General features: G+C 68.6%; 52 protein-coding genes, 1 other RNA gene and 1 riboswitch (2 of these 54 only partly in view). Of the genes, 38 read left to right on the top strand and 15 right to left on the bottom strand.

What is annotated here, in order from left to right:
- On the top strand, nucleotides 1-578 hold the 3' end of the coding sequence (locus H0E82_RS08860; protein ID WP_180545098.1) for a DUF1800 domain-containing protein. 1156 nt of this gene lie to the left of the window's left edge; 578 of the gene's 1734 nt are visible here — the last part of the coding sequence; its start codon lies off the left edge, out of view; it ends in the stop codon at nucleotides 576-578.
- Nucleotides 579-585: 7 nt separating this feature from the next.
- Entirely contained in the window at nucleotides 586-2040 is a 1455-nt protein-coding gene (locus H0E82_RS08855; RefSeq protein ID WP_180545097.1) for a DUF1501 domain-containing protein, read from the top strand.
- A 27-nt stretch (nucleotides 2041-2067) separates the two neighbouring features.
- On the opposite strand, the gene pyrF is transcribed toward H0E82_RS08855, so the two are convergent.
- The 4 genes from pyrF to ettA form a co-directional block, all read right to left on the bottom strand.
- A complete protein-coding gene (gene pyrF, locus H0E82_RS08850) occupies nucleotides 2068-2898 on the bottom strand; it encodes an orotidine-5'-phosphate decarboxylase (protein ID WP_180545096.1) in 831 nt (276 codons plus the stop codon).
- Nucleotides 2899-2908: 10 nt separating this feature from the next.
- A complete protein-coding gene (map, locus tag H0E82_RS08845; protein ID WP_180545095.1) occupies nucleotides 2909-3646 on the bottom strand; it encodes a type I methionyl aminopeptidase in 738 nt (245 codons plus the stop codon).
- The gene (locus H0E82_RS08840) at nucleotides 3643-3936 is read right to left on the bottom strand and encodes a hypothetical protein (RefSeq protein WP_180545094.1); all 294 of its coding nucleotides are present in this window, start codon (nucleotides 3934-3936) and stop codon (nucleotides 3643-3645) included. Before H0E82_RS08840 ends, map begins: the two co-directional genes overlap by 4 nt.
- A gap of 313 nt (nucleotides 3937-4249) precedes the next feature.
- On the bottom strand, nucleotides 4250-5911 hold the full coding sequence (gene ettA, locus H0E82_RS08835) for an energy-dependent translational throttle protein EttA (RefSeq protein WP_180545093.1): 1662 nt from the start codon (nucleotides 5909-5911) through the stop codon (nucleotides 4250-4252).
- 162 nt (nucleotides 5912-6073) lie between these two features.
- Here ettA and glyA point away from each other — a divergent pair, with 162 nt between their 5' ends.
- Genes glyA through ribD form a run of 5 tightly spaced genes read left to right on the top strand, consistent with a single transcriptional unit; the run spans nucleotide 6074 to nucleotide 9999 of the window.
- Nucleotides 6074-7342, top strand: coding sequence for a serine hydroxymethyltransferase (glyA, locus tag H0E82_RS08830; RefSeq protein WP_180545092.1), 1269 nt, complete (start codon nucleotides 6074-6076; stop codon nucleotides 7340-7342).
- A 22-nt stretch (nucleotides 7343-7364) separates the two neighbouring features.
- On the top strand, nucleotides 7365-7838 hold the full coding sequence (locus H0E82_RS08825; protein ID WP_328796999.1) for an energy transducer TonB: 474 nt from the start codon (nucleotides 7365-7367) through the stop codon (nucleotides 7836-7838).
- 21 nt (nucleotides 7839-7859) lie between these two features.
- Nucleotides 7860-8390 carry a transcriptional regulator NrdR gene (gene nrdR, locus H0E82_RS08820; protein ID WP_180545090.1) on the top strand — a complete coding sequence of 177 codons (531 nt, stop codon included), beginning with the start codon at nucleotides 7860-7862 and terminating at the stop codon, nucleotides 8388-8390.
- Nucleotides 8391-8395: 5 nt separating this feature from the next.
- Entirely contained in the window at nucleotides 8396-8905 is a 510-nt protein-coding gene (locus H0E82_RS08815; protein ID WP_180545089.1) for a hypothetical protein, read from the top strand.
- Complete coding sequence (gene ribD, locus H0E82_RS08810; protein WP_180545088.1) at nucleotides 8905-9999, top strand: bifunctional diaminohydroxyphosphoribosylaminopyrimidine deaminase/5-amino-6-(5-phosphoribosylamino)uracil reductase RibD; 1095 nt, start codon at nucleotides 8905-8907, stop codon at nucleotides 9997-9999. The genes H0E82_RS08815 and ribD overlap by 1 nt, the downstream gene beginning before the upstream one ends.
- A gap of 12 nt (nucleotides 10000-10011) precedes the next feature.
- Here ribD and H0E82_RS08805 read toward each other — a convergent pair whose 3' ends face one another.
- Genes H0E82_RS08805 through H0E82_RS08795 form a run of 3 tightly spaced genes read right to left on the bottom strand, consistent with a single transcriptional unit; the run spans nucleotide 10012 to nucleotide 12976 of the window.
- Complete coding sequence (locus tag H0E82_RS08805) at nucleotides 10012-10572, bottom strand: hypothetical protein (RefSeq protein ID WP_180545087.1); 561 nt, start codon at nucleotides 10570-10572, stop codon at nucleotides 10012-10014.
- A complete protein-coding gene (locus H0E82_RS08800; RefSeq protein WP_180545086.1) occupies nucleotides 10572-12257 on the bottom strand; it encodes a hypothetical protein in 1686 nt (561 codons plus the stop codon). Before H0E82_RS08800 ends, H0E82_RS08805 begins: the two co-directional genes overlap by 1 nt.
- A complete protein-coding gene (locus H0E82_RS08795; protein WP_180545085.1) occupies nucleotides 12254-12976 on the bottom strand; it encodes a hypothetical protein in 723 nt (240 codons plus the stop codon). The genes H0E82_RS08800 and H0E82_RS08795 overlap by 4 nt, the downstream gene beginning before the upstream one ends.
- Nucleotides 12977-13289: 313 nt before the next feature.
- A riboswitch (FMN riboswitch) is annotated at nucleotides 13290-13439 on the top strand.
- A 96-nt stretch (nucleotides 13440-13535) separates the two neighbouring features.
- Here H0E82_RS08795 and H0E82_RS08790 point away from each other — a divergent pair.
- The 5 genes from H0E82_RS08790 (at nucleotide 13536) to thiL (ending at nucleotide 17383) form a co-directional block, all read left to right on the top strand.
- On the top strand, nucleotides 13536-14153 hold the full coding sequence (locus H0E82_RS08790; RefSeq protein ID WP_180545084.1) for a riboflavin synthase: 618 nt from the start codon (nucleotides 13536-13538) through the stop codon (nucleotides 14151-14153).
- Nucleotides 14150-15241, top strand: coding sequence for a 3,4-dihydroxy-2-butanone-4-phosphate synthase (ribB, locus tag H0E82_RS08785; protein ID WP_180545083.1), 1092 nt, complete (start codon nucleotides 14150-14152; stop codon nucleotides 15239-15241). Before H0E82_RS08790 ends, ribB begins: the two co-directional genes overlap by 4 nt.
- Before the next feature lie 76 nt (nucleotides 15242-15317).
- Nucleotides 15318-15785: a 6,7-dimethyl-8-ribityllumazine synthase gene (ribH, locus tag H0E82_RS08780; RefSeq protein WP_180545082.1), complete on the top strand. Its 468-nt coding sequence runs from the start codon at nucleotides 15318-15320 to the stop codon at nucleotides 15783-15785.
- Nucleotides 15782-16249, top strand: a complete 468-nt coding sequence (gene nusB, locus H0E82_RS08775; RefSeq protein WP_180545081.1) for a transcription antitermination factor NusB — start codon at nucleotides 15782-15784, stop codon at nucleotides 16247-16249. Before ribH ends, nusB begins: the two co-directional genes overlap by 4 nt.
- Before the next feature lie 153 nt (nucleotides 16250-16402).
- Nucleotides 16403-17383, top strand: a complete 981-nt coding sequence (gene thiL, locus H0E82_RS08770; protein ID WP_180545080.1) for a thiamine-phosphate kinase — start codon at nucleotides 16403-16405, stop codon at nucleotides 17381-17383.
- A 725-nt stretch (nucleotides 17384-18108) separates the two neighbouring features.
- Here the strand turns inward: thiL and H0E82_RS08765 are convergent.
- Nucleotides 18109-18537, bottom strand: a complete 429-nt coding sequence (locus H0E82_RS08765; protein WP_180545079.1) for a YraN family protein — start codon at nucleotides 18535-18537, stop codon at nucleotides 18109-18111.
- On the bottom strand, nucleotides 18486-19700 hold the full coding sequence (locus H0E82_RS08760; protein ID WP_180545078.1) for a penicillin-binding protein activator: 1215 nt from the start codon (nucleotides 19698-19700) through the stop codon (nucleotides 18486-18488). Before H0E82_RS08760 ends, H0E82_RS08765 begins: the two co-directional genes overlap by 52 nt.
- A gap of 55 nt (nucleotides 19701-19755) precedes the next feature.
- On the opposite strand from H0E82_RS08760, the gene rsmI reads away from it, so the two are divergent.
- The 16 genes from rsmI (at nucleotide 19756) to lpxC (ending at nucleotide 37673) form a co-directional block, all read left to right on the top strand.
- On the top strand, nucleotides 19756-20622 hold the full coding sequence (gene rsmI, locus H0E82_RS08755; RefSeq protein WP_180545077.1) for a 16S rRNA (cytidine(1402)-2'-O)-methyltransferase: 867 nt from the start codon (nucleotides 19756-19758) through the stop codon (nucleotides 20620-20622).
- A gap of 370 nt (nucleotides 20623-20992) precedes the next feature.
- Nucleotides 20993-21357, top strand: an RNA gene (gene rnpB, locus H0E82_RS08750) — RNase P RNA component class A.
- 435 nt (nucleotides 21358-21792) lie between these two features.
- Nucleotides 21793-22242: a division/cell wall cluster transcriptional repressor MraZ gene (mraZ, locus tag H0E82_RS08745; RefSeq protein WP_180545076.1), complete on the top strand. Its 450-nt coding sequence runs from the start codon at nucleotides 21793-21795 to the stop codon at nucleotides 22240-22242.
- Nucleotides 22239-23210, top strand: a complete 972-nt coding sequence (rsmH, locus tag H0E82_RS08740; RefSeq protein WP_328796992.1) for a 16S rRNA (cytosine(1402)-N(4))-methyltransferase RsmH — start codon at nucleotides 22239-22241, stop codon at nucleotides 23208-23210. The genes mraZ and rsmH overlap by 4 nt, the downstream gene beginning before the upstream one ends.
- Entirely contained in the window at nucleotides 23207-23476 is a 270-nt protein-coding gene (gene ftsL / locus H0E82_RS08735) for a cell division protein FtsL (protein WP_180545075.1), read from the top strand. The genes rsmH and ftsL overlap by 4 nt, the downstream gene beginning before the upstream one ends.
- 83 nt (nucleotides 23477-23559) lie before the next feature.
- On the top strand, nucleotides 23560-25344 hold the full coding sequence (locus H0E82_RS08730; RefSeq protein WP_180545176.1) for a peptidoglycan D,D-transpeptidase FtsI family protein: 1785 nt from the start codon (nucleotides 23560-23562) through the stop codon (nucleotides 25342-25344).
- Nucleotides 25345-25352: 8 nt separating this feature from the next.
- On the top strand, nucleotides 25353-26831 hold the full coding sequence (locus H0E82_RS08725) for a UDP-N-acetylmuramoyl-L-alanyl-D-glutamate--2,6-diaminopimelate ligase (protein WP_180545074.1): 1479 nt from the start codon (nucleotides 25353-25355) through the stop codon (nucleotides 26829-26831).
- Nucleotides 26828-28210, top strand: a complete 1383-nt coding sequence (locus H0E82_RS08720) for a UDP-N-acetylmuramoyl-tripeptide--D-alanyl-D-alanine ligase (RefSeq protein ID WP_180545073.1) — start codon at nucleotides 26828-26830, stop codon at nucleotides 28208-28210. Before H0E82_RS08725 ends, H0E82_RS08720 begins: the two co-directional genes overlap by 4 nt.
- Entirely contained in the window at nucleotides 28200-29285 is a 1086-nt protein-coding gene (mraY, locus tag H0E82_RS08715; protein WP_180545072.1) for a phospho-N-acetylmuramoyl-pentapeptide-transferase, read from the top strand. The genes H0E82_RS08720 and mraY overlap by 11 nt, the downstream gene beginning before the upstream one ends.
- An 8-nt stretch (nucleotides 29286-29293) precedes the next feature.
- Nucleotides 29294-30604: a putative lipid II flippase FtsW gene (gene ftsW, locus H0E82_RS08710; protein WP_180545175.1), complete on the top strand. Its 1311-nt coding sequence runs from the start codon at nucleotides 29294-29296 to the stop codon at nucleotides 30602-30604.
- On the top strand, nucleotides 30601-32049 hold the full coding sequence (gene murC / locus H0E82_RS08705) for a UDP-N-acetylmuramate--L-alanine ligase (RefSeq protein WP_180545071.1): 1449 nt from the start codon (nucleotides 30601-30603) through the stop codon (nucleotides 32047-32049). Before ftsW ends, murC begins: the two co-directional genes overlap by 4 nt.
- Complete coding sequence (locus tag H0E82_RS08700; protein WP_180545070.1) at nucleotides 32046-33002, top strand: D-alanine--D-alanine ligase; 957 nt, start codon at nucleotides 32046-32048, stop codon at nucleotides 33000-33002. The genes murC and H0E82_RS08700 overlap by 4 nt, the downstream gene beginning before the upstream one ends.
- Complete coding sequence (locus tag H0E82_RS08695) at nucleotides 32999-33814, top strand: cell division protein FtsQ/DivIB (RefSeq protein WP_180545069.1); 816 nt, start codon at nucleotides 32999-33001, stop codon at nucleotides 33812-33814. The genes H0E82_RS08700 and H0E82_RS08695 overlap by 4 nt, the downstream gene beginning before the upstream one ends.
- Entirely contained in the window at nucleotides 33811-35046 is a 1236-nt protein-coding gene (ftsA, locus tag H0E82_RS08690) for a cell division protein FtsA (RefSeq protein WP_180545068.1), read from the top strand. The genes H0E82_RS08695 and ftsA overlap by 4 nt, the downstream gene beginning before the upstream one ends.
- Before the next feature lie 130 nt (nucleotides 35047-35176).
- Nucleotides 35177-36448, top strand: a complete 1272-nt coding sequence (gene ftsZ, locus H0E82_RS08685) for a cell division protein FtsZ (RefSeq protein ID WP_180545067.1) — start codon at nucleotides 35177-35179, stop codon at nucleotides 36446-36448.
- A 316-nt stretch (nucleotides 36449-36764) separates the two neighbouring features.
- Complete coding sequence (gene lpxC / locus H0E82_RS08680) at nucleotides 36765-37673, top strand: UDP-3-O-acyl-N-acetylglucosamine deacetylase (RefSeq protein WP_180545066.1); 909 nt, start codon at nucleotides 36765-36767, stop codon at nucleotides 37671-37673.
- Between the two features lie 169 nt (nucleotides 37674-37842).
- Here lpxC and H0E82_RS08675 read toward each other — a convergent pair whose 3' ends face one another.
- On the bottom strand, nucleotides 37843-38295 hold the full coding sequence (locus H0E82_RS08675) for a DciA family protein (RefSeq protein ID WP_180545065.1): 453 nt from the start codon (nucleotides 38293-38295) through the stop codon (nucleotides 37843-37845).
- Nucleotides 38296-38302: 7 nt separating this feature from the next.
- Between H0E82_RS08675 and H0E82_RS08670 the strand changes: the two genes are divergently transcribed.
- The 3 genes from H0E82_RS08670 to H0E82_RS08660 all read left to right on the top strand — a co-directional run bounded on the left by H0E82_RS08670 (nucleotide 38303) and on the right by H0E82_RS08660 (nucleotide 44329).
- Nucleotides 38303-39214 carry a M23 family metallopeptidase gene (locus tag H0E82_RS08670; protein ID WP_180545064.1) on the top strand — a complete coding sequence of 304 codons (912 nt, stop codon included), beginning with the start codon at nucleotides 38303-38305 and terminating at the stop codon, nucleotides 39212-39214.
- A gap of 661 nt (nucleotides 39215-39875) precedes the next feature.
- Complete coding sequence (gene secA, locus H0E82_RS08665) at nucleotides 39876-42626, top strand: preprotein translocase subunit SecA (protein ID WP_180545063.1); 2751 nt, start codon at nucleotides 39876-39878, stop codon at nucleotides 42624-42626.
- A gap of 749 nt (nucleotides 42627-43375) precedes the next feature.
- Nucleotides 43376-44329, top strand: a complete 954-nt coding sequence (locus tag H0E82_RS08660; RefSeq protein WP_180545062.1) for a Nudix family hydrolase — start codon at nucleotides 43376-43378, stop codon at nucleotides 44327-44329.
- A 436-nt stretch (nucleotides 44330-44765) separates the two neighbouring features.
- On the opposite strand, the gene coaE is transcribed toward H0E82_RS08660, so the two are convergent.
- From coaE to pilB, 4 genes are all read right to left on the bottom strand, one after another.
- Nucleotides 44766-45389 (bottom strand): dephospho-CoA kinase, encoded by a 624-nt coding sequence (coaE, locus tag H0E82_RS08655; protein ID WP_180545061.1) that lies wholly within the window; start codon nucleotides 45387-45389, stop codon nucleotides 44766-44768.
- Between the two features lie 14 nt (nucleotides 45390-45403).
- The gene (locus H0E82_RS08650) at nucleotides 45404-46267 is read right to left on the bottom strand and encodes a prepilin peptidase (protein WP_180545060.1); all 864 of its coding nucleotides are present in this window, start codon (nucleotides 46265-46267) and stop codon (nucleotides 45404-45406) included.
- Nucleotides 46268-46295: 28 nt separating this feature from the next.
- Nucleotides 46296-47576: a type II secretion system F family protein gene (locus H0E82_RS08645; RefSeq protein WP_180545059.1), complete on the bottom strand. Its 1281-nt coding sequence runs from the start codon at nucleotides 47574-47576 to the stop codon at nucleotides 46296-46298.
- Nucleotides 47577-47829: 253 nt separating this feature from the next.
- Complete coding sequence (gene pilB, locus H0E82_RS08640; RefSeq protein ID WP_180545058.1) at nucleotides 47830-49554, bottom strand: type IV-A pilus assembly ATPase PilB; 1725 nt, start codon at nucleotides 49552-49554, stop codon at nucleotides 47830-47832.
- Nucleotides 49555-49671: 117 nt separating this feature from the next.
- On the opposite strand from pilB, the gene H0E82_RS08635 reads away from it, so the two are divergent.
- The 7 genes from H0E82_RS08635 to H0E82_RS08605 are packed head-to-tail and all read left to right on the top strand — an operon-like array spanning nucleotide 49672 to nucleotide 56592.
- On the top strand, nucleotides 49672-50523 hold the full coding sequence (locus tag H0E82_RS08635; RefSeq protein ID WP_180545057.1) for a glycosyltransferase family 2 protein: 852 nt from the start codon (nucleotides 49672-49674) through the stop codon (nucleotides 50521-50523).
- 4 nt (nucleotides 50524-50527) lie between these two features.
- The gene (locus H0E82_RS08630) at nucleotides 50528-51700 is read left to right on the top strand and encodes a DegT/DnrJ/EryC1/StrS family aminotransferase (RefSeq protein ID WP_180545056.1); all 1173 of its coding nucleotides are present in this window, start codon (nucleotides 50528-50530) and stop codon (nucleotides 51698-51700) included.
- Nucleotides 51697-52674 carry an ATP-grasp domain-containing protein gene (locus tag H0E82_RS08625; RefSeq protein WP_328796990.1) on the top strand — a complete coding sequence of 326 codons (978 nt, stop codon included), beginning with the start codon at nucleotides 51697-51699 and terminating at the stop codon, nucleotides 52672-52674. The genes H0E82_RS08630 and H0E82_RS08625 overlap by 4 nt, the downstream gene beginning before the upstream one ends.
- Nucleotides 52661-53380, top strand: coding sequence for a class I SAM-dependent methyltransferase (locus H0E82_RS08620; protein WP_180545054.1), 720 nt, complete (start codon nucleotides 52661-52663; stop codon nucleotides 53378-53380). Before H0E82_RS08625 ends, H0E82_RS08620 begins: the two co-directional genes overlap by 14 nt.
- Nucleotides 53381-53390: 10 nt before the next feature.
- The gene (locus tag H0E82_RS08615) at nucleotides 53391-54860 is read left to right on the top strand and encodes a lipopolysaccharide biosynthesis protein (protein WP_180545053.1); all 1470 of its coding nucleotides are present in this window, start codon (nucleotides 53391-53393) and stop codon (nucleotides 54858-54860) included.
- Complete coding sequence (locus H0E82_RS08610) at nucleotides 54857-55804, top strand: glycosyltransferase (protein ID WP_180545052.1); 948 nt, start codon at nucleotides 54857-54859, stop codon at nucleotides 55802-55804. Before H0E82_RS08615 ends, H0E82_RS08610 begins: the two co-directional genes overlap by 4 nt.
- 11 nt (nucleotides 55805-55815) lie before the next feature.
- On the top strand, nucleotides 55816-56592 hold the full coding sequence (locus H0E82_RS08605) for a class I SAM-dependent methyltransferase (RefSeq protein ID WP_180545051.1): 777 nt from the start codon (nucleotides 55816-55818) through the stop codon (nucleotides 56590-56592).
- Between the two features lie 3 nt (nucleotides 56593-56595).
- On the opposite strand, the gene H0E82_RS08600 is transcribed toward H0E82_RS08605, so the two are convergent.
- Nucleotides 56596-57091 carry the final stretch of a glycosyltransferase family 2 protein gene (locus H0E82_RS08600; RefSeq protein WP_235974244.1) on the bottom strand. 563 nt of this gene lie beyond the right edge of the window, so only the last 496 of its 1059 coding nucleotides appear in the window; the start codon falls outside the window, past its right edge; it ends in the stop codon at nucleotides 56596-56598.

The raw sequence follows: 57091 nt of genomic DNA, 5'->3' as shown, positions 1-57091 counted from the left end.
ACAACGCCGGCTACGGCAAGGCCCGCGAACCCCTGCTGCAGCTCACGGCGCTGTGGCGCGCGTTCGACGCCCGTTACATCCCGCGCGCGGACGGCCAGTACTACTTCGGGTTCTCCAACGCCTGGGACTTCGCGACGACCCTCGCCCAGGATTCGCTGCGCTCGCCGTCGGTGTTCAATTTCTTCGAACCCGACTACCGGCTCCAGGGTGCCAACGGCGTCGCCGGCCCCTACGCCCCGGAGCTGCAGCTCTACAACGAAGCCACCTTCGTGAGCGTGTTCAACCAGCTCGACAGCGCGGGCTGGTCCCAGCTGCAGACCGCGCCGCCCACCGCCAATACCTCGGCACCGGTGCTGGACATCCGGCCGCTGCTCGCACTCGCCGAGCAGGACAACCACGGCGCGATGGTCGACCAGGTCAATACCCTGCTGCTGGCCGGCGCGCTGACCGCGGACAACCGGGCGACGATGGTGCTGATGCTCGATCGCCTCAAGACCGAACGGCGGCCGGCCGACGAGCGCGTGCGCTCGCTCGTGCAGCTGGCCGTCGCCTCCCCCGAATTCGTCATCCAGCGCTGAGGCCACGATGGACACTCATTCCCGCACCTCGCGTCGCCAGTTCATCGCGCGGCTGGGCACGCTGCTCGCCGGCGGCGCGGCCGTCGCCACGCTGCCCCAGCTTGAACTCATGGGCCGGGCGCTGGCCGCATCCCCCGCAGCGACGCCCGGTTACCGCGCGGTGGTCTGCATCTTCCTGCTCGGCGGCAACGACTCCTTCAACATGCTCGTGCCGCATGTGCGCGAGGAGCACGATGTCTATCTCGCCAGTCGCGGCGGCGTCTACAACGCCAGCACCAACTCCCAGGGCTTGGGCCTGGCACGCGATGCACTGGTGCAGGTGACCGACACGGCGGGCAAGTCCTGGGGCCTGCATCCCTCGTGCGCGCCGCTCAAGCCGCTGTTCGATCGCGGCGAGCTGGGATTCATGGCCAACGTCGGCACATTGGTGCAGCCGGTGACCAAGGCCGAGTACATCGCGCGCAGCCGCCGCCTGCCGCAGGCGCTGTACTCGCACAACGACCAGCAGCGCCTGTGGATGCGCGGCGAATCGGAACTGGCCAGCTCCACGACGGGCTGGGGCGGACGCTGCGCGGACCGTCTGGAAATTGCCAACGCCGCCGGACTGAGGACCTTGCCGCCCACCATTTCCCTGGCGGGCAACAACCTGTTCCAGAGCGGCAGCGCGACTGCCGCCTACGGCATGGGCACCGGTGGGCCGGTTGCGCTGCGGCGGTTCACCAGTACCACCAACGCGGCCGAGCGGATCCGCCGCGAGGCGCTGGAGGCGATGCTCGATCGGCGCTACACACCGATCATGCAGGACCACTACGCCGTGCTGGGCGAGGGCACGATGCAGATCAGCGACACCCTGCGCGCAGCGCTCGACCCGGCGGCCGGCGGCGACGTCACCACCGCATTCCCGGCGAACGACAACCTGGCCTCGCAGCTGCGCATGATCGCGCGGATGATCAAGGTCAGCCGGGGCAGCGCGATCAACCATTCGCGCCAGATCTACTACGCCACCCTCGGCGGCTTCGACACCCACGACAATCAGATGGCCGAGGGCAGCCACGCGCGGCTGCTGTCGCGTCTGAGCGAAGGCCTGGCCGCGTTCCGGAATGCGCTGTCCGAAGTGGGCGCGCTGAACGACGTGGTGACGTTCACCATGAGCGACTTCGGACGCACGCTCAACAGCAACGGCAACGGCACCGATCACGCCTGGGGCGGTGTCCAGCTGATGATGGGCGGCGCATCGACAGCAGGCGGCCCGCTGCGCGGTCGCCGGGTGCACGGTGCCTATCCGCTGCTCGAGCTCGACGGCCCGCAGGCTGTCGAGCGCGGCCGGATGATCCCGACCACCTCCACCAACCAGTTCGGCGCGACCTTCGCGCGCTGGCTGGGTGTGCCGGATGCGGATCTGCCGACCGTGTTCCCGGGCCTGGGCAACTTCAGCCGGCCGGTCCTCGACTTCCTGGGCTGATCCGGGCGCGCGCCCGGGTCACGTTCTTCAGCGGCAGCGGTTGATCGCGTCGCGCAGCACGCGCGCCTCGCGGGCCGCGGCGTCGGCGTAGTCGTCATCGCTGGATGCGTAGAGGATCGCGCGCGACGAACTGACCATCAGCCCGGCCCCGTCCGCGGTTTTCGCGTTCGCCACCACCGCTTCGACATCGCCGCCCTGGGCGCCGATGCCGGGCACCAGGAACGGCATGTCGCCGACGATCGCGCGCACCTCGCGCAGCTGTTCCGGCCAGGTCGCGCCGACCACCAGCGACACGTTGCCGTGACCGTTCCAGTCGCGGGCGATGGTCTCGGCAACGTGCTGGTACAGCGGGCGCGTACCGCCGGCGTGTGCCACCGGCAGGTCCTGCAGATCGGCCGCGCCCGGGTTCGACGTGCGGCACAGGATCACCACGCCCTTGTCGGCGCGATCAAGGAAGGGCTGCACCGAATCACGGCCAAGGTAGGGATTCACCGTGACCGCATCGGCGCCGTGACGCTCGAAGGCCTCGGCGACATAACGCTGCGCGGTGCTGCCGATGTCGCCGCGCTTGGCGTCGAGGATCACCGGTACGCCGGGATGCGCGGCATGCAGGTGCACGATCAGCCGGGACAGCGCGTCTTCCGCACCGAGCGCGGCGAAGTGCGCGATCTGCGGCTTGAACGCGCAGGCGTACTCGGCCGTCGCATCGGCGATGTCGCGGCAGAACGCGAACACCGCATCGGGATCGTTCGCGAAACGGGCGGGAAACTTCGCCGGTTCGGGATCGAGGCCGACGCAGACCAGCGTGTCGGCGGATTGCCAGCGCGCACGCAGCGCCTGCATGAAGGTGGGCGTCATGGAACGGCTCTCAAGTGACGATGATCGGCGCGCCGTGGGTGACGACGACGGTGTGCTCGAACTGCGCCCCGAAGCCCTTGGGGCAGATCAGCGACCAGCCGTCGTCCAACTCTTCGGTGCGCGTGGCATGCGTGGCCAGGAACGGCTCGACGGTGATCACCATGCCGTCGTGCAGGCGGCGGGTGTCGCGACGATCGAAGTAGCCGGGGATCGAACCGGGCGATTCGTGCAGCGCACGACCGACGCCGTGGCTCTGCAGGTTGCGGATGACGCGAAAGCCTCGTCGCGCGGCGACGGTCTCGATGGTGCGGCCGATGCCGCTGAGCAGCTCGCCGGCGCGCAGTTGCGCGATCGCGGCGTCGCGCGCCTCGCGGGTCGCGTCGAGCAGGCGCTGCTGCGCCGCGCTGGCGGTGCCGACGACGAAGCTCGCGCCGGTGTCGGCGAAGAAACCGTCGAGTTCGGCCGAGACGTCGATGTTGACCAGGTCGCCATCGCGAAGCGGCGTCGCATCCGGAATGCCGTGCGCGACGACGCGGTTGACGCTGATGCAGGTCGCGGCCGGGAAGCCGTAGGTCAGCACCGGCGCGGACTGCGCGCCGGCGTCGCGCATCAGGTCGGCACCGATGGCATCCAGGTCACGCGGTGTGGTGCCGGCCAGGGCCTGCTCGCGCATCGTCGACAGGATGCGTGCCACCAGCGCGCCGGCGCGCCGGAGGCCTTCGAGTTCTTCCAGGGTCTGGATGGTCATGGCAATGGCCCCTCCGCGGGTGGCAGTGACAGGATTTCCGGTGCCGCCTCGCTGGCGCCCGGCGCATCACCGGACGGGCCGAGGACGAGAGCGCCGGCGGCGATCGAGTGGATCCGTCGTGTGGCGTGCTTGGCGCCCAGCACGGCATCCAGCGCTGGGCGCCAGGCGTCACCGCCGCCGCGCAGGACCAGCAGCATGCGCCTGTAATGATTGCCGCCCCCGCAGCCTTCCAGGGTGTAGGTGGCCAGCCCGTCCGGCGCGTCGTCGCCGTCGAGGTCGAGCGCGAACACGCGGTCGGCTCCGGATACCGCGCGCAGTCCTCCGCGTGGGCCGCTGCATCGGCATGCGCGCCGACCGCATCGCGCAGCGAGGCGGGAACCTCGACCGCCAGGGCGGCCAGGGCCGCTCCGGCTTCCCGGGTGAAATCGAGGGACGTGTCGTCGACGTCGACCGTCCGCGCGGCGGGCTCCAGCGACGTGGCCGGGGCCATCCGTCCGCCCGGAGCGCCGCCGCACGCGCCCAGCAGGGCGGCGGCGGTCAGCAGCGGGAGCGTGCGGGTGCGCATCGGAACCTTGGTCGGAAGAGCGCTGCGCGCGTACGCGCTTACTTCAGCGCCTTGAACCGCAGACGCTTCGGACCCGCGTCGTCGCCCATGCGGCGGCGCTTGTCCTCTTCGTACTCGCGGTAGTTGCCGGGGAAGAACTCGACGTGGCTGTCGCCCTCGAACGCGAGGATGTGCGTGGCGATGCGGTCGAGGAACCAGCGGTCATGCGAGATCACGAAGGTGTTGCCGGGAAACTCCAGCAGCGCGTCTTCGAGTGCGCGCAGGGTTTCGATGTCGAGATCGTTCGACGGTTCGTCGAGCAGCAGCACGTTGCCGCCCTGCAGCAGGGTCTTGGCCATGTGCAGGCGACCGCGCTCACCACCCGACAGCGTGCCCACCAGCTTCTGCTGGTCCTGGCCCTTGAAGTTGAAGCGGCCGATGTAGGCGCGCGACTGGATCTCGGTGCCGTTGATGTTGAGGATGTCGAGGCCGCCGGAGATTTCCTGGAAGACGTTGTGGTTGCCCTCCAACGCATCGCGGCTCTGATCGACGTAACTCAGCTGCACGGTCGGACCGACCACGATCTCGCCCGAGTCCGGCTTCTCCTGCCCGGTGATCATCTTGAACAGCGTGGACTTGCCCGCGCCGTTCGGACCGATGATGCCGACGATGGCGCCCGGCGGAACGATCATCGACAGGTTGTCGATCAGCAGGCGGTCACCGAACTTCTTGGAGACGTTCTTGAACTCCATCACCGCGTTGCCCAGGCGCTCGCCCGGCGGGATGAACAGCTCGTTGGTCTCGTTGCGCTTCTGGTAGTCCACCGACTGCAGCTCTTCCAGGCGCGCAAGACGGGCTTTGCCCTTGGAGCGGCCGCCCTTGGCGTTCTGCCGCGACCACTCCAGTTCCTTCTGGATCGCCTTCTGGCGCGACTTCTCCTGGTTCTCTTCCTGCTTCAGGCGCTCGTCCTTCTGCGTCAGCCACTCGGTGTAGTTGCCCTTCCACGGAATGCCGCGGCCGCGGTCGAGTTCGAGGATCCACTCGGCGGCGTTGTCGAGGAAGTAGCGGTCATGGGTGACCGCGACGACGGTGCCGGCGTAGCGGGCGAGGAACTGCTCCAGCCATTCCACCGATTCGGCATCGAGATGGTTGGTGGGTTCGTCGAGCAGCAGCATGTCCGGCTTCTGCAGCAGCAGGCGGCACAGCGCGACGCGGCGCTTCTCGCCGCCCGACAGCTTGCCCACGATCGCATCCCACGGCGGCAGGCGCAGCGCGTCGGCGGCGACTTCCAGCTGGTTCTCCAGGGTGTGCGCGTCTCCGGCGGCGAGGATCGCCTCCAGGCGCTCCTGCTCCTTGGCGAGTGCGTCGAAATCGGCGCCTTCCTCGGCATAGGCGTCGTAGACCTTGTCCAGTGCGGCCTGGGCCTGCAGCACTTCGCCCACGCCTTCCTCGACCGCCTCGCGCACCGTCATCCCGGGATCGAGCTGCGGCTCCTGCGCCAGATAGCCCACCTTGATGCCGGCCTGCGGACGGGCCTCGCCTTCGAAATCGGTGTCGACGCCGGCCATGATGCGCAGCACCGTCGACTTGCCCGAGCCGTTGAGGCCCAGCAGGCCGATCTTCGCGCCCGGGAAGAACGACAGCGAGATGTCCTTGATGATCTGCCGCTTCGGCGGGACCACCTTGGACACGCGGTTCATGGTGTAGATGTATTGCGACATGGGGGCTCCGGTTGCGCCGGCCCGCGCCGGGGCCCGGTGGGGCGGCGTCGGGGGATGAGGGAATGACGCGATTATAGCGGCTCGCGCCGCACCGGGCCGGCGCGGCGCAGGGGGCGGCGCTACAATGGCGGGCCCCGCCGTTCACGTCTCCCGGAGCCTTCGATGTTCCAGCGCGCCGCCCGCCTCGACCAGTACGATCCCGATCTCGCCCAGGCCATCGCCAGCGAGGTCCGTCGCCAGGAGGACCACGTCGAGCTGATCGCCTCGGAGAACTACTGCAGCCCGCTGGTCATGGAGGCGCAGGGCAGCCAGCTGACCAACAAGTACGCCGAAGGCTACCCGGGCAAGCGCTACTACGGCGGTTGCGAATACGTCGACGTCGCCGAGCAGCTGGCGATCGACCGGCTCAAGCAGCTGTTCGGCGCCGACTACGCCAACGTGCAGCCGCATTCGGGCTCGCAGGCCAACCAGGCGGTCTATTTCGCGCTGCTGCAGCCGGGCGACACCATCCTCGGCATGTCGCTGGCCCATGGCGGCCACCTGACCCACGGCGCGAAGGTCAACGCGTCGGGCAAGCTGTTCAACGCGGTGCAGTACGGCGTCGACGAGGCCGGCCTGATCGACTACGACGAGGTCGAGCGTCTCGCCGTCGAGCACACGCCGAAGATGCTCATCGCCGGTTTCTCAGCGTATTCGCAGGTCATCGACTGGGCGCGCTTCCGCAGCATCGCCGACAAGGTCGGCGCGGTCTTCTTCGTGGACATGGCCCACATCGCCGGCCTGGTGGCCGCCGGTGTGTATCCGAGCCCGGTGCCGCACGCGCACGTGGTCACCTCGACCACGCACAAGACGCTGCGCGGTCCGCGCGGCGGGATCATCGTCGCCAGTCGCGAGGGTGCCGGCGAGAAGTTCGAGGAGTTCGAGAAGAAGCTGCAGTCGATCGTCTTCCCCGGCATCCAGGGCGGCCCGCTGATGCACGTGATCGCGGCCAAGGCCGTCGCATTCAAGGAGGCGCTGGAGCCGGAGTTCAAGACCTACCAGCAGCAGGTGGTGAAGAACGCGCAGGCCATGGCCGAGGTCATCGTCGAGCGCGGCTACAAGATCGTCTCCGGCGGCACGCAGAACCACCTGATGCTGGTCGACATGATCGGCAAGGACGTCAGCGGCAAGGACGCGGAAGAAGCCTTGGGCCGCGCCCACATCACCGTCAACAAGAATTCCGTGCCGGGCGATCCGCGCAAGCCCTTCGTGACCTCGGGCCTGCGCCTGGGCACGCCGGCGGTGACCACGCGCGGCTACCTCGAGCAGGACTGCGCGGACCTCGCGCACTGGATCTGCGACGTGCTCGACGCGCCGGCGGACGACACCGTCATTGCCGCCGTGCGCGACAAGGTTGCCGCGCAGTGTGCGAAGTATCCGGTGTACGGCTGAGATGTGGGCGTCGTCCTTGGCTGTGCTGCTGGCCGTCGTGGCCGGGCAGGGATATCAGCCAGTAGACGTGACGCCCGAAATCGATCCCGTCTATACCGAATCGGACCCCGACACGCTGCTGGTCTGCCCGGACGGCACGACGCCGCGAATGACGGAAGACGAGTTGCGCAGGCAGCTCGAGGCATGGCTGGGCGATCTGGTGGATCAGGATGTTTCCGGAGCGACCGAAGTCACACTGCTCGAGCGTCCTGCAGAATTGCGTTATCCACGCAGGCCCTTGGCCGGCTACAAGGCGGGGCACGTCGTCGTCATGATGCTGATCGAGAACGACGGCACGGTGCCGGGGGTGCTGGTCAACTGCAGTTCGGATCCGCTCTACGAAGCGAGCGCGGTGGAGTTCGTGTCGGGCTACCGCTTCAGCCCCGCTACCTTGCACGGCAAGCCGATCCGCTCGAACGGACGGCAGCCGATCGACTTCGGCTTGCCGTCCCGCTGACCGCGCTCGGAATTTCTCCTCATGCATTGCCCCTTCTGTCAGCACACCGACACCCGCGTCATCGATTCGCGCGTGTCTGAGGACGGCGCGACGATCCGTCGTCGCCGCGAGTGCGAAGCGTGTGGCGAGCGGTTCAGCACGCTGGAGACGATCGAGCTCAAATTGCCGGCGATCATCAAGGACGACGGCCGGCGCGAGCCCTTCGATGCGAAGAAACTGCGTCTGAGCATGGACCGCGCGCTGCACAAGCGGCCCGTGTCCGAGGAAGAAGTGGAAACCGCGGTGCGCGCCGTCGTGCATCACCTGCGCATGACCGCCGAACGCGAGGTCTCGTCGCGGCGTGTGGGCGAGTTCGTCATCGGCGAATTGCGCAAGCTCGACCACGTCGGCTTCGTGCGCTTCGCCTCCGTCTACCGCTCGTTCGAGGACGTGGCTGATTTTCGCGAGGAACTCGACCGCCTGGAACGCGACCTGCCGGGCGACGGCCAGCTGCCGCTGCTCGAAGGCGGCCCCGCGGTGCCCGCGAAGCCGGACCGGCCCAAACGGCGCTAGCGCCGATGTCGAGCCACCGCCGGCACCGGTTTTCCCGGCAGGCCTTGCGCAGGGGTGAGGCGGGAGTCGCTGCCAGATTGGGCCTTGCGGGCGCGTGCGTCGGCGGCCTGTGGTGGGGGTTGGGCAGGCCCGATGGCGCCGTGTTTTGGTCATTCGCGGGTCTCTATCTGGTCTATGCCGCCTGGCAGGCTGTTCGCGAGCGCCGCTTCGAGCGCCAGCGCTGGGAGGTGAAGCGTCGGTACGAGGTCTGGTTCGAACCCGGCGTGATGCATGTCGCGGTCCCGTTGGTGCCGGGCGAATCGCTGCCGCTCGATTCCATCGTGAACATCGAGGCGATCATCGAGCGGTCACGCGTGACGCGCCTCCTCGTGGACGACAGGTCCGGCGAGCGTGCGATCTATTCCGGCTTCGAAGACATGGCGGCCTTCGCGCATGATTTCCGCGATGCCGCGCCGCACGCCCCCTTTCGCAACATGCGCATGGGCTTCTTCATGCGACTCCGGGAAATCCGATGATGCCGTTCTCGCAACACGATCACCGCCACATGGCCCGCGCATTGCAACTGGCCGAGCGTGGCGCCTGGACCACGCGACCCAACCCGATGGTCGGCTGCGTGCTGGCACGCGACGACCACGCTGTCGGTGAGGGCTTCCACGTGCGGAAAGGCGGCCCGCATGCCGAGGTGGTGGCGCTGGAGGCCGCAGGCACCGCTGCGCGTGGCGCGACGGCCTACGTCACGCTCGAGCCGTGTGCGCATACCGGCAGCACCGGGCCCTGCGCCGATGCGCTGATCGCAGCGGGCGTGTCCCGCGTGGTCGCCGCGATGCGCGATCCGTTTCCACAGGTCGACGGCGCCGGCTTCGAACGCCTGCGTGCGGCAGGCGTCGAGGTCGCGTCCGGCCTGATGGAGGCGCAGGCGCGCATGCTCAACCGCGGGTTCCTCTCGCGTGTCGAGCGCGGCCGCCCCTGGGTACGGCTCAAGCTGGCCTGCAGCCTCGACGGCCGCACCGCGCTGGCTAACGGCGAATCGAAGTGGATCAGCGGCCCGGCCTCGCGCGCGGACGTCATGCGCTGGCGTGCGCGGGCGGGCGCGCTGCTGACCGGCAGCGGCACGGTGCTCGCCGACGATCCGCATCTGACCGTGCGCCTCGGCACCGACGCGCCGTTCGCGACCCCGCTGCGCGTCGTGCTCGACGCGGGGCTGGCGACGATCGCGCGCGGCAACATCCGCGACGCCGCCGCCCCCACGGTGTACGTGCACGCCCACGACACCAAGGTGCCCAAGGGCTTCGACGCGCCCAGGACCAGCGTCGCGCGCGATGCCGCCGGCCAGCTCGACCTGGCTGCCGTGCTCGCGCGTCTCGGCGATGCAGGAATCAACGAGGTCCAGGTCGAGGCCGGGGCCACGCTGGCCGGTGCGTTTCTTCGTGCCGGCCTCGTCGACGAGTTGCTGCTGTACATCGCGCCGGTGCTGCTCGGCGAGGGCGGCCGGCCGCTGTTCGACGGCCTCGGCATCGAGACGATGGCCCAGCGGCTGAAGCTGCAGACGATCGAGACCGTCCGCGTCGGCGACGATCTGCGCCTGTTGTTGCGTCCGTCCTCGTCCTGATCGGACCGGGCGTCAGCGCAGCGCGGCCCGCACGTACCCGCCTTGCACATCGGCGTCCGCCTCGGGCCGCACACACAGTCGCTCCCCGCACAGCTGCACATCGGCCGCGTTGTACGCCCTGAGCAGCTCGGCCGAAATGCGCTGGCGCTGCACTTCGCCGGCGTAGTACCGGGCCGACGACGCACCCGCGATCAGTATGGCCAGGAGCGCCACGCCGGCGACTCCGGTGCTTTTCCACAGCGCGCCCCGGTGCACACGGTCCGACCGTTGCGCCTGTGCAGCCAGCGCGTCCGATGCCCGCTGCAATTGCGCGCTCGACGCGTCCAGCTGCTGCATACAGCGCGCGACCGGCCGCTCGATCGCGCTGCCGACCTGCGCCGAAAGCGCGGTGTGCAACCGTTCCATCTGCTGGTCGGCCGACGCGCGCACCTGCTGGGGTATCTCGCGCGCGGATGTCTGCAGCGCCTCGCGGCTCTGGGCACAGTGGCGATCGAACTGGGCCACGAGCACCGCCATCTTGGCGAGCAGATCGTGCAGCGCGTCCTCGGTGATGTCGGTGGGCGCAGGTGGCATCAGCGCATCTCCATGACGGGCGCGGACGGGGCGTGGACCGGTGGCGCACTGGAACGCCGCGATTCGTTCTCGTTGGCCTGCACCTGCTGCTCCAGCATACGGGCCGCTTCCGCCTGCATGGACTGGACGGCCGGGCGTTGGGCGAGGGCGTCGATCATCTGCTGGAAGGTGCGGGCATCGCCCGTCTCCAGCGCGACCAGCATGCGGTCGAGTTGCCCCGACAGGGTCTCGGGTTGCGACACGCCGGATGCAGCCCCTGCCTGCGCCGGGGCCGGTATAGGGCGGTGCTGGTGCCGGTGCGGCGTGCCCTCGGGCGTACGGGTGAAATCGAAATGGCCGACGATGGGTGGATCCTGCCCGATGTCCAGATAGGCCTGGCGCACGTCGGTCTCCGCGCCGGTGGGAAGCGGCGTGCTGCCTGGCGGGAACGCCAGGCCGTTGCGTTCCAGCAGCACTTCCTGGAGGCGCAGCTGGCCCATGTCCAGTCGAATCGGCGGCGTGCTGCCATCCGCTTGTCGAGCGAGCTGCCGATGGGTGTAGATCACCACGGTCACCGCGTCGGCGCCGTAGTAGTTGGGATAGTCGGAGTCGCCGTGGTGGCCGATCCGGGTCTGTTCGGGCGGCTTGTCGAAGTAGTGGCGCGCCACGGCGGCGATGTTGGCCTCGGTCATGCGCAGGCTGCCGTCGTGCTCGAAAGCGAGGCCGGGTCTGGGCACCACTTGGCCGCTGGCGTCGTCCCTCACGACGAAGTCGTTGATCCGTTGTGTTCCTCTGTTCGTCTCGCGGTTCGCCAGATCGAACATCTCAGCCAGGGTTGCACGTGGGCTGTCCTGCTGCAGTTCGCTCTGCGTCGCGTTCCACCCGGCAATCTGTGCTTTGGCTTCATCGCTACGCGCGGCCTGCTGATAGCGCAGAAGCGGTGCGGTGTAGTCGTAGGCGGGGCCGCCGCCACGCGCGATCTGCGTGATGTCTTCGATAAAACGCAAACGCTCGGCCTGCTTGGCCGCGGCGTTCAGGCCGTGCTGCACCTCGTGCCCCATCACGAATATAAGGTCGGTGCGGGCTTGCGCATCGTGCTGGAAGGCGACCGGTGGCCGATGCAGCGCCGCTGGGGGGAAGGCAAGCGCGCCGGTGTCGGGATTGTAGGTGCCGCCGGCATGGACGGTGCCAGGCAGCGATTCGAAGACTCGCACCGGTGCTGCTTGCGTGGGTGCACTCGCGACACTGGCCAGGCGGAGTTGCGCCACCAGTGCGGGTGATCCATTCAGCGTGGCCTGCAGGTTGTCCACCATGTCTTGGCTGACGGGCTGTTGCCGCTGCTCGGCATCTGTCCATTGGCTATGTGCATATCCGGCGAGCATCTGCTGGATGCGCAGGGTGCCGGCCAATGCCGTCGATGACCTGGCATCGCGGGCGTCCAGTTGATCCGCCGGCACGGTGACTTGGCCGAGGATCTGATCGTATCGGCCGATCTGCAGGTTTGAACTCGCCGGCGCCGGCGCGAAGTCACGCACCTGCCCCAGTGCCGCGAGAGCCTCGTAGTCCGCTCGGAGTCCGGCATCGCTGGTCAACGCATCGCGCAGCGCCGCAGCCTGCACGGGCGCCACGTCCGGCCGCAGTGCGAAACGCTGCAAGGCCGCTTCCAGGTGCGCGCCTGGCCCGATGCTGGCATCGGCGCTGCTCACGGTTGATGCTTCTCGTAGAAGCCGACTGCGATGCGCATCACGCAGGGGCGGCGGCGGTCGGATTGCAGACTCGCCACCTCCGGCCGGTATCGGATGCTGGCGCTGATGTCGCCGCGCCGGTAATAGGTGTAAGGCAGTGGCCGGGGCTGCGCCGGCATCAGGCGGTGCTCGGTTTCACCGCGCGCGTTGGTGAAGGGGACGTAGTGCTGCAGTTCGTAGCTCACAAGGTCCTCGCGCTCTTGGAAACCCATCGCCAACAGCGCCTGGTGGTAGGCCTCGAAATCCATCGCGCACACCGGCGCCATGTCCACGCGGCTGGCATCTTCGCGGTGCAGGAAGTCCAGTTCGGCCATGGTCTGATCGGACTCCCCCTCGGTCTCTGAGAAGCCCAGCCGGTAGTGCCAGCCCGACTCGGGCATGCGGACGTTGAACTGCGGACCAGGCCTGCCGCGCTGCCCCTCCAGCTTGAGTCGCATGATCTCCTGCACATGATCGAGAGTGAGCTGGTCGTAACGCTGCAGACTGTCGATCAGCTGCAGGAACCGACGGCCCATCTCCGCCGGGCTCATGTCGGGCACTTCATCCTGCATGTGCAGGCCTGGATAGCGGGACTCGGGCGGTGCGGGCATGGCGCTGTCCTGGTGTCGGGGGACGGGGTGTGCACACGCGCTGGCCAGACAGGCCAGCAGCGCGGCGGCGCAGGTTCGCAGCAATTTCATGGTCGGGCTCGGGAGGCGCGCGGAGGTGTGGATGCGGATCGATGCTGGAAGAGGCCTGAGAACAGGGTGCAGGAGATTGAAGGCGCCTGCTGTCAGACATTCCCTCGACAGGCCGGCGCGGGCGTTCCGATCGAGGCACAGGTCGGTGGCACCTGGGTGTCGGCAGACCACCCCGGCATCGGACTGACGGGCGCAGCCAACTGGCAGGCGTGAGCGTGCAGCGGCGCGCGCAATGAAGCGTCCCGTCCCGGCGCCCGGATCGGGCCGGCAGCGCTGGTAGAATGCGCGGGTCGGCGGTGCCGGCAACACAATCGAATGTCTTCGGGGCGGGGTGGAAGTCCCCACCGGCGGTAGGCGCGGTCACGCGCGAGCCCGCGAGCGCCATCGGCACCTGCCGATGGGTCCAGCAGATCCGGTCGAACTCCGGAGCCGACGGTCAGAGTCCGGATGCGAGAAGACGACCTCTTGCGTGGCCCCGCGGCCGCGCACGCTGTCGCGTCCCGGACCGTTCCCTTTCGGCTTGACCGTGCGGGTGTTCCGCGCGGACGGAGGCAGCGACATGTTCACCGGACTGATCGAGGGCGTCGGACGCCTGGTGTCCACCGAAGCGCGCGGCGGCGACGCGCGCCTGCGCATCGCGGTCGGCACGCTGCCGTTCGACGACGTGGCGATGGGCGAGAGCATCGCGGTCAACGGCGTCTGCCTGACCGTGGTGGCGTTCGACGACGCGCACTTCGAGGCCGATGCCTCGACCGAGACCCTGTCGTTGACCACACTCGGCGCGCTGGCGCCGGGCCATGCGCTGAACCTCGAGCGCGCGATGCGCCCGACCGATCGCCTCGGCGGCCACATGGTCAGCGGCCACGTCGACGGCGTCGGTCGCGTCGCCTCGGTGCACGAGGACGCGCGCGCCCAGCGCTGGCGCTTCGATGCGCCTGCCGCATTGCTGAAGTACGTCGCCCACAAGGGCTCGATCTGCGTCGACGGCGTCAGCCTCACCGTCAATGCCGTCGACGCGGCCGGCTTCGAGGTCGCGCTGGTGCCGCACACGGTGGCGCACACGGCGTTCGGCAGCACCGCGGTCGGCGATGCGGTGAACCTGGAAGTGGATCTCGTGGCGCGTTACGTCGAGCGCCTGCTCGGCGCCGGCGTGGTCCCGGCGGGAGCGGCGGCATGAAATTCGCACCCGTCCCCGAGCTGCTGGAGGAGATCCGCGCCGGCCGCATGGTGGTGATCGTCGACGACGAGGACCGCGAGAACGAGGGCGACCTGATCATGGCCGCCGAGCTGGTCAAGCCCTCGGACATCAACTTCATGGTCACCCACGCCCGCGGCCTGGTGTGCCTGTCGATCACCCGCGAGCGCTGCGCCCAGCTCGGGCTGGCGCCGATGGTCCAGCACAACACCGCGCAGTTCCAGACCAACTTCACCGTCTCGATCGAGGCCGCCGAGGGCGTGACCACCGGCATTTCGGCCTACGACCGCGCACACACCGTGCGCACCGCGGTGCGTCCCGACGCCAAGCCGCGTGATCTCAGCCAGCCGGGCCACATCTTCCCGCTGACCGCCCAGCCCGGCGGCGTGCTCACCCGTGCCGGCCATACCGAGGCGGCGAGCGACCTGCCGATGCTCGCCGGGCTCGAGCCCGCGGGCGTGCTGGTCGAGGTACTCAATGCCGACGGCACGATGGCGCGCCGGCCGGAGCTGGAAGTCTTCGCGCAGACCCACGGCCTGAAGATCGGCTCGATCGCCGATCTCATCGCCTGGCGCCTGAGCAACGAGCACACGGTCGAGCGCATCGACACGCGCGAGATCGAAACCGAATTCGGTCCCTTCCAGCTGGTGACCTACCGCGACCGCATCGCCCACGATCTGCATTTCGCGCTGGTGCGCGGCACGCCGACGGCCGGAAACCCGACCCTGGTGCGCGTGCAGGTCGAGAATCCGCTCAGCGACCTGTTGCACTGGCGCCGGGACGATTTCGGCGTGGCCGCCACCGACGCGCTGCGCGCGATCGCCGACGCGGGGCAGGGCGTGATGGTGGTGCTGTCGGCCCCGCGCGACGGCGAGGCGTTGCTCGCGCGGCTGCGAAAGGAGCCGGTCGCGGTGAATGCGAAGGACGTCGGCCAGTGGCGGCGCAACGGCGCCGGCGCGCAGATCCTGGCCGAGCTCGGCCTGGGCAAGCTGCGCGTGCTGGGCACCCCGCGCAAGCAGATCGGCCTCGCCGGTTACGGGCTGGAGATCGTGGAGTACGTGCAGCCGTGAGCGCGCCGGTCACGGGCCGCGGCCGCGTCGACGCGGTAGACTTCCTGCCCCCCGTCCACGAAGCGTCGCCCTGACGATGAGCCATTTCGAAGGCGACCTGCGCGCGCCAGCCGGCGCCCGCTACGCGATCGTCGCCAGCCGCTGGAACCCCAAGATCACCGAGACCCTGGTCGCCGGCGCGCGCAAGGCGTTCGCCGATCACGGTGTCGCCGAGGACGCCGTGGACGTGATCCGCGTCCCCGGCGCCTGGGAGATTCCGGTGGCCTGCGCGCATCTGGCCGCGGGTGGCCGCTACGCCGCGCTGCTGGCACTGGGCTGCGTGGTGCGCGGCGACACCCGGCACTACGAACAGGTGGCCGACGGCTGCAGCGACGCGCTGATGCGCGTGGCGCTCGACAGCCGCGTGCCGGTGGCCAACGGCGTGCTCGCGGTCGAGGACTACGCCGATGCGGAGAAACGCGCCGGCGGCAACCACGGCAACAAGGGCGAGGAAGCCGCACTCGTCGCGATCGAAATGAGCCATCTGCTGGAACAAATCGCATGAACCAGACCCGCAGCCGCACCGGCGGCGTCGATCCCGTCCTGCGCTCGCGCGCGCGTCGACGCGCGTTGCAGGCCGTGTACGCGATGCAGATGTCCGGCACCGAGCCGCGCGAGACCGTTGCCCAGTTCGCCCACGAGCAGGCCAAGGAAGTGGCCGATCTGGCCTATTTCGAGGATCTGGTGCTCGGCGTCGGCACGCGCTATCGCGAACTCGATGCCGCGCTCGCGCCGTTCCTCGACCGTTCGATCGACGAGGTGGATCCGATCGAACGCGCGATGCTGCGCATCGCCACCTACGAGCTGCAGCACCGCGTCGACGTGCCGTATCGCGTGGTCATCGACGAGGCCCTGAAGACGGTCAAGCGCTTCGGCTCCGAACACGGCCACACCTACGTCAACGGCGTGCTCGACAAGGCCGCTTCGGCGTGGCGCGCGCCCGAGGTCGGGGCGCTGCGCGGACGTTGAGCCGCGCGCGTTGCCCCGGCGTCATGGCGCCAGCCGCTCGGGCAGGCCGGAACCTGCAACCCGGCGGTCTCCCCTCGCATCGCGTTCGACGCGGACGCAGGACGCAGGCATCGCGTCGGTCGCGGGTCCTCCGGCACCGTGCGGGCTGATGGCGTGAGCGGCGAATTCGATCTGATCGCGCGGATCCGGGAGCGGGCCGGCGGCCCGCACGCCGTCGCCGGACCGGACGGGGTCGTGCTCGGCATCGGCGACGATGCCGCCGTCCTGTCCCTGCCACCGGACCGGCAACTGGTGGTCGCCATGGACACGCTCAACACCGGTGTGCATTTCCCGCACGACACCGCCCCGGCGGACATCGGCTGGAAAGCGCTCGCGGTCAATCTCTCCGATCTCGCCGCGATGGGCGCCACACCGGCGTGGTGCACGCTGTCGCTGTCTCTGCCCGCGGGCGACCGCGTGTGGATCGACGCCTTCCTCGATGGATTCCTCGGCCTGGCCGAGGCGCACCGCACACGTCTGGTGGGCGGCGATACCACACGGGGGCCGCTGTCGGTCTGCGTCACCGTGCACGGTCTCGTCGCACCGGGCGCCGCGTTGCGGCGCGACGGTGCGCAGGCCGGCGACGACATCTGGATCAGTGGCACGCCGGGCGACGCGGCGGGTGCGCTTGCGCAGTGGAAGGCGGGCGCCGGGGGCGATGCGGCGCTGCGTGCCCGGCTCGACCGGCCGACGCCGCGAACGGCGCTGGGCATCGCCCTGATCGGCGTGGCCCACGCGGCGATCGACGTCTCCGATGGCCTGCTGGCGGACCTGCAGCATCTCGCCGGCGCGAGCGGACTGGCTGCGCGTATCGATCTGGGCGCGCTGCCGGTCTCACCCGCGCTCCGGGCCGCGTTCGGCGACGACGTCCGCTACGCCCTGCAGGCCACCGGTGGCGACGATTACGAACTCTGCTTCGCCGCGCCGTCCGCTGCGCGCGCGGCGGTGATCGACGCCGGACGGGTCTCGGCGACGCCGGTCACGCGGATCGGTCAACTGCTTACCGGATCGGGCGTGAGCGCATGGCGGGGCGATGTGCCCTGGACCCCGCCCTCGCGCGGCTGGGATCATTTCGGACGCGGCGAGGCGGACTAGCGCGAGGGCGATGCCGGTCCGTGGGCGAAGCGGTCCACGGCACGATCCGGCGCCGGACCCGCACCGGGCGCGCGGCACGGCGTTGGCGCGGACCATGTCCCCGTGACCGCCGATACCGAAGTACCGTCACCGGGTCGGGGCACGGCCCGGGACCGTCCGCATGCGGCTCTCGGCAGGCGCGCCGAGTGCGCGGACCGGCGCGGTCCGTTGCGGCCGGCATCGTCGCGTCGAAAACGCGCCGGGCCCGGAACCCGCCCGGTGACACACAGCCTCGGACGGTCGCGCATCGGCACCTGCATCCGCAAACGTTCGTGGCCCGCAGCGGGTGACGCTGATCTCGGCGCCGCGCGTTGCGCCAGGATCGGTTCGCTCGGGGCTGCGACCGGGCGAGTTCCCTCTCGACTCGAGCACTGTGCACCCTGACGCGTGCGCCGAAGCCTCGCGGAGCTTCCGCCGGCTCCCCGGGGCCGTCCGGTTCCCGGGAGCGCGTGCGCCGCGGTGCTGATCACGAGCTCCGCATGCCGACGATGCCTTACAGATCAGGGTGCGAGCTTCCAGTCCGCCGTGCCCGTCATTTCCGGCGGCGGCAGTGCCGACGTGCGGCGGCCAACGGAGTGGGCGGGCGGGAGTTGCCGCCGGTTGTACAGGACACGAGCAGCCGCGGATGCGGACCTCGTCTCCGGAGCTGTCTGCCGCGGCGCCCGTGGGGCCCGGGGGCGCGCGGATCAGTCGTCGGCGCGGAATGCGTCGCGGATCCAGTCCAGGGTCGGCGTGGCCGGATCGCCCGTGGCCGCGACCACGTCGAAACGGCAAGGCAGGTCGGACAGGTCGCGTCGACCGGCCAGGAACTGCTGCGCCGCCAGCACCAGGCGTCGGCGCTTTCCCGCATCCACCGACGCGGCGCCACCACCGAAGGCCTGCGAGCGGCGATGACGCACTTCCACGAACACGACCACGCGGCGCGCGTCGTCGCCATCGAGCATCACCAGATCGAGTTCGCCGCCGCGATAGCCGACGTTGGCGGCCAGCAGGCGCAGTCCTGCTGCTTCGAGATGACGGCAGGCGGCCCGCTCGACGTTCGCGCCGTCATCGCGCCGCGGGGTCAACCGCCGTCGGCCTGGCCCACGACGCTGCCGCCGCGCCAGGTCGCCCATGCCGGCTGGCGGACCACGTTGCCGTCCGTGGCGACACGGAGGACGCCGGTCGCGCCTTCGACCGACGCCTCGGTGTTGCGCGACAGGTGTTCGAGATAGCCGCTGAGCAGCCAGGCGTCGAAGCCGAACGCGAACAGCCGGGCTGCCGGGCCGCGCGCCGTGGGCAGATCGCGCGCGGCGGTGGCCTGCGGCGGCAGCGCGCGCGGGCCGGCGCCCGTCGTCCAGCGTTCGGCCGGAAACACGATCCCGTCGAGGATCTGGTCCTCCTGCGGCTGCCCGGTGCCCAGCGTCAGCTGCGACGTGCCGACGCGCGGCCGTCCGCCGAGCCCGGCGACCGAGAGCTGCGGCGCGACGACGCGTGCCTGGTTGCCACGGATCGCGAGAAACACGGCGTCCACACCGCCCTCGGCCGTCACCGCATTGCGGAAGACCTCGGTCTGGTCGGCCGGCGTGTCGCCGACGATGGCCACGGTGCCGGTCACCCGGCCACCGCCCTGGACGAGCCGCGCACGCAGGGCATCCACGCTGCGGCGTGCGTTCTCGTCGCCGTTGCTCAGCACCAGCACGTTGCGCGCATTGCGGGCGAGCAGGAGCTGCGCCGCGGCATCACCCTCGTCTTCGGGAGCCAGGGAGAAGGCCGCGGTGTTGTCGGGCGCCGCGGCGGGTCCGCGGTTCAGCGCCAGCACCGGCACCGAGGGTGCCGCTTGGAAGAGCGCGCCGACCTCGTCGCGCCCCAGCGGACCGACGATCTGGTCCGCGCCCTCGGCGATCGCGCGGGCATACGCCGACGCCGTGCCGGCCGCGGTGCCCGCGGTGTCGTAGAACGCGAGATCCGGGCGCGTGCGTCGCTCGCCGTAATAACCCGCCAGCAGCCCGTCGCGCACCGGCGCCGCCGCTGTCGCCAGGCTGCCGGTCATCGGCAACAGCACCGCGAGCCGGCGCGGGGGACGGTAACCGTCCCGCTCGGCTGCCGGGCGGTCGCCCTCGAAGGTCCAGCGGCCGGGATCGACCGGGCCGCTCGCTTCCGGTACCGCGCCCGTGCCCCCGGAGGTCTGCACCGTCGCGCAGCTGGCCAGCAGCGCCGCCAGCGACATGCACAGCGCCAGACGCGCGGCGCGACGCCGGGCGGGGCGGACGGAAGGGGCCTGGGACAGTGCTGCCATGTCGCGGTTCCGCTGCGGGATAATGTCCGCATTCTAGCGTTCGATCGTGGAGACCATGACTGCATCCGCCCGTACCGGCGCCGCGCCGGGCCAGTTGCACGTCGTCGCCACCCCGATCGGCAATCTCGGCGACCTGTCGCCCCGCGCGCAGGCCGTCTTGCGCGGCGTCGATGCGATCTGCGCGGAGGACACCCGGCACACGCGCCAGCTGCTCGGCCACTTCGGCATCGAGCGTCCGCTGGTTGCGCTGCACGAGCACAACGAGGACGGCCTGGCCGCGCGTCTGGTCGAGCGCCTGCAGGCGGGCGAATCGCTGGCCCTGGTCAGCGATGCGGGTACGCCCTTGGTCAGCGATCCGGGCTATCGCCTGGTGCGCGCCGCGCGCGCGGCGGGACTACGGGTGTCGCCGGTGCCCGGGCCGAGCGCATTGATCGCGGCGCTGAGCGTGGCCGGGCTGCCCAGTGACCGCTTCGTGTTCGAGGGCTTCCTGCCGGCCAAGGCCGGCGCGCGCCGCGAGCGCCTGCAGGCCCTGATCGCCGAGCCGCGCACGCTGCTGTTCTACGAGGCCTCGCACCGCATCGCCGAGATGCTCGCCGATGCGGCCGAGGTGTTCGGCGGCGACCGGCCGGCAGTGGTGGCGCGCGAGCTGACCAAACTGTTCGAGACCGTGCTCGACGGTCCGCTCGCTGCGCTCGCGGCGCGGGTGGCCGCCGAGGCCGACCAGCGCAAGGGCGAGTTCGTCGTGATCGTCGAAGGCGTCGGCGAGAACGCCGATGCCCGCCTCGCGGACGGGCGGCGCGTGTATGCGTTGCTGGCACGGGAGATGAAGCCGTCGCAGGCGGCGAAACTGGCCGCCGACATCACCGGTGCACCGCGCAAGGCGCTCTACGGCGGGCAGGCCGAGCCGGACGCCGTCGCTTGACGTGTCGACGGCCGACCGGCCTGCGCTGACCCGGTCCGCCCGCCGGGCGCTGCGGCGTGCACGGTCGCCTTGCTGGCGGAGCCGCATGGTGCTTCCAGGGATCGGGATCTCCCCAGATCGCCGCAGGCGCCACGGTGCGCTCAGTTGATTCGGCTTCATCGGCGTCGTGCCGGGGATGGCCGGTATCGCGCCGCTGCCGACGCTGGCCGCTGCCGGGCCCGGGCATGACGCGCTTCGGGTGCTGCGCGGGCGGTTCGTCCGGGGCGTGGGCGTGGCGGTTCTGCTGATCATCGCGCTCGCTGTGCCCGCGATGGCGCGTTGCGGACGAGCGGACCGGGCGCACCCGTCGCGGTGTAGAATCCGCCCCGGCGGAGTCGGCTGGACAGTCGCGTCATCCCGGGGGCTTCGGCGCCCGGCGATGCCGAGGAAAGTCCGGGCTCCACAGGGCACGGTGCCAGGTAACGCCTGGGCGGCGCGAGCCGACGGAAAGTGCAACAGAAAGATACCGCCCAAGACTGCTCCGGCAGGACGGCAAGGGTGAAATGGTGCGGTAAGAGCGCACCGCGAGCCTGGTAACAGGCCGGCACGGCAAACCCCACCGGGAGCAAGACCAAATAGGGACCTCATGACGCGGCCCGCGTCGGGTCCGGGTAGGTTGCTCGAGCGTATCGGTGACGATGCGCCTAGAGGAATGACTGTCCACGACAGAACCCGGCTTACAGGCCGGCTCCGCCACCCTTTTTTTCGGAACGCCCCGACCTGAGCGCCGCGATTTCGGGCGCGTGTCGCCTGCAGGGTTTGCAGGCGGCCACCCGCTCGTCGACACGCGTATCGCATGGTCGCGCAGTTCCGCGAACCAAACCCGTTCCCGTAGGCGGCCCCTCACGCGCCCCGTGACGATTTCGTAAAGGCCGCGTGAGAGTCACGTGCAGGGCGCTGAAGCCGTCCGATCTCAAAATTTGAGACGAAACAGACGCTTGTGGATAAACCTTGAACAAGTCTGTGAAGAGTGCTGCAAGTCATTGACGCAACAGGCGAAAACAGGGCGGGAAAGCTGTTGACAACCCTCAGGAGCGGTCCTAAGGTGGCGCCTCGTGGGAAAACCGGGAATTTCGTGGTTTTCCGTCGCACAAGCCCGCGCAAGACGGGCGCCAACCGGGCAGGACCGACGTGTTCCAGGGCGAGACCGCCATCACCATCGACGACAAGGGCCGACTGGCGATTCCCACCGCCTATCGGGACCTGATCGCGCGCGAGTGCGGCAACCGCCTGGTGCTGACCTACAACCCCTTCGACGCGGGCAGCCTCTATCTCTATCCGCATGCGGTCTGGGAGGCGGTGCGCGACAAGGTGAATGCCCTGCCGCGGACCCGGTCCACCCATCGCACGCTGCAGCTCAAGCTGGTCGGCGCGGCGATGGAGGTCGAACCCGACGGCAACGGCCGGATCGGCATTCCGGCCAGCCAGCGCACGACCGTGGGGATCGAGCGTCGCGCGGTGCTGGTGGGGATGGGCGACAAGTTCGAACTGTGGAGCGAGCAGGCCCACCAGGCCCAGATCCGGCAGACGCTCACCGACGACGACATGGCGGGCGACGATCTCGAAGGATTGCAGTTGTGACCGCGGGTGGTGCGGATGCCACGTCCGGCCACCTTCCGGTGCTGTATGCGCAAGTCCTCGAAGGTCTGCGCGTACACGCGGACGGACGCTACCTCGACGGCACGTTCGGGCGCGGCGGTCACGCCGGCGGCGTGCTGGAACGCCTCGGTGCCGATGGCCGGCTGCTGGTGATGGACAAGGATCCCGAAGCGATCGCGGTGGCGCAGGCCCGCTTCGGCGACGACACGCGTGTGGCGGTCCGGCGGGGCAGCTTCGCCGATCTCGCCCACTGGGACGATGCGACCGCCGCCCCGCTCGACGGCGTCCTGTTCGACCTCGGCGTGTCGTCCCCGCAGCTCGACGTCGCCGAACGCGGCTTCAGCTTCGGCAAGGACGGGCCGCTGGACATGCGCATGGATCCCGACGCAGGCGAGAGCGCCGCCGAGTGGATCGCGCGCGCCGACGAGGGCGCGATCGCCGACGTGCTGTGGACCTATGGCGAGGAGCGCATGAGCCGGCGTATCGCCCGCGCGATCGTCGCCCGGCGCGCCGAGGCCCCGTTCCTGCGCACCGCCGACCTGGCCGCGGTGATCGCCGCCAATGTTCCGCGCGGCCGCAGCAAGCCGGGCCAGAAGGAAACCCATCCGGCGACGCGTTCGTTCCAGGCGATCCGCATCCACGTCAATCGCGAGCTGGCCGATCTCGAAACCGGCCTCGACGCTGCGCTGGACGCCTTGCGTGCGGGTGGCCGGCTCGCGGTGATCAGCTTCCATTCGCTGGAAGACCGCATCGTCAAGCGCTTCATCGCCGGCCATGCCAAGGCGCCTGCCGGCAACCGTCGGCTGCCCGAGGCCGCGCCGTTCGTACCGCGCCTGCGCATCGTCGCCGACGCGACCAAGGCCGACGACGGCGAACTGCGCGCCAACCCGCGCGCACGCAGCGCCGTGTTGCGCGTGGCCGAAAAATGCGCGACGGACGGTGCCGCATGACCTTCGGCCGCCTGCTGATCGCCGTGTTGCTGGCCGCGAACATCGTCACCGCGATCGGCGTGGTGCATGCGCGCCACGATTACCGCCAGCTGTACGTGCAGCTCACGCGGCTGGAGCGCGCACGCGACGAGCTCAACATCGATTTCGGCCGCCTGCAGCTCGAACAGGCCACCTGGGCGATGAGCAATCGCGTGGACCAGGTCGCCCGCGAGCGCCTCGGCATGCGCTTTCCCGAGACCGCCGAGATCGTGGTGGTGCGGCCGTGAACTTCCGCAGGTTCATCAAGGCCGGCGACGGCCATGCCAAGAAGCCGCGCAAGCGCGCGCAGTTCGACCTGCGCCTGCGTCTGATGCTGGTCGGCGGCGCACTGGGCCTGGGCGCCGTGGCGCTGGTGGGCCGCGCGGTGGACCTGCAGCTGATCGACAACGCGTTCTACCAGCAGAAGGCCGATGCGCGTGTGCGCCGCGAAGTGCCGATCCCGGCCTCGCGCGGCATGATCACCGACCGCAACGGCGAGCCCCTGGCGATCTCCTCGCCGGTCGAGTCGTTGTGGATCAATCCGCAGGAGCTGAGCAAGCATCCCGACCGCCTGCCGGAGCTGGCGCAGGCCACCGGCCTGCCGGTCGAGGATCTGGCGCGCGAGGTGTCGCAGCGCGCCGAGAAGGAGTTCATGTACGTGCCGCGCCACCGCCGGATCAGTCCAGCGGCGGCCAAGCGTGTCCTCGACCTCGGCGTGCCCGGTGTGTTCTCGCAGCGCGAGTACCGGCGCTTCTATCCGCAGGCCGACGCGGTGGCCCACGTGCTGGGCTTCACCAACATCGACGATCGCGGCCAGGAAGGCGTGGAGCTCGCCTTCGACGAATGGCTGGCCGGCAAGCCGGGCGCGCAGAACGTGATCCGCGACCGCCATGGCCGCATCGTCGAGCACGTGAACCTGGTGCGCGCGGCCGAGCCGGGCAAGGACCTGGTGCTGAGCATCGACCGCCGCATCCAGTTCCTCGCCTATCGCGAGCTCAAGCACGCGCTCGAGGAAACCGGCGCCAGTGCCGGTTCGATCGTCGTGCTCGAGGTGTCGACCGGCGAAGTGCTGGCGATGGCCAACCTGCCTTCGTACAACAACAACCGCGTCACCGGCGAAAACCGCGACGCGCACCGCAACCGCGCGGTCACCGATCTGATCGAGCCCGGTTCGACGATGAAGCCGTTGACCGTGGCCGCGGGCCTGGAGAAGGGCATCATCAGCCCGACGAGCACGTTCAACACCAGCCCGGGCTGGATTCCGAACGGCCGCTACCGCACCAGCGACTTCCGCAACTACGGCGTGCTCGACACGACCGGCATCATCACCAAGAGCTCGAACGTCGGCGTCTCGCTGATCGTGCAGAAGCTGCAGAACCAGGAGTTCTACGACTTCCTGCGCCGCATGGGCTACGGCCAGAGCACCGGCAGCGGCTTTCCGGGCGAGGCGGCGGGGCTGTTTCCCGATCCGTCGCGCTGGAGCGGCACCAGCAAGCAGACGATGTCCTACGGCTACGGCCTCTCGGCGACGCCGCTGCAGATCGCCCACGCCTACGCCACGCTCGGCAACCGCGGACGGGCGATCACGCCGACCTTCGTCAAGGGCCATCCGGGCGAGGCGCGGCAGGTGCTCGATCCGGGCATCGCCGACGAGATCGTGCGGATGATGCAGACCGTGACCGAGCCGGGCGGCACCGCCACGCGCGCGGCGATCCTCGGCTACCACGTCGCCGGCAAGACCGGCACCGCGCGCAAGGCCAGCGGCGGCGGCTACGACCGCCGCTACGTCGCGTTCTTCGCCGGCCTGGTGCCGGTGGAGAATCCGCGCTTCGCGATGGCCGTGGTCATCGACGACCCCGACACCTCGCGCAACATGTACGGCGGTGGCTACGTCTCGGCGCCGGTGTTCCAGCGGGTCATGGAGGGCGCGCTGCGGTTGATGGACGTGCCGCCCGACGACATCGATACCTGGCTGGCCGCGCAGGCCGCCAACGATGCGCGCCGGGCCCGCGCCGAGGCGCGTCCGGCATCGCCCGCGCGGCCTGCGCCGGCGGCGCCGGCGCCCATCGAGACCGCGCCGGTCATCGCCGCGCGTGGCCCCGGGGGTCAGCCGTGAGCCCGGCCATGACCCTGCGCGATCTGCTGCCGGACGTGGCCACGGTGCCCGACGACACGGTGGTGACCGGCCTCGTCCAGGACAGCCGAGCGGTGCGTCCGGGTGATGCGTTCGTCGCGATCGACGGCTTCGGCACCCATGGTCTGCATTTCGCCGCGCAGGTGCGTGCCGCCGGCGCCAGCGCCATCCTGTTCGAACCCCCGGTGCCGGGGGATGTCCCGCCGCCGCCGATGGATGCGATCGCGGTGACCGGACTGCGCGCGCGCCTCGGCGCGATGGCGCATGCGCTGCATGGCCAGCCCTCGCGGGCGATGACCATGGTCGGCGTGACCGGCACCAGCGGGAAGACCTCGACGGTGCAGTTGCTGGCCCAGGCGTTCGAGACACTGGGCCTGCGCGCCGGCACCATCGGCACGCTCGGCGCCGGCTTGCATGGCGCGGTGACGCCGACCGGCTTCACCACGCCCCTGGTGTTGCAGACGCATGCCCTACTCGCCGAGCTGCGTGATGCAGGTGCCGCGGCGGTGGCGATGGAAGTCAGTTCGCATGCGCTCGATCAGGGCCGCGTGGACGCGGTGCATTACGACGTCGCGGTGTTCACCAACCTCACCCGCGACCATCTCGATTACCACGGCGACATGGCCGCCTACGGCGGAGCGAAGGCGAAGCTGTTCGTCCGCGAGGGCCTGACCGCGGCGGTCGTCAACATCGACGACGCCTTCGGCGCGGCGCTTCCGGCACGGCTCGCCGGCGACGTGCGTGCGCTGACGGTCAGTGCCGCCGGTCGCGCGGACGCCGACCTCGCGGCACGCGCCATCGTGCTGGATGCCGATGGCCTGGCATTCGAGTTGCGTCTCGACGGCGTCTGGCATCCGCTGCGCTCACCGCTGCTCGGGCGCTTCAACGTTGACAACCTGCTGACAGTGGCCGGCGTGCTCACCGCGCTCGGCCGGCCCGCAGCGACCGTCCTGGCGACATTGGCCGCGCTTCAGCCGATCCCCGGCCGCATGAACCGCTTCGGCGGCGGCGCGGAGCTGCCGCTGGTGGTGGTCGACTATTCGCACAAACCCGATCCGCTGGATCAGGCCCTGCGCTCGCTGCGCGGTCATCTACGCGGAGCGCTGGTCTGCGTGTTCGGCTGCGGCGGCGAGCGCGATGCCGGCAAGCGTCCGCAGATGGCCGCGATCGCGGAGGCGCAGGCCGACCGGGTGATCGTCACCGATGACAATCCGCGCAACGAGGATGGCGACGCGATCGTGGCCGACATCCTGGCCGGCTTCACGAGGCCCGACGCGGTCGTCGTCGAGCGCGACCGCCGACGCGCGATCGAGCGGGCGATCGCCGAAGCGCGGCCGGGCGACATCGTGCTGATTGCCGGGAAGGGACACGAGACGTACCAGGAGATCGCCGGCGTGCAGCATGCCTTCGACGACCGTCTGGTCGCCCAGGCCGCACTGGCTGCACGCACTGCGGAGGTGTCGCGATGATCCCGATGTCGCTCGCCCGGATCGCCCAGCTGGTCAATGGCCGCCTGCACGGGAGCGACGGCGCGGTACAGGTGGACACGCTGGTCACCGATACCCGTCGTCTCGCGTCGGACGACCGCGGCGCACGCCTGTTCGTCGCGCTGCGCGGACCACGCTTCGACGGCCACGACCACGTGGCCGAAGCGCGTGAGTTCGGCGCGTGCGGCGCGCTGGTGGCGCGCGTGCTGGACAGTGCGCTGCCGCAGATCGTGGTCGCCGACCCGCTCGAGGCCCTCGGCACGCTCGCCGGCGCCGTGCAGCGGCAGCGCACCGCCACGGTGATCGGCATCACCGGCAGCAACGGCAAGACCAGCGTCAAACAGCTGGTGGCGGCCGTGCTCGGCCGGCATGCGCCGACCTGTTTCAACCCGGGCAATCTCAACAACGAGATCGGGCTGCCGCTGTCGGTGCTCGATGCGCCGGACGACGCGCGCTACGCCGTGTACGAAATGGGTGCCGGGCAGCCCGGGGACATCGCCTATCTCGCCCGGATCGCGCGGCCCGACATCGCCCTGGTCAACAACATCGCGCCCGCGCACCTGGAGCGCATGGGCAGCCTGCTCGGCATCGCCGATACCAAGGCGGCCATCTACGACGCGCTGCCTGCCGACGGGACCGCGGTGATCAACGCCGACGATGCCTTCGCACCGTATTTCGCCCAGCGCGCCCATGGCCGGCGCCTGCTGCGTTTCGCGCTCGACAGCAGCGCCGACGTCGTCGCGACCGACCTGCGCGCCGATGCGCTCGGCTCGCGCTTCCGCCTGCACACGCCGCTCGGCGACGCCGATGCGAGCGTGCCTCTGCCGGGGCGGCACAACGTGCGCAACGCGCTGGCCGCGACCGCGATCGCGGTCGCGGCCGGTGTGCCGTTGGCCAGCATCGTCGAGGGCCTCGCCGCATCGCAGGGTGTGGCCGGGCGTCTGGTGCGGCACACGCTCGCGGACGGCGCCCTGCTGATCGACGACAGCTACAACGCCAATCCGGGCTCGCTGCTGGCCGCGATCGACACCCTGGCCGCACTCGACGGCGAGCGCTGGCTGGTGCTGGGCGACATGCGCGAGCTCGGTGCGGACGGCGAGGCCATGCACGCACAGGCCGGATTGCGTGCGCGCACGGCCGGGCTGGCCCGTCTCTACGCGCTGGGACCGCTCAGTGCCGCGGCCGCAACCGCCTTCGGCGAAGGCGGGCGGCACTTCGACACACATGCGGCGCTCGCCGACGCCGTGCGCGCCGATCTGCACGGCGCGGCGCGCGTGCTGGTGAAGGGCTCGCGCGGCAGCGCGATGGACCGGGTGGTCGACGCCCTGCTCGCTGCACAAGGACCCCACGATGCTGCTTGAACTCGCCCGCTGGCTGCAGGGCCTGGACGACGTGTTCACGTTGTTCGAATACCTCACCCTGCGCGGCATCCTGGCTGCATTGACCGCGCTGATGCTGTCGCTGTGGCTGGGCCCGGCGGTGATCCGCCGGCTCGCCCAGTACAAGGGCGGCCAGCCGATCCGCAGCGACGGTCCGCAAACGCATTTCTCCAAGGCCGGCACGCCGACCATGGGCGGCGCCCTGATCCTGATCACGGTGCTCGCCTCGGTGCTGCTGTGGGCGGACCTGCGCAACAAGTACGTGTGGGTGGTGCTGGCGGTGATGGTCGCCTTCGGCGCGATCGGCTGGTACGACGACTGGATCAAGATCGTCCGCCGCGATCCGAACGGATTGAAGTCGCGCTGGAAGTACCTGCTGCAGTCGGTGTTCGGGCTCGCGGCCGGCCTGTACCTGTATCTCTATGCGGACGTGCCGGCCGCGACCACGTTTTACGTGCCGCTGTTCAAGTCGATCGCGCTGCCGCTGGCCGGCATCAGCTTCGTGGCGATCGCCTATTTCTGGATCGTCGGCTTCTCCAATGCGGTCAACCTCACCGACGGCCTCGACGGCCTGGCGATCATGCCGACCGTGCTGGTGGCCTGCGGTCTGGGCGTCTTCGCCTACGCCTCGGGCAACGCCGTGTTCTCAAGCTATCTGCAGATTCCGCAGGTGCCCGGCGCGGGCGAGCTCGTGATCATCTGCGCGGCGATCGCCGGGGCGGGGCTGGGCTTTCTGTGGTTCAACACCTATCCGGCGATGGTGTTCATGGGCGACATCGGCGCGCTGGCGCTCGGCGCGGTGCTCGGCACCATGGCGGTGATCGTGCGCCAGGAGCTGGTGCTGGTGATCATGGGCGGCATCTTCGTCATCGAGACGCTGTCGGTGATTATCCAGGTCGCCAGCTTCAAGCTGACCGGCAAGCGCGTGTTCCGCATGGCGCCGATCCATCACCACTTCGAGCTCAAGGGCTGGCCCGAGCCGCGCGTGATCGTGCGCTTCTGGATCATTTCGGTGGTGCTGGTGCTCGTCGGCCTCGCCACGTTGAAGGTGCGCTGATGGCCGGCATCCGCGACAACGCGCACCAGGCCACGCGCCTCGACGAGATCCACGGCCGGTTCGACCCGTGGCTGCTCGGACTGGTGATCGCGATCGCCACGCTGGGCGTGATCATGGTCGCCTCGAGCTCGATCGCCATCGGCGAGGACCTGGCGGTCGGCCGCTACTACTTCCTCACCCGTCATCTGGCCTTTCTGGCCCTCGGCCTGGGGCTCGCCATCGCGGTGATGCGCACCGAGCTGCGGACGATCGAGAAGTACGACCGCTTCGTGCTGGTGATGTGCGCGGGCCTGCTGTTGCTGGTGTTCGTGCCGGGCCTCGGACGCTCGGTCAACGGCGCGCACCGCTGGATCACCCTCGGCGTGTCGAATTTCCAGGTGGTCGAAGCGGTCAAGGTCATCTACATCGTCTGGCTGGCGAGCTATCTGGTGCGCTTCCGCGACGAGGTCAATGCGACCTGGGGCGCGATGCTCAAGCCGATCGGCGTGGCCGTGGTGCTGGTCGTGCTGTTGCTGCTGCAGCCCGATTTCGGTTCCTCGATGCTGCTGCTCGGTGCGACGGCCGGCATGCTGGTGCTCGGTGGCGGCCATCTCAAGCGGATGATGCTGCCGATCCTGCTGCTGCTGCCCGCGGTCGTGCTGGTGGCGGTGATCGAGCCGTACCGGCTGCGCCGCATCACCTCGTTCATGGATCCCTGGGAGGACCAGCTCGGCGCGGGCTACCAGCTCAGCAATGCGCTGATGGCCGTGGGTCGTGGTGAGCTGACCGGCGTCGGCCTCGGCGCATCGGTACAGAAACTCTCCTATCTGCCCGAAGCGCATACCGACTTCATCTTCTCGGTACTGGCGGAGGAACTCGGCTTCGTCGGTGTGTGCCTCGTCGTGCTGCTGTTCGCGGCGCTGGTCGGGCGGGGGCTCTGGATCGGTCTGAAATGCGTCGAGATGCGGCGCCACTTCGCCGGCTACTGCGCCTTCGGCGTGTCGCTGATGCTCGGCATGCAGAGTCTGGTGTCGATCGGGGTCAATCTCGGCCTGCTGCCCACCAAGGGGCTGACCCTGCCGCTGGTGTCGTCCGGTGGCTCCAGCGTGATGATGACCTGCGTCGCGCTCGGCCTGCTGCTGCGCGTGTCCTTCGAGCTCGACCGCGCGCAGCGCCAGGTCGCCCGCCTCCGCGGCGAGACCGCGGTGCCCGCACCGGCCGCGCCGCTTCCCCCCACCACCCAGCCGCCATTGCCCGTCGCACCGGCCACGCCGGTACGCGGCACGAGCCGGCTGCGCCAGCGCGTCGAGCCGTCGTTCGGCGCCGGGAGTTCCGCATGATCCGCCGCCTGCACGACAACCGCGGCCTGTCCAAGGAAGACTTCGCGAAGGTCTTCTCGCGCGTGCATTTCGTCGGCATCGGCGGCACCGGCATGAGCGGCATCGCCGAGGTGCTGTGCACGCTGGGCTATACGGTGTCGGGGTCCGATACCTCCGACAGCGCTGCGACCCGTCGCCTCGCGCGGCTCGGCGCCACCGTGCATCGTGGCCATTCGGCGGCCAATGTGCTCGATGCGGACTGCGTGGTGGTTTCCAGCGCGATCCGCCACGACAACCCCGAGTTGATGGAAGCGCGCGCGCAGCGCATCCCGATCGTGCCGCGTGCCGAGATGCTGGCCGAGCTGATGCGCTTCCGGCGCGGCATCGCGGTGGCCGGCACGCACGGCAAGACCACGACCACCTCGCTCACCGCCAGCGTGCTCGCCGAAGGTGGCATGGATCCGACCTTCGTCGTCGGCGGCCAGCTGCTCGCCGCCGGCGCCAACGCGCGCCTCGGCAGCGGGCACTGGCTGGTGGCAGAGGCCGACGAGAGCGACGGCAGCTTCCTGCGCCTGAACCCGCTGGTGGCGGTGGTCACCAACATCGATGCGGACCATCTCGAGAACTACGGCGGCGACTTCGCGCGTGTGCAGGAGGCGTTCTCGGAATTCTTGCACCGGTTGCCGTTCTACGGCCTGTCGGTGCTCTGCATCGACGATCCGGAAGTCGCCCGACTCGCTGCGATCGTGCCCCGGCACATGATGACCTACGGGCTGTCGCCCGATGCCGACGTGCGCGCCGAGGCGGTCCGCCAGGATGGCGCATCGATGCGCTTCACCCTGTGTCTGCCCGAGAACGTGCGTATCGAAGCGCATCTGGCGTTGCCGGGACACCACAACGTGCTCAATGCGCTGGCCGCGGCGGCCGTGGGCTGGCAGCTCGGCGTGGCCCCCGCGGCGATCGTCGCGGCGCTCGGCAAGTTCGAGGGCATCGGCCGCCGCTTCAATCTGCTCGGCGAGCTGGTCACGCCCGGCGGAGCACGTGTGCAGCTCGTCGACGACTACGGTCACCATCCACGCGAGCTGGCTGCGGTGTTCGCCGCGGCCCGAGGCGGCTGGGGCGGGCGTCGGCTGGTGGTGGCCTTCCAGCCGCACCGCTACAGCCGCACGCGCGCACTGTTCGACGATTTCGCCGGCGTCCTGTCGGACGTCGACGCGCTGGTGCTGACCGAGGTGTATCCCGCCGGCGAGACGCCGATCGCGGGCGCCGACGCCAAGGCGCTGGCGCGTGCGATCCGCGCGCGCGGCCGCATCGATCCGGTGGTGGTGGGCGGCGCCGACGCGCTGGCCGGCGTGCTGCCCGATATTCTCCAGGACGGCGACCTGCTGTTGATGATGGGTGCCGGCGACATCGGCGCCGCGGTGCAGCAACTGGCGCAGCACGGCTTCGCGGGAGCGGCGCGATGAGTGCCGTCGCGCCCGCGCGCTTCACCGATCCGGCCGTGTTCGGCCGCGTCGCCGTACTGCTCGGCGGACCGGGTTCCGAGCGCGAGGTGTCGCTGGACTCCGGTCGCGGTGTGCTCGACGCCCTGCGCGCGCGCGGCATCGACGCGCAGCCGGTCGACGGTGTGCCCGCGCTGGCCGAAGCCATCGTGGCCGGCCGCTTCGACCGCGTGTTCAACATCCTGCACGGCGGAGATGGCGAAAACGGCGTCCTCCAGGGGCTGCTGCAGGCCTTCGGCGTGCCGTGCACCGGCTCGGGCGTGCTCGGCTCGGCGCTGACCATGGACAAGATCCGCACCAAGCAGGTCTGGGCCAGTGCCGGTCTGCCGACGCCACGCTTCGAACGCCTGCCGCGCGGCGCCGACCTGCGTGCTGCGGCCGCTGCGCTGGGGTATCCGGTGTTCGTCAAGCCGGCGTGCGAAGGTTCCAGCGTCGGCGTGTTCCGGGTGCTGAACGAAGCCGCGCTCGCACCGGCGATCGAATTCGCAGCCGCCTACGACGGCGAACTGCTGATGGAACAGATGGTCCGCGGCGACGAGCTCACGGTCGGGATCCTCGGCGATGTCGCGCTGCCCTCGATCCGCATCGTGCCGGCGGGCGAGTGGTACGACTACCACGCCAAGTACGTGGCCGACGACACCCAGTACCTGTGCCCCGGCCTGACCGGCGACGCCGAGGCCGAGATCGCGGCGCTCGCGCTGGCCGCGTTCCGCGCCGCCGGCTGTCACGGCTGGGGCCGCGTGGACGTGATGCGCGATGTCGAGCGCGGCTTCCAGCTGATCGAGATCAACACCGCGCCGGGCATGACCAGCCATTCGCTGGTGCCCAAGGCCGCGGCGCAGCTCGGTATCGACTATGCCGACCTGTGCTGGCGGGTGCTCGAAGCCACCCTGCCGATGGAGGAGGCCGCGCGATGAGCCAGGCCTTCGCGACCACGCTGCGGGTCTTCGCATGGACACTGGCGCTCGCCCTCGTGGCGCTGCCCGTGGTCGCCGTGCTCCAGGGCTGGATCGGCACGGAACGCTGGCCGCTGCGTGTGTTGCGGATCAACGACGGCCTCGAGCAGGTGGACGTGGCGCGCGTGCGCGAAACCGTGCTGCCGCATGCCCGGCGCGGGTTCTTCGCCATCGATCTGGGCCAGGCCCAGCGCGACGTCGCGCGCCTGCCCTGGGTCGCCGGCACCGAGGTGCGCAAGCGCTGGCCCGACGTACTCGAAGTGCGCATTGCCGAGCACGTGCCTTTCGCACGCTGGGGTGACGACCGGCTGCTGTCCACGCGCGGACGGCTGTTCGCCGCCGATGGCGTCGACGTGCCGCCCGCCATGCCGCGGTTCGAGGGTCCCGAGGCGCGCGTGCCCGACATCGTGGCCCTCTACAACGAATCACGCGATCTGTTCCGACCGGCGGGTGTCGAGGTCGAGGGCGTGGTGCTCGATGCGCGCGGCAGCTGGCAGCTGCGCCTGTCCAACGGCACCGACGTCGTCGTCGGCAGCCAGGAAGCGCGCCTGCGCCTGTCGCGGTTCGCGCGGATGCTGCCCCAGCTCGTGGCCAGCCGCAGCGAGCCCCTGACCCGCGCCGACCTTCGCTACACCAACGGGTTCGCCCTGGTCTGGGGCGCGCGGACCGTCGATGCGCCCGCGGATGCGGCGGGCACCGCGGCGCCCGCCGTGCGCCCGCTGGCGGCACTCCCCAGTCACGCCCCACGCTTCAGCAACCACGGCCTCTCATGAACCGCAAAGGCGACAAGACGCTCATCGTCGGACTCGACATCGGCACCTCGAAAGTGGTGGCGCTGGTCGGCGAGTATTCGCCCGGCAATCCCATCGAGGTCATCGGCATCGGCAGCCACGAATCGCGCGGCCTCAAGCGTGGCGTGGTCGTCGACATCGAATCGACGGTGCAGTCGATCCAGCGCGCGGTCGAGGAGGCCGAGCTGATGGCGGGCTGCGAGATCCGCTCGGTCTACGCGTCGATCTCCGGCAATCACGTGCAGTGCCGCAATTCGCCGGGCATCGTGCCGATCCGCGACAACGAGGTCACCTGGTCCGATCTCGACCGCGTGCTCGACGCCGCCAAGGCGGTCGCGATCCCGGCCGACCAGAAGATCCTGCACGCGATTCCGCGCGAGTACGTGCTCGACGATTCGCAGGAAGGCATCCGCAACCCGGTCGGCATGACCGGCGTGCGTCTCGAAGTGCATGCGCATCTCGTGGTCTGCGCGCAGTCGGCGGCGGCCAACATCAGCAAGTGCGTGCAGCGCTGCGGCCTGTCGATCGACGATCTGATCCTGTCGTCGCTGGCGTCGAGCACCGCGGTGCTGACCTCGGATGAGCGCGAGCTCGGCGTGGTGCTGGTCGACATGGGCGCCGGCACGACGGATCTCGCGGTGTTCGTGCAGGGCGCGATCTGCCACACCGCGTCGCTGCCGATCGCCGGCGACAAGGTCACCGAGGACATCGCGCACATGCTGCGCACGCCGACGCCGGAAGCCGAACAGATCAAGGTCCGCTACGCCTGCGCGCTCGCGCAGCTGGCGACCAGCGAGGAATCGATCCAGGTGCCGAGCGTCGGCGATCGCCCGCCGCGGCGTCTGCCGCGCCAGTCGCTGGCGCAGGCGGTGCAGGCGCGCTACGAGGAGATCTTCGAGATGGTCCAGGCCGAACTGCGCCGCTCGGGCTTCGAGCAGCACGTGCGCGCCGGCATGGTGCTCACCGGCGGCGCCGCGAAGATGGAAGGCGTGGTCGAGCTGGCCGAGGAAATGCTGCAGATGCCGGTGCGCGTGGGCATTCCGCAGCACGTCACGGGCCTGGGCGAAGTGGTCGGCAATCCGGTCCACGCCACGGGCGTGGGCCTGCTGCTGATGGGCAGCCAGATCGAGCATCCGCGGCGTCCGGTGATCTCCTCCGGACGCGCAGGCGGATTGCTGCGGAAGCTGAAGACCTGGTTCAACGGCGAGTTCTGAGCGCCGGGGCGGAAGGCGGAGCGGGCAGGGCGCACGGCAACAGCGGTATCGGCGACACGGCAACACCCACAAAACCTAGAAGAACGTCGGACGCACGGCGACCCGACACCAACAACAGAGGACGACGGACATGGCACATTTCGAACTCGTGGAAAAGATGGCACCCAACGCGGTGATCAAGGTCATCGGCGTGGGCGGCGGCGGCGGCAACGCGGTCGCGCACATGGTCAACAACAGCGTCGACGGCGTTGAGTTCATCACCGCCAACACCGACGCGCAGGCGATCAAGAACTGCGGCGCGAAGCTGCAGCTGCAGCTCGGCAGCAGCGTCACCAAGGGCCTGGGCGCAGGCGCCAACCCCGAAGTCGGCCGTCAGGCCGCACTGGAAGACCGCGAGATCATCATGGACGCGCTGCAGGGCGCCGACATGGTCTTCATCACCGCCGGCATGGGCGGCGGCACCGGCACGGGCGCAGCCCCGGTCGTCGCGCAGCTGGCCAAGGAGATGGGCATCCTGACCGTCGCCGTGGTCACCAAGCCGTTCCCGTTCGAAGGCCGCCGCCGCATGCAGGTCGCGCTCAAGGGCATCGAGGAGATGTCGGCGCACTGCGATTCGCTGATCACCATTCCCAACGAAAAGCTGATCACCGTCCTCGGCCGCAACGCCACGATGATCCAGGCCTTCCGCGCCGCCAACGACGTGCTGCTGGGCGCCGTGCAGGGCATCGCCGACCTGATCGTCCGTCCGGGCCTGATCAACGTCGACTTCGCCGACGTGCGCACCGTGATGTCCGAGATGGGCCTGGCGATGATGGGCACCGGCCACGCCCGCGGCGACGACCGCGCGCAGGCCGCAGCCGAGGCGGCGATCCAGAATCCGCTGCTCGACGACGTCAATCTGGCCGGCGCCAACGGCATCCTGGTCAACATCACCGCCGGTGCGGATTTCACGATGAGCGAGTTCGACGAGGTCGGCCGCACCGTCGAGAACTTCGCCAGCGAGGACGCGACCATCGTCATCGGCACCGTGCTCGATCCCGACATGCAGGACGAGGTCCGCGTGACCGTCGTCGCCACGGGCCTGAACCGTGCGCCTGCGCGCGCTGCCGGCTTCACCGAGGGGACGGCCCGTGGCGGCAAGCCGCAGGTCCAGCTGATCAGCAACAACCAGCGCGGCCTGCGCGACGGCACCACCGGCATGCTGATCGACGACGAGGGCGACGCCGTCTCCGCCTACAGCCCGGGCCACAGCATCGCGGCCTCGCTGCGCGGCAATGCGGCCCAGACCGGCCGCGCGGTGCCGGCGGCGCGCAACGAGGCTGCGGATGCGCCGAAGGTGGCCGACTTTGGGACCGACAGCTATCTCGACATCCCGGCCTTCCTGCGTCGCCAGGCCGACTGAACGCAAGCGCGGTCCGCGATGTGCCGTCGGCCTGCCGGTGGACGCATCGGACCGCCCGCCTGCCGTGTCCGTACGAGGCAGGTGAGTCCGTGCTGTCGTACCTCGCAACAGCGAGGGCGCGTTGTCCGCGCACCCTCGATTTGCGTCCGTCGGGCCTCGCGGCCCGGCGGACGGTTTTCACCCGCAGCGCCGTTCCGGCTGCGTTGGAGCGCGGCGGACTTCCGTTCAGGTTCAGCCGCCTGCGTGATAATCTGCCCCCCTTCCGATGACGGCCCTGCTGGCGGCGACGTCCGGAACCTCCTCCCCCGGAATGCCCATGCCCCGCCAACGCACCATCAAGAACGTGATCCGCGCGACAGGCGTCGGCCTGCACAGCGGCGAGAAAGTGTTCCTGACCCTGCGTCCGGCAGCCCCCGACACCGGCATCGTCTTCCGTCGGGTCGATCTCGATCCCGTGGTCGAGATTCCTGCCGACGGCAATCTGGTCACCGAGACCACCCTGTGCACCGGCCTCACCCGGGGCGAGGCCAAGGTGCAGACGGTCGAACACCTGATGTCCGCTCTGGCCGGCCTCGGTGTCGACAATCTGTATGTGGAACTGTCGGCGGCCGAAGTGCCGATCATGGACGGCTCATCGGGTCCGTTCGTGTTCCTGCTGCAATCGGCCGGCGTGGTCGAGCAGGAGGCACCCAAGCGTTTCATCCGCGTACTCAGGCCTGTCGAGGTGCGCGAAGGCGACAAGATCGCCCGCTTCGAACCGTACGACGGGTTCAAGCTCGATTTCACGATCGAATTCGACCATCCGGCCATTCCGCTGGCGCAATCGCGCGCCGAAGTGGAGTTCTCCACCGAGGCCTATATCCGCGAGGTCAGCCGCGCCCGCACCTTCGGCTTCATGCGCGATCTGGAGTACATGCGCGAGCGCAATCTCGGCTTGGGTGGCTCGATGGACAATGCCATCGTGCTCGACGAATTCCGCGTGCTCAACGACGACGGCCTGCGCTACGTCAACGAGTTCGTGCGGCACAAGATTCTCGATGCGGTCGGCGATCTGTATCTCGCCGGGCATCCGATCCTCGGCCTGTTCAAGGGTCACAAGTCCGGCCATGCGCTCAACAACAAGCTGGTGCGGGCGTTGCTCGAGGAGCGTTCGGCGTGGGAAACGGTGACCTTCGACCGGCAGGCCGCGCCGCCGGTCGCGTACGGCACTCCGGTCCCGGTCTGACCAACATCCGCGTCGTCCGAAGTGTGACGTCCAGCGCGGTCTTAACGAATATCTAACGAAATCGGCCTGAATCATCGGCGGCCGCTTAACTTTCCGCCGGCGCGACGCCGGTAGGATGCCCCGTCTCCTTCACCCGGCCTTGACGCCGGCGCGGGAGCAGGGTTCCGATTCAGTCCGCCGCATCGTCCTTCGATGGACGCAGCGACGCCAGCACCGCCTGCAAGGCCTCACGGGAGGCCGCAGACGGGGCGCCTCCCGCGGGAGGCGTACCCGCGCCGACCGGCGCGGGACGCAAGGCCTGGGTCGAGGTCCTGACGACGATGTCGCTGACATCCAGCCCGATGGACCGGGCGGCGTCGAGCAGCACATCGGCCGACAGGCGCAGCCTGGCGTGCCAGATGGGCGAATCGACGAGGAACACCAGCCTGTTGCGGTCGACGTTGGCCAGCCGCGCATGCGGCGCCAACGCCTGAGGCAGCAGGGGAACAAGGCGGCGGTCCAGTGCGTCGAGCCACATGGCACGGCGGATCGGATCGGCCGACGCGCCTCCCAGTGCCGCCTCGAGCGCGGCAGTCGGCACGCCGATGCGGGGAGGCTTGGACCTGGACCGGAAATCAGACATTGGCACGATGACAGTCAACAACCTCATGAATGATATGCGCCTGCGCCTGACGCAGGTGGCCCGCAAGACCCGTCTCCTCGCACGCCGCCGCCCCGTTTCGATGGCGATCGTGATCGCCGCCGCCGGCATGTGCGGTGCCGCGACCATGAACTCGGCCGAGATGGCCCGCCTCAACCACGTCGCCGCCCAGCACGAGCGCAGCCTCGAGGACACCCGGCGCGAGGCCCAGCGCGAGATCAACGCCCTGGCCGCCCGCATGGGCGAGCTGCAGGCCCAGGCCAACCGGCTCAACGCGCTCGGCGACCGGCTGGCCCGCGGTGCGGGGCTGGACGGCGGCGAGTTCGACTTCGACCGTCCGGTCGGCATCGGTGGCCCCGGGTCCGCGTTCGACATGCCCGCGCCGCGCCTGCTGCACGGCCTCGACGCGCTCGACGGCGATCTCGCCAGTTCCGGCCAGCAGCTCTCGGTGCTGGAAGCCCTGCTGTTCGATCGCACGCTCGAGCAGAACGCGCGCCCGTCGCGCTCGCCGGTCGCCAGCACATTCGTCACCTCGTCCTACGGCTACCGCGCCGATCCCTTCGGCGGTGGCGGCCAGTTCCACAAGGGCATCGACTTCGACGCCCGCACCGGAGATCCGGTGATGGCGGTGGCCGACGGCGTGGTGAGCTATTCGGGTGTGCGCGGCGGCTACGGCAACGTGGTCGAGGTCGATCACGGCAACGGCTTCGTGACCCGCTATGCGCACAACTCGCGCAATGTGGCCAAGGTGGGCGATCTGGTCCGGGTCGGCGACGAGATCGCCAAGGCCGGTTCCACCGGCCGCTCGACGGGCGCGCACGTGCATTTCGAAGTGTGGGAAAACGGCCGGGTGCAGAACCCGCGCAAGTTCCTCGGCGACATGGGCGTGCGCCGCCAGTAGGCGCATTCCGGCCGGCTGCACGTGCCGGCCGTTCCTGGAATCGCCCCCGGCCGGCCCCGGAAACCTTTCGTCGTGCCCGCCGGCCCCGTGCAGCGGGCGCGTGGACGCGCCGGTCGGCCTGTCAGCGGATGATCCGCACTGCGTCTCGGTCGGCGTGGGGAGGGCTGGCGACGACGCGAGGCCCGCCAGGATCGGGCCGGGTCGCCGTGCGAGAGATGGCGAGGTGAATGCCCACGAGCGCCTTGCGCTCCGGGTGTCGTGTCGCAGGCGCTCCGGGACGCACTGCGACGACAGCCTGTCGCCTGCACATGCGGCTCCTCGCTCCGGTCATGCGCGGTCCAGCGCTCCTGGCACACGCAGGCGCAGGTGCAAGGCGGTGCCCTGCAGGACGTCGCTGCTCGCCGGGCCTGTACGGCGCCGCCGCCCGGCGCTCGTCGGCGCGAGCCAGAGGCTCGCCAACGTCGTTCCGCGTTCCGACCCTGCGCGGCGCAGCCGCTCCGGCGCTCGTCCCGGCGCGAGCCGGTGGCTTGCAAACGCCGCTCCTCGCCCCGAGCTACAATGCCTGTTGCCAAATCGAAGGGGCGCCGAGCGCCCTTTCTTTGTTGCGGGCCCGGCGAAAACCGTCCGACGTCCGCATTCCGTTTACCGACCCGGACCTCCAATGCTCAATCGCCTGCTCACCAGCGTCTTCGGCAGCCGCAACGACCGCTTCGTCAAACAGCTCGAGAAGATCGTCACCAGGATCAACGCGCTGGAGCCGCAGATGGAGGCGCTGTCCGACGCCGAGCTGCAGGCCAAGACGCCGGAGTTCAAGAGCCGCGTCGCCAACGGGGAGACCCTCGACAAGCTGCTGCCGGAAGCCTTCGCGGTCTGCCGCGAGGCCAGCCGCCGCGTGCTGGGCATGCGGCCCTACGACGTGCAGCTCATCGGCGGCATGGTGCTGCACATGGGCAAGATCGCCGAGATGCGCACCGGCGAAGGCAAGACCCTGGTCGGCACGCTGCCGACCTATCTCAATGCGCTGGAAGGCAAGGGCGTCCACGTCGTGACCGTCAACGACTATCTGGCCCGGCGCGACGCGGCCCAGATGGGCAAGCTCTACAACTGGCTGGGCCTGTCGGTCGGCGTGATCTGGCCGGGCATGCCGCACGGCGAAGCCAAGCGCGAGGCCTACCGCGCCGACATCACCTACGGCACCAACAACGAGTTCGGCTTCGACTACCTGCGCGACAACATGGCGCTGTCGAAGGCGGACCGGTACCAGCGCGGGCTCAACTACGCGATCATCGATGAGGTCGACTCGATCCTGATCGACGAGGCGCGCACGCCGCTGATCATCTCCGGCCCGGCCGACGATTCGCCCGAGCTCTACATCAAGGTCAACCGCATCGTGCCCTCGCTGGTGCGTCAGGAGACCGAGGACGGGGACGGCGATTTCTGGGTCGACGAGAAGGGCAAGCAGGTGCATCTGTCCGAAGCCGGACAGGAACATGCCGAAACGCTGCTGCGCAAGGCCGGCATCCTCGGCGAGGACGACAGCCTCTACGCGCCGCAGAACATCCACGTCGTGCATCACCTCAACGCCGGCCTGCGCGCGCATGCGATCTACCAGCGTGACGACCATTACATCGTCCGCGATGGCGAGGTCATCATCGTCGACGAGTTCACCGGCCGCACGCTGCCGGGCCGGCGCTGGTCCGACGGCCTGCACCAGGCGGTGGAAGCGAAGGAGGGCGTTCCGGTCCAGCGCGAGAACCAGACGCTCGCCAGCATCACCTTCCAGAACCTGTTCCGCATGTACGGCAAGCTCTCGGGCATGACCGGTACCGCGGATACCGAAGCCTTCGAGTTCGAGAGCATCTATTCGCTCGAAGTCGTGGTGATCCCGACCCATCGCCCGATGATCCGCAAGGACGCGCCCGATGCGGTGTTCCTCAACCGCGCCGGCAAGTACCGCGCGGTCGCGCGCGAGATCCAGGCCGCGCACGAACGCGGCCAGCCGGTGCTGGTCGGCACGACCTCGATCGAAGTCTCCGAGCTGCTCAGCGAACACCTGCGCAAGGAAGGCATCCACCACGAGGTCCTCAACGCCAAGCAGCACGAGCGCGAGGCCCAGATCATCGCCCAGGCCGGGCGCCCGGGCGCGGTGACCATCGCCACCAACATGGCCGGCCGCGGTACCGACATCGTGCTCGGCGGCTCGCTCGAGAGCGAGCTGGCGCAGCTCGAGGCCGAGGCCGGCGCGCCGGTCGACGAGGCCACCAAGGCCCGGCTCAAGGCCGAATGGCAGGTGCGCCACGACGCGGTCAAGGCGGCGGGCGGCCTGCACATCCTGGGCACCGAGCGCCACGAATCGCGGCGCATCGACAACCAGTTGCGTGGCCGTTCGGGCCGTCAGGGTGATCCGGGTTCCAGCCGCTTCTACCTGTCGCTCGAAGACAACCTGATGCGCATCTTCGCCGCCGACTGGGTGCAGAAGGTCATGGCGCGCATGGGCCTGCAGGAGGACGACATCATCGAGTCGCCGCTGGTCACCAAGCAGATCGCCAACGCGCAGCGCAAGGTCGAGGCGCACAACTTCGACATCCGCAAGAACCTGCTCGACTTCGACGACGTCAACAACGACCAGCGCAAGGTGATCTACGGCCAGCGCGACGAACTTCTCGATGCCGAGAGCGTCAAGGACAACATCGACGGCATCCGCGCCGACGTGGTCGCCGGCATCGTGGGGCGTTACGTGCCGCCGCAGTCGATCGACGACCAGTGGGATCTGCCCGGCCTGGAGTCGGAGATCGAACGCGAGTTCGGCGTGCGCCTGCCGCTGGTGGACCTGGCCTCGTCGCGCCAGGAGCTCGACGCCGAGCAGATCACCGAGCACGTGCAGCAGGAGGTCGACCGCCTGTTCGCCGACAAGGAGGCGCAGCTCGGCCCCGAGACGATGCGCATGCTGGAGAAGCACATCATGCTCAACGTGCTCGACCAGGGCTGGAAGGAGCATCTCGGGCGCATGGACTATCTGCGCCAAGGCATCCACCTGCGCGGCTATGCGCAGAAGCAGCCCAAGCAGGAATACAAGCGCGAGGCGTTCGAGCTGTTCTCGGAGATGCTGGACAAGGTCAAGCTCGACGTGACCACCATGCTGGCCCGCGTCCGCGTGCGCAGCGAGGACGAGATCGCCGCGCTGGAGGCCGAGGAGCGGCGCCAGATCGAGGCCAAGCTCAACCAGGCCCAGTTCCAGCACGCCGATGCCGGCGGCTACGGCGCCGACGAGGAAGCCGAGGACGTCCGCGCGGCCGGCCAGGCCGGGGCCCAGGCGCCGATCGTGCGCGATGGAGCCAAGGTGGGCCGCAACGACCCATGCCCATGCGGCAGCGGCAAGAAGTACAAGCACTGCCACGGCCAGCTGAGCTGAGTCCAGCCGGCCGCATCGGGACGAGACCGCCGCGCATGCGGCGGTTTCCATGTGCGGCGGTCGATTCCCGCGTGCGAAGCGGTGATGCCGCACGGGTCGGGTCTGGAAGCGATGGGCCAGCTTGCGGCTGACAGCTGGCGATCCGCGGCGAGCGGCGGCTGCCGTCGCGTCGCGCGGCCGTTGCAGTGCTGCCGCGTCCGGCGCCGTCCGGCCGCGGCGGGGCCCGCGTCCACTGCGCGGCGACGTCCGCGGCACCGGTCCGGGTGAAGGCAGATGCCGTGGGCGACCGCGGGATGCCACACCCGCGCATGGCGTCGGCGAAGCGCGGCGTGCTCGGCCTGTGCGCTCCGGCGCAGAGGATGCCCGATGCGCCCGCATCGCCGAGCGCACTCCCGACCGGGCGGCGGCCGGCAGGGCCGTAAGGAGGAGGGGCCCTGGCGCGCGGCCCATCTGGCCCGCACATTGCGTGCCCCGCGCGAGCGTCCCGTGCGGCCTCCCGGGGCGCGAACGCCCGGTCACATCGAGCGGCCGGCCGCCGGTCCGCGCCGCGAAGACACCCCGGCCGTCACGAAACGGTCGATGGTCGACGCTCCGTCGCGCAGCGAGGTGGCTCCGGGTGCATCACCAGGGCGCAACCCGAGGTCCGGCAGGCCGGATGGAGAGGGCGGGACGCCGACGTGCCGGTCCGGCGCATTGGCATCCGACGGCCCTGCAGCCTACCCTTGCCGCCTCCCGCACCAGAAGACCGCATGAGCGAGCGCAGTATCGAGGTGGTGGCCGGCGTCATCACGGATGCGCGAGGCCGCATCCTGCTCTCGCGGCGCACGCCGACCCAGGATCTGCCGGGGCTGTGGGAGTTTCCGGGGGGCAAGCGCGAACCCGGGGAAGCCGCCGACCACGCTCTCGCGCGCGAGCTGGACGAAGAGCTCGGGATCCGCGCGGTGATCGGCGCGCCCTTGATCGCCGTGCCACAGGCCTATCCGCACAAGCGGATCCGTCTCGACGTCCGCCACGTCGCCCGCTGGACCGGCACGCCACGTGGGCGGGAAGGACAGGCGCTGGCGTGGGTCGCGCCGGAGCGACTCGGGCGCTACTCGATGCCGCCGGCCGATCTGCCGGTGGTCGCCGCGCTGCGCCAGCCATCCGCATATCTGGTGACGCCGGAGCCCGGCGACGACGACGCCGAATGGCTCGCAGGCCTGGACCGCGCGATCGCCCGGGACGTGCGGCGGGTGCAGATCAGGCTGCACGGCATGCCGCCGTCGCGACAGGCGCGGTTGCTCGGCGAGGCCGCCACGCTGTGTGTCCGGCGCCAGGTGGACGTGCTATTCAACGGCGCGCCGGCGCTCGCCCGTGCGGCCGGGGTGGGCGTGCACCTGTCGTCCTCGGCGCTGCGCGGGATGCGTGAACGCCCCGTGCCCCCGAGCGTACGCCTGGCCGCCTCCTGCCATTCGCTGGAGGAACTGCGGATGGCGGAGGCGCTGGGTTGCGATTTCGTCGTGCTGGGGCACGTCCACGCCACGCCCAGCCACCCGGGTGTCCCGGGGATCGGCTGGCCGGCATTCGAGGCGCTCCGCGAGCACACGGCCCTGCCGATCTATGCCATCGGCGGACTGGCGCCGGCCGATCTCGACGAGGCCCGCCGCCACGGCGCGCAGGGCATCGCGGCGATCCGGGGACTGTGGGGCGCCGCCGACGCGTGAGGGCGTGTGGCGCCGTGCTCGCGCGTATGTCGTGGCTGATCCGGGGCAATCCGGCGCGCACGTCGCGCTCGCCAGGAGGTTCGCCGGCAGCGGCGGGCACGCGCCGGCGCATCGAAGTCGGCCATCGTGGAGAACCCGACCACCCCGCGTCTGACCGGTCGCACGACGCGCGCTCGGGGGCTGGTGACGGGTCCGCCTCACCGCGTGGCAGCATTCCACCCGCGAGGCGCTCGCCCTCCGGGCGGAGCGACGTTCCCACACGCCCCGAACCCACCGCCGAGGCGCCTCGGTCACTCCCTTAGCGGGGGGCGCATCGACGCGTATGTCCTGTCGGGAAACGGCCTGCATGGACGTGCCACGCGCCGCGCGTTCCGCCGGATGGCCGGGCATGGCAGACGCGCAGGCCTCCGGCCGACCTGTCGCCGCGACCCGCTTGCTAAGGCTGTAGGGCCATCCCGGCTGCCAGCGCCCGATACCGCTGGTCGAGCGCCGCGACGCGCGCGTCGAGCGCCGCCAAGGTGGCGTCATTGGGCAATACGTCGTCGGCGATTGCCAGCCGCGCGTCGCGGCTCGCCTGGGCCGAGATCATCCGGGTCGCCAGCGTGTGGTCGATCCCGTCCCGCGCCAGCAGGCGGTCCATCTGCAGCGCGACCGGCACGTCGATTACAAGCACGCGGTGCAGCCAGGGGTAGGCCGCGCGGCCCCCCTCCGCGAGCAGCGGAATCGCGGCGATCGCATACGGGCTCCCGGCCGCCTCGCAGGCCGAACGCAAGGCCTCGCGCACCCTCGGGTGGATGATCGCCTCGAGCTGTGTCCGCGCTTCGGGGTCGGCGAAGATCCGCTCGCGCATCGCGCGGCGGTCCAGACCGCCATCGGCGGCGAGGGCGCCCGCGCCGAAACGGGCCACCACCGCCTCCAGCCCCGCGCTGCCAACAGCCACCGCCTCGCGCGCCGCCAGGTCGGCATCGGCCACCACGATGCCGTGGGCTTCGAACGCCCTCGTCGCTGCGGTCTTGCCCGAGGCGATGCCGCCGGTGAGGCCGATGATCAGGCGGCTCATCCCACGCGACCGGCTTATTGCAGCCCGGTCAGGCGCAGATAGCGCCCCATGATGTCGTCGCCCCACATGAAGGTCACCCAGCCGGCAATGGCGAGGTAGGGGCCGAAAGGGATCGGCGTGGCGCGGTCCCGGCCCTGCACGGCCAGCATGATCGAGCCGATGACGGCGCCCGCCACGGCCGAGAGCAGGATGATCGGCAACAGGCCGACCAGTCCGCACCAGGCGCCCAGTGCGGCCAGCAGCTTGAAGTCCCCGTGGCCCATGCCTTCCTTGCCGGTGGCCTGCTTGAACAGCCACCACACCGACCAGAGGCTCACATACCCGACGATCGCGCCGAGCAGGGCCGGCTTGGCGGGCATGTAGAGGTTGTCGAGGCTGGCGATCAGGCCGAGCCACATCAGCGGCAAGGTCAGGGAATCGGGCAGCAGCTGGGTGCGGATGTCGATGCCCGAGAGCGCGATCAGGAAGCTGGTCAGCACCAGCGCACCGAAGCCCTGCCAGCCGAAGCCGAAGCGCCACACGCAGGCGACGAACAGCAGCATCGTCAGCAGCTCGACGGCCGGATACTGCAGCGAGATCCGCTTCCCGCTGTGACGCGAGCGTCCGCGCAGCATCACGTAGCTCAGGACGGGAATGTTCTCCCACCACGCCAGCGGCGTGCCGGTCTCCGGATCGTGCGAACGCTCGACCACGATCCCCGGGGGCGGCGGGTCGTACAGCTCGGGCTCGCCGAGGATCTCGCGCGAGTCGCGCTTCCACTGCCACTCCATGCGGCGCGGCAGGCGCAGGATCACCACGTTGAGGAAGCTGCCCACCAGCAGGCCGAGGCCGGCGGCGAGCGGGTAACCCAGGGCGGGGTTCTGGTCGAGAAACGCCATCTATACAGTCAAATGCAAGCCGCGGGCGTCAGACGACGGCCGCCAGCTTGAAGATCGGCAGGTACATGCCGATGACCATGCCGCCGACGAGACCACCGATAAATACCATGATCATCGGTTCAAGCAGGCTGCTCAAGGCATCGACGGCGTTGTTGACTTCTTCCTCGTAGAACTCGGCGACCTTCATCAGCATCGTATCGAGGGCACCCGCTTCTTCGCCGATCGCAGTCATCTGTACCACCATGTGCGGGAACAGGTTGACCTGCTTCATCGCCATGTTGACCTGGTAGCCCACCGATACGTCGTCGCGCATGCGCAGCACGGCTTTCTCGTAGACGGTGTTGCCGGTGGCGCCGGCCACCGTGTCCAGCGCTTCGACCAGCGGCACACCGGCGCGGAAAGTTGTTGCCAACGTGCGCGCGAAGCGGGCGATCGAGGCGTTGTGCAGCAGCGGGCCGATGACCGGGATCTTCAGCATCATCCGATCGATCGCGTGCTGCATCGGCACCGAGCGCTTATAAGTGAAGATAAAGGCGAACGCCCCGCCCGCGGCGAGGCCAAGCACCACCCACCAGTAGCTGACCATAAATTCACTTGCCGCCACGATCATCTGGGTGAACGCGGGAAGATCAGCGCCAAAGTCAGCAAACACCGCCTCGAACTGCGGCACCACGAATATCAACAGAATCGCACTGACGATAATTGCCACCGCGATGACCGCCGCCGGGTAGAACAGGGCCTTCTTGATCTTGCCCTTGAGCTTCTCGGTGTTTTCTTTATATGTGGCGATGGTGTCGAGCACTGTCTCAAGGACACCGGCGGATTCACCGGCTCGCACCAGATTCTGGAACAGCTCGTCGAACTGCACCGGATGCTTGGCCAGTGCCTCGCTGATCGAAGAGCCGCCTTCGATATCGAGGCGCATGCTGTTGACCATGTCGGCCATGCGCGGGTTCTTGTTGCCCGACCCAATGATCTCAAGGGCCTGCACGACCGGCACTCCTGATTTGATCATCGTCGCCAGCTGGCGGCTGAATACCGCGATGTCCTTGGCCGAAATCGTCTTGCCGGTCTTGCCGAACAGGGGCTTGCCCTTGGCCTTGACCACGCTGGGCTGGATACCCATTCGTCGCAACTCGGCGCGCAGCAGATTGGCGTTTTTCGCCTGCTGCTCGCCCTTCATCTTGGTGCCACGCTTGTCGGTGCCCTCCCAGACGAACGTGTCCAAGGTCACGCCTGCGCGGACGGGAGCGGCGGCGGCGGGCTTGCGGGCAACGGTTTTCCGTGCGGCAGTACGTGAAATCGACATGCGGGCCTTCCCCAAGGAACCGGCTTTCCCCAGCCGGGCAGATGCCCGCATGGTAGCGGGTTACGCGCAAAAGTGGGCCCCTGCGCCGTGACGGGCGGCCGCTTTCCGACGTCGGGCACCCTTCAGAGAGGCAAAGAGCTCCTCCCGGGTCGTCGAATCGCTGCACCGCGGCCGGGCCCGGTGTTCTCCGGACGCGGCTGGATCTTCCCCGGTCAGCCTGCGCGCCGACACGCTGCGCTGGATCAGCAGACACTCAATCCTTTGTGACCCGGTTGATCTCCGCCAGGCTGGTCAGTCCCTGGCGAGCCTTCTCGAGCGCGGACTGTCTGAGGTCGCGGACCCCCGACTTTTGCGCCACTTCAGCAATCTGCATCGCATTGCCGCCCTGCAGGATGATCTCCTGGATCGACTCGGACATCGGCATCACCTGGTACACGCCCACGCGGCCCTTGTAGCCGTTGGTGCATTCGTCGCAGCCCACGGCCTCGTACAGCTCGATACCGGCGCGGACCTGGTCTTCGGTGAAGCCCTCGCTCAGCAAGGTGTGCTCCGGCAGATCGGCGCGCTTCTTGCACTTGGGGCAGAGTCGACGCGCCAGGCGCTGCGCAATCACCAGGGTCACGGACGAGGTGATGTTGTAGGGCGCGATGCCCATGTTCATCAGGCGTGAGATGGTCTGCGGCGCGTCGTTGGTGTGCAGGGTCGAGAGCACCATGTGGCCGGTCTGCGCCGCCTTGATCGCGATCTCGGCCGTCTCCAGATCGCGGATTTCGCCGACCATGATGATGTCCGGGTCCTGGCGCAGGAACGAGCGCAGCGCCGCGGCGAAGGTCATGCCGCGCTTGTTGTTCTGCTGCACCTGGTTCACGCCTGGAAGGCGGATTTCCACCGGATCCTCGGCCGTCGAGATGTTGCGCGTCTCGTCGTTGAGAATGCCGAGCGCGGTATACAGCGACACCGTCTTGCCCGAGCCGGTCGGGCCGGTCACCAGGACCATGCCGTAGGGCTTGTGGATGGCCTCGAGGAACAAGGCCTGCTGGTCGGGCTCGTAGCCCAGCTTGTCAATGCCGAGCTTGGCCGCGCTGGCGTCGAGGATACGCAGCACCACCTTCTCCCCGAACAGCGTGGGCAGGGTGCTCACGCGGAAGTCGATCTGTTTGGTCTTCGACAGGTTCAGCTTGATTCGACCGTCCTGCGGCACCCGCTTCTCGGCGATGTCGAGCTGCGCCATGACCTTGAGGCGCGCGGTGATGCGCTGGTTGAGCTTGACCGGCATCTTCGCCGACTGCTTGAGGATGCCGTCGATGCGCAGACGCACCCGGTAGTCGGTCTCATAAGGCTCGAAATGGATGTCGGAGGCGCCGCGCTTGATGGCGTCCACCAGCACCTTGTTGACGAATTTCACGATCGGCGTGTCGTCCTTGCCGTCGGCGACGTTCTCGATCTTGCTGCCGTCGTCATCGCCGCCGACATCCAGGCCCTCCAGACCCTCCGAGTCGTCCAATGCGTCACCCAGGCTGTCGGAGGCCTGGAGCCACACCTCGAGCGTCCTGCGGATGCTGTCCTCGTCGACCAGGATGGGCTCGACGGTGAGGTTGGTGTGGAACTTGATCTCGTCCAGCGCATGCGCGTTGGTGGGGTCCGCGGTACCCACGAAGAGTCGACTGCCCCGCTTGAACAGCGGCAGCACCCCGTGCTTGCCCAGCAGTTCCTCACTCACCAGCTTGACCGCGCTCAACTGCCCATCCATCGCGGCCGGATCGAAGACCGGCATGCCGAACTCGATGGAATTGGCCGCGGCCATCTGCGCGGCCGTCACCAGCTTCTGTTCGCGGAGATAGGCGGCGATCTGCTTACGGGCGGCGGTAGCCTTTTCCAGCGCCTCGCGCGCGGCTGCCTCATCCAGAGCGCCGTCCAGCACGAGGCGGCGGGCGATGCCGGTGATGCCGATCAGGTTCGAGGTGGCGACAGCGCTCATGGGGCGAATCCAGTGGGGCTGGGCGCACTTTACTGCATGAAAACCGCGGGGTGCAGGTCGGCGGCTTTGCGCCGGGGCGCCGCCGCGCTACGCTCCGTGCCGGGAAAGGGGAGCGCGATGCGGATTTCGGTGGTGATGCCGGCCAAAAACGAGGCCGAAGGATTGCGCAAGACCCTGCCGCGGCTCCGCGAGCTCCAGCCGGGCGCCGAGATTGTCGTGGTGGACGACGGCTCGATCGACGACACTGCCGCGGTTGCCGCGGAGTACGGGGCCCGCGTGGTCCAGGCACCATACTCGATGGGTAACGGCGCGGCGATCAAGCGTGGCGCCAGGGCGGCAGTCGGCGAGGTATTGGTCTTCATGGACGCCGATGGACAGCATGATCCGGCCAACATCGAAGCGCTGCTCGAACGCCTGCGGGCGGGCTATGACATGGCCGTGGGGGCCCGCGATGCCTCCGGACAGGCCAGCCGTAGCCGGGGCGCGGCGAACGGTTTCTACAACCGGCTTGCCAGCTGGATGACGGGGCACCGAATTGCTGACCTCACTTCGGGCTTCCGCGCCGTACGTGCCGACCGGTTTCGCGAGTTCCTTCACCTGCTGCCCAACGGCTTCTCCTATCCCACGACTTGCACGATGGCGTTCTTCCGCAGTGCCTACCCCGTGGCCTATGTGCCGATTCCGGTGGCGCAGCGGATCGGCAAGAGTCACATCCGGCCGATGCGGGACGGCATCCGATTTCTGCTGATCATCTTCAAGATCGCGACGCTGTACTCGCCATTGAAATTGTTTCTACCGGTGGCGTTTGCGTTCTTCGGCATCGGCTTGACTTATTACGGATGGACCTTCGCGTCCGCCGGTCGCTTCACCAACATGAGCACCCTGCTGTTTAGCGCCTCGGTGATTATCTTCTTGATCGGATTAATTTCCGAACAGATCACCAATCTGACTTATCGCCGTGACGGCTGACGGCATGAAAGAGATCAGAGACCTGAAGGATCTGGCCGTGAACGGAGCTCCGCCGGCCTTCATTGAACCGCTCCACGTCGGTCGCCCCAACATAGGAGACCGCGAAGAATTCCTGCGGCGAGTCGAGGCCATCCTTGACAATCAGTGGCTGACCAATAATGGCCCCATGGTGCAGGAATTCGAGCGGCGCATCGCTGGGTACCTCGGTGTCAAGCACTGCATCGCCATGTGTAACGGCACGATCGCGCTGGAGATCGCCATCCGGGCGCTGGGGCTGGAGGGCGAGGTCATCGTGCCGTCCTGGACCTTCGTGGCCACCGCGCACGCGCTTTACTGGCAGGGAATCACCCCGATATTCGCCGACATCGACCCGGCCACCCACAACCTTGATCCCGCCGCAGTCCGCCGGATGATCACCCCGCGCACCAGCGGGATCATCGGCGTGCACCTGTGGGGACGGGCGGCCCCGGTGGACGAACTGCAAGCCATTGCCGACGAGCATGGACTCAAGCTGATGTTCGACGCGGCCCATGCGTTTGGCAGCACCTACAGGAGGCGGAGCATCGGCAGCTTTGGCGCGTGCGAGGTCTTCAGTTTCCATGCCACCAAAGCCTTCAACACGATGGAAGGTGGCGCCGTCACGACCAACGACGACGAATTGGCGGAAGCCATGCGGCTGATGCGCAACTTCGGCTTCAAGGGGTATGACAACGTCATCCACCCGGGCACCAACGGGAAGATGATCGAGGTCTGTGCTGCAATGGGGCTGGCCAACCTGGACGCGCTGGACGCCGTGCTCGACGCCAACCATCGCAATCATCAGGAATACCGCCGCGCGCTCGCCGAGATCCCCGGCATAACCTTGCTCGAGTATGACCCTGCAGAGCGCAACAGCCACCACTACGTGGTGCTGGAGATTGATGAGGCGTTCCCAGTCGGCCGCGACCTGATCATCGCCGCCCTGCACGCGGAGAACATTCTTGCCCGCAAATACTTCTGGCCCGGCTGCCACGGGATGCAGCCCTACCGCGGCCTGTTCCCGCATGCGGGACTGCTGCTCCCCAACACCATCGCGGCGGCGGAGCGGGTTATCGTCCTGCCTGCCGGGGCGGCGGTGAGCGCCGCGGAAGTGCAGGCGGCTTGCGACGTGGTGCGAGTTCTCGCCCTGCCGCCATGAGGTGCCTAGTAACCGCCATCGGCTCTATGTCAGCGGAGGCCGTCATCGTGGCGGTCAGCCGGCATCCGGGCGCGACAGTCGTAGGCTGTAACATTCACCCACCTGAATGGAGCGCCGCGGCGCGGCTCGTCGACCGGTTCCATCAGGTGCCCTCGGCAAGGGACACGCCTGCGTACATCTCCCGGCTGCTTGAAATCTGCGCCAGCGAGCAAATCAGCCACATCATCGCGCTGACCGATCCCGAGGTGGATGCATTGTCGGGGGAGAGGCGACGCTTCGAAGACCAGAACGTAAGGCTATGCATTCCCTCCACACCCGCGATACGGCTCGCCCGGGACAAGCTGGCCCTCTACCGGTGTTTCTCCGGTCACCCGCGCATCCATCCGATTCCGACTGCCGAGCTTGGGTGGGAACTGCCGCCTGGATTCCCGTACCCTCTGCTTGCCAAGCCCCGGCACGGTAGGAGCAGAGAGGGGCATATCGTCATCCCCGACGCATCCGCCCTCGCTTTCTGGCGTTCGCGCCTGGGGCGGGACGCTTACGTACTCCAGCCTCTGCTGCAGGGCGAGGTGTTCGTCTCCGACGTGGTGCGCGAGCTGGACGACAGTCTGTCGATCGCCATGACCCGAAGGGAGCTGCTGCGCACTCCTAACGGAGCCGGCATGACCGTGAAAATGGAACCCGGCCATGAGTGTGATGCGCTCGCCCGAGAGGCGGCGGGGACCATCGGCCTCCACGGATGCGTCAACCTCGAGTTCCTCGTCGTCGATGGTGCCCCGCTGTTGATGGACGTGAACCCGCGCTTCTCAGCGGGCGTTGCATTCAGCCTGATGGCAGGTTACGACATGGTCGCCAATCACCTGCGCTGTTTCGGCGCCGGGGGAACGATAGACCCGGTCATCCGTGCGCCGGACGCTGTTTACGTCCGCGGAATGGTCGAGTACCCATCAGGAACAAGTCATGCAACTCCGTAACCTAGGTCCGTCATCCAGCAGCGACGGTTGGGATCGTAAGTGGGCAGACATTTTCGACCACTACCAGAACGACCTGAGACACGCGTATTACATCCACGCAATGCTCGAACGCGACGAGCGCCATGTCCTGGAGATTGCTGCCGGCAGCTTCCGCGACATGGCCGAACTGCGCAGACGCGGAATTGATTGCGAGGGAATGGATTTCTCGAAGGAAGCCGTGACAAGAGCCAAGCAACACTTCCCCGATTTCTCTTCGGCCATCCACCATGCAAGCGCTTTTGCCCTGCCGTTCGCCGATAATGCTTTCGACGGCAGTTACCACAATGGGTTCTGGGTGCTTTTTTCTGACGCCCAGATCAAAGAGCTCGCATCGGAGCAGGCGCGCGTCTCGCGGGCCCGCATGATCGCCACGGTTCACAACGCGCACAACAAACAGTTCGTGGACTACTTCGAGCGGAAAAAAGCCAGCGACCCCCTGTATGACATCCGATTCTTCGAGATGGAGCAAATGGTGGAACTGATGCGGGCTGCCTGCAGCGAAGTCGCGATCATCCCCGTCGGCAAGGGCAAGCAGCACCACGAAGACATTCTCATCAAGAACGGCGTGACGGATCCAGCAGTACTACGGACTTGCCTGCGCGAAAGCGGGTTGGCGCACCTTGAAACCAGCGAACGCTTGCTGTGCATTGGCACCGTCAAGAGCTAGCATCACGCCTGTGGCCTCGCTGACCGACCGAGCCATCCACGCCACTTGGTGGAGCGCCTTGGAGATATCCGGGCGCTACGGTATCCAGTTCGTGGTCGCGATCGCACTGGCGCGACTTCTCGACCCGGCCGATTTCGGCCTGATGGCGATGTTGCTGGTCTTCGTCACTCTGGCTGCCCTGCTGGTCGAAGGGGGGCTCGGCTCTGCCCTTGTGCAGAAACAACACCCGACGCGGGATGACGAGACTACGGTGTTCCTGGCCAGCTTGGGCGTGAGCGTACTGCTGGTAGCGGTGCTGTGGCTCGTCGCCCCAGCCATAGCACGCTTCTATTCACGGCCTCAATTAGTTGGCCTGATGCACCTGCTGGTGCTGGTACTTCCACTCGGCGCCATGGCTGCAGTACCCAATGCACTGTTGTCGCTGAGGCTGGACTTCCGCCCTCGTGCAGGCGCGGAGCTGGTCGCTTCGCTCGTTTCAGGTTCGGTGGCGTTGTGGCTCGCGTGGCGGGGATTTGGAGTGTGGAGTCTGGTATGGCAGGCGGTGATTGGAGCCTGCATGCGCACGGCGATGTTATGGCCCCTGTCCCGCTGGCGCCCCTCAGGGCGCTTCGACCCCGTGGCGTTCCGTCGCCTGTTTCGGTTCGGCGGATTCCTGCTTTTAGCCAACACACTCAACACAGTATCGGTCCGCCTGCAATCGCTATTGATCGGCCGTGTGTTCGATGCCCGGGCCCTCGGCTTCTACGCTATGGCGCAGGAGACGCAGCAAGCCCCGGCGCAGTTCATGAGCAGCCTGCTCAACCGGGTAGGACTACCGGTGTTCTCCACCATCGCAGACCAGCCCGACAAGCTGCGCGGCGGCCTCCGCCTGTCGCTGCGGGTCGCCATCTTCGTCTTCGTACCCGCCATGACTGGAATCGCCGTTTGCGCCCATCCTCTCGTCACAACCTTGTATGGCGAAAGATGGACGCCGGCGGCCCCGCTGCTGAGCGTGCTAGCGATGGCATCGATGTTCTGGCCCATGCACGTACTGAATCTGGCAGCCCTCGGGGCGCGTGGCAGGTCGGACTTGGTCTTCAGGCTGGAGGTGGTTAAATGCGCGATCTCTGTTCCGCTGGTTGTGGCAGCCAGTTTCCACAGCGTGCAGGCCGTGGCGTGGGCAGTACTGCTATCGAACGTCGCCTGCCTCGTTGCCAATACCTATTACTCACGAAGATTGCTCGGGTACGGACTCCTGGCACAGTTGTCCGATCAGAAGGCTACCTTCCTGCTCACTTTGCTCTCCAGCGCATCCGCCCTGCTTGCCATGCAACTGCCGGCACACCCGGCACTCGCGCTGGCAGGCGCTATTGCGACGGGAATTCTCACGTTCGCGACCTTCGCCATCCTCATGAACGTTGCGGCATGGCGCGACCTGGTGGCGCTGCTGAGGAAACTTAGGCCTGACAGGAAAAGCGACGCGGGAAGAGCTTCGGTATGAGCCTCCCTGCCGTGACCGTCTGTGTGGTGACCTACAATCAGCGCAACTTTATCGAGACCTGCCTACGCAGCATTCTGGATCAGAAAGCAGGCGCCAAACTTTCCGTGTTGGTCGGCGATGATGGTTCGACTGACGGCACCAGCGAGATTATTGAAGCCCTGGCAGCGCAGTACGGCAAGCGTCTACGCCATTTCCGCCGCGAACCTAATATGGGCGCCAAGCAGAACATGTGTGACCTGCTTCTTCGCGCCGAAGGAGAATTCATTGCACGGGTCGACGGCGACGATTACTGGCTTCCTGGCAAGCTCGGCCGACAGCTCGACTACTTGGCGAAGCACCCGGCATGCAGCGCGGTATACGCCAATGCCGTCACGGTCGACGAAGCTGGGACCCGCTTGGGGCTGTTCAACGATCTTGGCGACGTGCGCATTACACTACCTGCACTATTGCGACGCGGCAATGCGCTGAACAATAGCTCAGTTCTGTTCCGCGCAACCAACTTGCCACTTTGGGCGAACAACGCGGACCAACTGGATTACGAGGTTCACCTGTCACAAGCCCTAAGGGGATGGCTCGGCCACATCGGCGAACCCCTGGCTGCGTACCGCGTCGCTACCCGTGGCTCGATGGTGGCTTCGTCTAACGAACGGGTACGCGAGCTCTACTGGCAAGCGATCCAGAGCGTGCCGCGCAATGCGGTAAGCGATGACGACTATGCGCGCGGTCTCGCCGACTTCTTACGCCGGGTATTCTTCCGCTCCCTGGCAACACGCGATCCGGGGCTGCTGCGCACGTGGGCGGCACGAGTCTACGCTGCGTCTCCGTACGGTGCGGCATGGACCACCGTTCTGGTCGCCGCGAACATCCTGCGCATTTGCGGCAAAATGCTGGCTGCGCGTGTATCCCTCTCTGGCCAAGAAAAGAACGTCCTATACCGTCACTGAGAGATGCGCGAATGGCATTGCAGCTCACCAAGGTCCTTCCCTATGCCATCTCCGGTTGGATTCCCGGCGGACGGCGCCATTGCGTTCTATGCGGCCGCCGGGTCTGGCGCTTCATGCCCTACCGAAACGGCTCCCGCAGCGTTGCTCCGCTGATGCACGCACTCGAAGTCGTCGGCAGCGACGTGGACAACTTCGAATGCCCGCGCTGCGGTGCACATGATCGTGAACGCCATTTACTGTTGTACCTGCGCGCCAGTGGAATGCTGAAGTGGATGAAGGACAGGTCCATTCTGCACTTCGCCCCCGAAAAGCGCCTGCCGCGCTGGATCCAGGCCGCCGGACCGGCTGATTACACGGCCTGTGACCTCTGTCCGCTGTCGCCGCATGTTCGCCGAGTGGACATGCTGGATATGGACATCGCATCTGCTTCGGTCGACATGGTCATCGCCAACCACGTACTTGAGCATGTCGACGATGTGGATCGGGCCTCGAGCGAGATATTCCGCGTCCTTAAACCAGGTGGCTATTCGATCCTGCAGACGCCCTACAGCGCGAAGCTCCAACACACCTGGTCCGACGAAGGCATCGACACTCCGCAGGCGCGGCTCCAGGCGTATGGCCAGGAAGACCATGTCCGGCTGTTCGGGCGGGACGTTTTCGAGCGTATCGAAGCCGCCGGCTTCGAATCACGCGTCCGCCAGCATGACGACCTGCTGGGCGACACGGACCCGTCTCTTGCAGGCGTCAATCGGGCCGAACCGTTTTTCCTGTACCGCAAGCCGGCCTGAGCATCAACGGACCTCGGGAACGCCGTGTCGCCAGATCAACGAGAGCTTGCGCGGCAACCACTTGAAGGCACTCCACCACTCGCGAGGCGTTGTACAGGTGGCGCTCTGCACGCGCCGCCGGAGCGCGCTCCAACGATCTAACGAACCCAGCACGGTGTGCGGCACCGGACGATACACCTCGCGCCACAACCGCGCGTCCCGCCGTAGCAGCGAGATCAGCGCGCCTTCGGCGCAGAGTAGGGACAGGTGCAGTATCAGCAGAGGCCAGGCCGGCCAACCGGGCGTACAGATCAACAACGCCAAGGTCTTATTGCGTTCACTCAGTGCCCGGCGCCTGTACGTGCTGCGCAAGCCACCGTCGACCCGGTTTCCGCCGAAGCTCGCCCCCTGTCTATGGCGGTAGCGGCTGCCATCGATGCAGCGCACTGGCACCTCACGCAAACGCGCCAGCCCACACAGGAACAGGTCTTCTCCGATCGACTCCATCCATTCGGGAAAG

It is taken from the genome of Luteimonas deserti (assembly GCF_013425765.1).
Lineage (GTDB): Bacteria > Pseudomonadota > Gammaproteobacteria > Xanthomonadales > Xanthomonadaceae > Luteimonas > Luteimonas deserti.
This window is presented reverse-complemented; position numbering and strand designations above follow the sequence as displayed.

Coding starts and splice junctions, on each gene's coding strand:
- H0E82_RS08760 (WP_180545078.1), bottom strand. CDS start 19,700: ATGGCAGCACTGTCCCAGGCCCCTTCCGTCCGCCCCGCCCGGCGTCGC.
- ribB (WP_180545083.1), top strand. CDS start 14,150: ATGAAATTCGCACCCGTCCCCGAGCTGCTGGAGGAGATCCGCGCCGGC.
- rsmI (WP_180545077.1), top strand. CDS start 19,756: ATGACTGCATCCGCCCGTACCGGCGCCGCGCCGGGCCAGTTGCACGTC.
- lpxC (WP_180545066.1), top strand. CDS start 36,765: ATGCCCCGCCAACGCACCATCAAGAACGTGATCCGCGCGACAGGCGTC.
- H0E82_RS08790 (WP_180545084.1), top strand. CDS start 13,536: ATGTTCACCGGACTGATCGAGGGCGTCGGACGCCTGGTGTCCACCGAA.
- H0E82_RS08725 (WP_180545074.1), top strand. CDS start 25,353: ATGACCCTGCGCGATCTGCTGCCGGACGTGGCCACGGTGCCCGACGAC.
- H0E82_RS08635 (WP_180545057.1), top strand. CDS start 49,672: ATGCGGATTTCGGTGGTGATGCCGGCCAAAAACGAGGCCGAAGGATTG.
- murC (WP_180545071.1), top strand. CDS start 30,601: ATGATCCGCCGCCTGCACGACAACCGCGGCCTGTCCAAGGAAGACTTC.
- ribH (WP_180545082.1), top strand. CDS start 15,318: ATGAGCCATTTCGAAGGCGACCTGCGCGCGCCAGCCGGCGCCCGCTAC.
- H0E82_RS08605 (WP_180545051.1), top strand. CDS start 55,816: ATGGCATTGCAGCTCACCAAGGTCCTTCCCTATGCCATCTCCGGTTGG.
- glyA (WP_180545092.1), top strand. CDS start 6,074: ATGTTCCAGCGCGCCGCCCGCCTCGACCAGTACGATCCCGATCTCGCC.
- ribD (WP_180545088.1), top strand. CDS start 8,905: ATGCCGTTCTCGCAACACGATCACCGCCACATGGCCCGCGCATTGCAA.
- H0E82_RS08730 (WP_180545176.1), top strand. CDS start 23,560: ATGCTGGTCGGCGGCGCACTGGGCCTGGGCGCCGTGGCGCTGGTGGGC.
- ettA (WP_180545093.1), bottom strand. CDS start 5,911: ATGTCGCAATACATCTACACCATGAACCGCGTGTCCAAGGTGGTCCCG.
- mraY (WP_180545072.1), top strand. CDS start 28,200: ATGCTGCTTGAACTCGCCCGCTGGCTGCAGGGCCTGGACGACGTGTTC.
- H0E82_RS08620 (WP_180545054.1), top strand. CDS start 52,661: ATGCAACTCCGTAACCTAGGTCCGTCATCCAGCAGCGACGGTTGGGAT.
- pilB (WP_180545058.1), bottom strand. CDS start 49,554: ATGAGCGCTGTCGCCACCTCGAACCTGATCGGCATCACCGGCATCGCC.
- ftsZ (WP_180545067.1), top strand. CDS start 35,177: ATGGCACATTTCGAACTCGTGGAAAAGATGGCACCCAACGCGGTGATC.
- H0E82_RS08700 (WP_180545070.1), top strand. CDS start 32,046: ATGAGTGCCGTCGCGCCCGCGCGCTTCACCGATCCGGCCGTGTTCGGC.
- pyrF (WP_180545096.1), bottom strand. CDS start 2,898: ATGACGCCCACCTTCATGCAGGCGCTGCGTGCGCGCTGGCAATCCGCC.
- H0E82_RS08645 (WP_180545059.1), bottom strand. CDS start 47,576: ATGTCGATTTCACGTACTGCCGCACGGAAAACCGTTGCCCGCAAGCCC.
- H0E82_RS08610 (WP_180545052.1), top strand. CDS start 54,857: ATGAGCCTCCCTGCCGTGACCGTCTGTGTGGTGACCTACAATCAGCGC.
- coaE (WP_180545061.1), bottom strand. CDS start 45,389: ATGAGCCGCCTGATCATCGGCCTCACCGGCGGCATCGCCTCGGGCAAG.
- H0E82_RS08855 (WP_180545097.1), top strand. CDS start 586: ATGGACACTCATTCCCGCACCTCGCGTCGCCAGTTCATCGCGCGGCTG.
- H0E82_RS08660 (WP_180545062.1), top strand. CDS start 43,376: ATGAGCGAGCGCAGTATCGAGGTGGTGGCCGGCGTCATCACGGATGCG.
- H0E82_RS08720 (WP_180545073.1), top strand. CDS start 26,828: ATGATCCCGATGTCGCTCGCCCGGATCGCCCAGCTGGTCAATGGCCGC.
- ftsL (WP_180545075.1), top strand. CDS start 23,207: ATGACCTTCGGCCGCCTGCTGATCGCCGTGTTGCTGGCCGCGAACATC.
- ftsA (WP_180545068.1), top strand. CDS start 33,811: ATGAACCGCAAAGGCGACAAGACGCTCATCGTCGGACTCGACATCGGC.
- secA (WP_180545063.1), top strand. CDS start 39,876: ATGCTCAATCGCCTGCTCACCAGCGTCTTCGGCAGCCGCAACGACCGC.
- H0E82_RS08805 (WP_180545087.1), bottom strand. CDS start 10,572: ATGCCACCTGCGCCCACCGACATCACCGAGGACGCGCTGCACGATCTG.
- H0E82_RS08625 (WP_328796990.1), top strand. CDS start 51,697: ATGAGGTGCCTAGTAACCGCCATCGGCTCTATGTCAGCGGAGGCCGTC.
- H0E82_RS08795 (WP_180545085.1), bottom strand. CDS start 12,976: ATGAAATTGCTGCGAACCTGCGCCGCCGCGCTGCTGGCCTGTCTGGCC.
- H0E82_RS08675 (WP_180545065.1), bottom strand. CDS start 38,295: ATGTCTGATTTCCGGTCCAGGTCCAAGCCTCCCCGCATCGGCGTGCCG.
- H0E82_RS08650 (WP_180545060.1), bottom strand. CDS start 46,267: ATGGCGTTTCTCGACCAGAACCCCGCCCTGGGTTACCCGCTCGCCGCC.
- H0E82_RS08630 (WP_180545056.1), top strand. CDS start 50,528: ATGAAAGAGATCAGAGACCTGAAGGATCTGGCCGTGAACGGAGCTCCG.
- H0E82_RS08670 (WP_180545064.1), top strand. CDS start 38,303: ATGACAGTCAACAACCTCATGAATGATATGCGCCTGCGCCTGACGCAG.
- H0E82_RS08815 (WP_180545089.1), top strand. CDS start 8,396: ATGTCGAGCCACCGCCGGCACCGGTTTTCCCGGCAGGCCTTGCGCAGG.
- map (WP_180545095.1), bottom strand. CDS start 3,646: ATGACCATCCAGACCCTGGAAGAACTCGAAGGCCTCCGGCGCGCCGGC.
- H0E82_RS08765 (WP_180545079.1), bottom strand. CDS start 18,537: ATGGGCGACCTGGCGCGGCGGCAGCGTCGTGGGCCAGGCCGACGGCGG.
- nusB (WP_180545081.1), top strand. CDS start 15,782: ATGAACCAGACCCGCAGCCGCACCGGCGGCGTCGATCCCGTCCTGCGC.
- H0E82_RS08695 (WP_180545069.1), top strand. CDS start 32,999: ATGAGCCAGGCCTTCGCGACCACGCTGCGGGTCTTCGCATGGACACTG.
- nrdR (WP_180545090.1), top strand. CDS start 7,860: ATGCATTGCCCCTTCTGTCAGCACACCGACACCCGCGTCATCGATTCG.